Origin of the sequence: Pusillimonas sp. SM2304 (assembly GCF_031628915.1) — a bacterium.
In the GTDB taxonomy this organism is placed as follows: domain Bacteria; phylum Pseudomonadota; class Gammaproteobacteria; order Burkholderiales; family Burkholderiaceae_B; genus Pusillimonas_C.
In genome coordinates this window covers 338,232-395,902 of sequence record NZ_JAVLUJ010000003.1, presented here as the reverse complement: position 1 = coordinate 395,902, position 57,671 = coordinate 338,232, and the positions used below count along the sequence as shown (strand labels likewise).

Sequence of the window (57,671 nt, the reverse complement as noted above, 5' to 3'; positions counted from 1 at the left end):
TAGTCACCTACGACCAGGACGTTTTCGTCAACGCGGTGGGCGGGGTGAAAATCACCGAGCCCGCGGCCGACCTGGCGGTGCTGCTGGCCATCATGTCGTCCTTGGGCAACAAGCCCTTGCCCAAGGGGCTGGTCGTGTTTGGCGAGGTCGGCCTGGCCGGTGAAATCCGGCCTGCGCCGCGCGGCCAGGAAAGGTTGCGCGAAGCGGCCAAGCTGGGGTTCAGCGTAGCGCTCATTCCCAAGGCCAACGCGCCCAAGCAGGCCATTGAAGGCCTGGAAATCTGGGCGGTGGATCGCGTGGACGCCGCCATCGCACGCTTGCGGGAAGCCGCATAGGGGATGATGTTGGAGTGGTATGTTATTGCGGCGGTCTGCCTGCTTTCCGGCGCGCTGATCGGGTTTACGGGCGGTGTGCTGGGCATAGGGGGCGGCTTGCTGGCCATTCCGCTGCTTGGCCTGGTCGCCGGCATGGGCCAGCAGGAAGCGCAGGGCACGGCGCTGATCATGGTGCTGCCCGCCGTGTTGATGACGGTGCGGAAATACAACCAGAACGCCAAGATAGACTTTCGCGCGGCGGGAGCCGGTGCTGCGGGTTCCATCGTCTTTACCTGGATAGGCGCCCAGATCGCCCTGGGCATCGACCCAGTGCTGCTGCGGCACATCTATGCGGTGTTTGTGCTGGGTATTGCCGTGTTCTATGTGTACCAGGGCCTGCGCGGCACGCGGCCGGGCGCGCCCGCCGCCCCCGGGCGGCAGGCCGAAACATTTCATAAAGGCTGGTTTGCCCTGATCGGCATGGTCGCCGGCCTGGCCGGAGGGGTCTTCGGCGTTGGCGGCTCGGTGCTGGTCGTGCCCATATTGACCACCGTGTTCCGCCTGACGCAGACGGGCGCGCAGGCGCTGGCCCTGACGATGATCATCCCGGGCACGTTTGTGGCGCTGTTCACCTATGCGGCGCACGGGCAGGCCAACTGGCTGATGGGCTTGCCCATGGCGCTGGGCAGCATTGTTCTGGTGCCTTACGGCGTCAAGCTGGCCTACGCACTGCCCGAACCGCGCCTGAAGCTGATGTTCGCCTGCATGCTTCTTGTTATTATGGTTCTCTTGCTCATGAAGGCCTGATTCAAATGCGTCCTGGCATCTTTTCAAATACTCGGCTGGGGGTCAGGGCGTTGCAGCGCGACTGGAATTCCGGTGAGTTGCGTTTGTTGCTGCTGGCCTTGCTGATCGCCGTTGCCGCCGTCACCAGCGTGGGTTTCCTGGCCGATCGGGTTGGGCGCGCGCTCGAGCGCGACTCGGCTCAAATGCTGGGCGGCGACCTGGCCCTGCGTGCCGACGAGCCTATTCCCGCCCAATTCCTGGCCCAGGCCGAAGCCAGGAATCTGGCCACCGCCCAGACCTTGCAGTTCCCCTCCATGGTCAGCGGCGGCGATGATGCGCAGTTGGTCTCCCTGAAAGCCGTATCGCAGGCTTATCCCTTGCGCGGCGCGTTGCGCCTGGCCGATGTGCCGGGGGGCGCGGCGGTCGAGGTCGCGCAGGCGCCCGAACCCGGCTCGGTGTGGGTCGACCCCCAGGTGCTCGGGCTGCTGGGCCTGGGCGTGGGCGATACCTTGCTGGTCGGCGACAGCGTGTTGCGTATTGCGCGCATCATTGCCTATGAGCCTGATCGCGGCATGCAGTTCGTCAATGTGGCGCCGCGGGTCATGATGAATCTTGCCGACTTGCCCGCCACCGGGCTGGTGGCGCCGGGCAGCCGCATTACTTATCACTTGCTGCTGGCCGGGGCCGCCGAGTCGGTGGGCAGCTACCAGCGCTGGCTAGACGCGAATCTGCAGCGCGGGCAAAGGCTCAGTACGCTGGAAACCAATCGGCCGGAAGTCCAGCGGGCCCTGACGCGCGCGCACCAGTTCCTGGTGCTTGTCGCCCTCTTGACGGTCATGATCGCTGCGGTGGCGATTGCCCTGGCGGCGCGGCGCTTTGGCCTGCGGCATCAGGATGGTATCGCGGTGTTGCGCTGCCTGGGGGCCAGCAAGGCGCAATTGGGCTGGATGCTCTGGGTCGAGTTTTTGTTGCTGGCCTTGCTGGCCGCCGCGCTCGGCTCGCTGGCGGGCTACGCGGTGCATCAAGGGCTGGTGTCCATTGTGACCGGCTGGATGCAAACCAGTTTGCCGCGCGCCAGCCTGCTTCCGGCCTGGCAAGGCATGGCCACCGGGTTTTTGCTGTTGCTGGGCTTTGCGCTGCCGCCGCTGGCAGCCTTGCGCAATGTGCCGCCTGCGCGCGTGCTGCGGCGCGACACGGCTCAGGCGGCCAGGCGCTGGCCCGCGTATTTGCTTGGCCTGGCGGCGTTCTTTGGCCTGATCGTCTGGATATCCGGCGATGTGCGCCTGAGCGGTATCGTGGCCGCGGGCTTTCTGCTGGCGCTGATGGTGTTCGCCGGGCTCGCCTATGCCATGGTGTCGCTGCTGGGCCTGCTGCGTTACCGCAGCCGGGGATATCCGGTATTGCGCTTCGCCCTGGCGGGCATGGCGCGCCGCCGCAGCCTGACCGTGACTCAGCTGTGCGCCTTGTCCGTGGGCCTGATGATCCTGCTGTTGCTGGCCATCACGCGGACGGACTTGCTGCAGGGCTGGCAGGGCACCTTGCCGGCCGATGCGCCCAATACCTTCCTGATCAATATCCAGCCCGATCAGCGCGAGACTGTCACGCAGCGTCTCAAGGCGGCCGGTGCCGATACGGTGCTGATGTCGCCCATGATCCGCGGCCGCCTGCTGGCCATCAATCAGCAAGCCGTCAACGGCGACAGCTATCAGGACCCGCGCGCCAAGCGCATGGTCGACCGGGAGTTCAATCTGTCCTATGCCGATACCATGCCTTCCAGCAACCAGATCGCGGAAGGACGCTGGCTGCGGCTGGACCGCCCCGAGGTCTCGATCGAGACCGGCCTGGCGCAGACGCTGGGCATCAAGCTGCGGGACACGCTGACTTTCGATGTGGCCGGCCGGGAAGTGCAGGTCGAAGTCAGTGGGCTGCGCAAGGTGGATTGGGATTCTTTCCAGGCCAATTTTTTTGCAGTCATGAGTCCCGTCGCGCTGGCCGATGCGCCCGTCACCTTCATCACTTCCCTGCACGTGGCGCCGTCGGGGCAACCCTTTGTGCAGGCCTTGATCAAGGAATTTCCCAATCTGACGGTCTTCGACGTCGGCTCCATCCTCGGCCAGGTCCAGCACGTGCTGGATCAGGTGGTCCAGGCGGTGCAACTGCTGTTCCTGTTCACGGTTGCCGCCGGTGTGCTTGTTCTGGGCGCCGCCCTGTTTTCCACTCGCGATGAGCGCATGCACGACGTGGCCGTACTGCGGGCGCTGGGCGCCAGCGGCCGGCAATTGGCCGGGGCCATGCATATCGAACTGGTGCTGCTGGGGACCATGGCGGGATTGCTGGCCGCTTTCGCGGCTGTGGCGGTTGCCTGGCTGCTGGCCTACTATGTATTCGAATTTTCCCTGACGCTGTCGTGGTGGCCGTGGGCCGCGGGCGTCGCGGTAGGGGTGGCGGCTGCGCTGATCGGGGGCCGGTTCGCCCTGGCGGGCGTACTGAAAACACCCCCCCTGGTCTCTTTGCGGGAGATGGCATGAACGGGCCCATCCAGCCGGAAGACCTTGCCCTGCCGGACGGCGCCATGCGCGTCGATGCCAGCCGGATCAGCGCGCCCGGCGCCTTTCTGTTCGATCCCGCCTCGAGCGTATTGAACGCGGTCGCCGTGGCGCAGGGTGGGCGCCAGGCGGCCTGGTTCGTGCAGGGCGAGTTCGGCCAGGGCGTGCTGCGCCATTATCGGCGCGGCGGGCTGATGGCCCGGCTCAGCGCCGACCGCTATATCTGGACGGGCGCCGCCGCCACACGCTCGTTCGCGGAATTCGATCTTCTGCATTACATGCACGGCCGCGGCCTGCCGGTGCCGCGGCCGCTTGCCGCGGCCTACTGGCGCCATGGCTTGAGCTATCGCGCCGCGCTTCTGACGGCACGGATCGCAGGGGTCGGGCCTTTGGCCGCGCAGTTGGCTTGCGCCGATCATGCGGCCGTGGCCGGCGCCATCTTCGCGATGCATGATGCCGGGGTCTGGCATGCCGACCTGAATGCGTACAATATTTTGCTTGATGCGCAAGGCAAGGTCTGGCTGATCGATTTCGACAAGGGCCGCAGGCAGGCCATGCCGGCCGCGGCGCGGCGCGCCAATTTGCTGCGCCTGCGCCGTTCCCTGCTCAAGGTCGGGGGCGAATCGGCGCTGTCCTGGTGGCAGGCCCTGGACCAGGCTTATACACGGCTCGAGGCTGCAACGGGACACGTTTAGCCAGAAAAGCTTTATGATCACGCCTTTTGGCTTTTTGTATCGTCTGGAGAGGCTTGCAATGACATTCACCACAGCGAAAAAATGGTTTCTGGGCGCAACCCTGGCTGCAGCGATGTCGTCGGCATGGGCGCAGGAAAAAGTCGTCAACGTCTATAACTGGGCCGAATACACCGCGCCCGACACGATATCCGGTTTTGTGCAGGCCACGGGCATCAAAGTGCGCTACGACGTCTACGACAGCAACGACACCCTGCAGGCCAAACTGCTGACGGGCAAGTCGGGCTACGATGTCGTGGTGCCCTCTACGCACTATGCGGCTCGCCAGATCGAAGGCGGCCTGTTCCAGAAGCTCGATAAGTCAAAAATCCCCAATTGGCAGTACCTGGATCAGGACATCATGGATATCGTGGCGTCCGTCGACCCCGGCAACCAGTACCTGGTGCCCTGGGGCTACGGCACCAATGGGCTGGGCTATAACGTAACCAAGGTCCGCGACATCCTGGGCGACGACGCCCCGCTCAATAGCTGGGACATGCTGTTCAAGCCCGAACATGCCGAAAAGCTCAAGGCCTGCGGGATCTCTGTGCTGGACGAGGCCGCTCAGGTTTTCCCCGCCGTGCTGCACTACCTTGGCAAGGATCCCAACAGCAGCGATCCCGAAGACTACAAGCAGGCGCTGGCCTTGCTCAAGACCATCCGTCCCTACATCCGGCAGTTCAGTTCCTCGGGCTACATCGATGAGCTTGCCGCGGGCGACCTGTGCATGGTGTACGGCTATTCAGGCGACGTCATGATCGCCGCGCACCGCGCGCGCGAGGCCGGCAAGACCTACAAGGTCGACTATGTCATCCCCGACGGCGGGGCGCCGGTCTGGTTCGATACCATGGCCATTCCCAAAGGGGCTGCAAATGTGGACGAGGCCCTGGCCTTCATCAACTACATCGAGACGCCCGAGGTGCACGCCGCCATCACCAACGTCATGTTCTATCCCAATGCCAACAAGGAAGCGCGCAAGTACGTGGTCAAGGAAGTCGCCGACAACCCCATGATCTATCCGCCGGCCGAGGTGTCCAAGACTTTGTACGTCATCAAGCCCCAGCCGCTGCCCATCCTGCGCCTGCAAACCAGCATGTGGGCCGAACTCAAATCGGGACGCTGACATCATGCTTGACAGTCGACCTGCCGCTTCTTCATGGTCCGGCGATGCCGACGAGTTCGTTCGTGTCGAAGAAATCGTCAAGATTTACGACGATACGGTTGCCGTCCAGTCGGTGAATCTGTCCGTGCGCCGGCACGAGATTTTCGCGCTGCTGGGCAGCTCCGGCTCGGGCAAATCGACCTTGCTGCGCATGTTGGCAGGCTTCGAGGAAGCCACGTCGGGGCGTATCTATCTCGATAACGAAGACATCACCGATCTGCCGCCGTACCGGCGTCCGGTGAACATGATGTTTCAGTCTTACGCGCTTTTCCCCCACATGACCGTCGAGGCCAACGTGGCCTTCGGCCTGAAGCAGGAAGGGGTGGCCAAGAACGAAATCCACGAGCGCGTCTTCGAGGCGCTGGACCTGGTCCAGATGGCCGGCTTTGCGCGCCGCAAGCCGCATCAGCTATCCGGAGGGCAGCAGCAGCGCGTGGCGCTGGCGCGCAGCCTGGTCAAACGGCCCAAGCTGTTGCTGCTGGACGAGCCCATGTCGGCGCTCGACAAGCAAATACGCCAGAAAACGCAGATTGAACTGGTCAAGATTCTTGAGCAGGTCGGGGTCACGTGCATCATGGTGACGCACGATCAGGAAGAGGCCATGACCATGGCCGACAGGCTGGCGGTCATGAGCGAGGGCCAGATCGTTCAGTGCGGCACGCCGCACGACGTCTACGCCTTTCCCAATTCGCGCTTCGTGGCCGGCTTCATCGGTTCCACCAATCTGTTTACCGGCACCATCGTCGTCGATGAACCCGATCACGTGCTGATTGAAAGCGGCGAGCTGACCCGCCCGCTGTATGTCAATCACGGCGTCAGCGAACCGCTGGGCATGGAAGTGCACGTATCGATCCGGCCCGAGAATGTCCGGGTGCTGCGTGAGCAGCCCGATGCCGAATCCAACTGGGGGCACGGCATGGTCAGTCACGTGGCCTGGATGGGCAGCTATGCTCGCTATCAGGTCCGCCTGGACGGAGGGCATGTGGTTGAAGCCGCCGTGCCCAGCATGATTCTGGCACAGGCCGACGCGCCGGCGCTTGACGATGAAGTCTACGTCGCCTGGTCCAACGACAGCGCCACCGTACTGCCGTCATGAAGGGCATGTTCTGGCGCATCCCGCAGGCACGGCGCCTGTTGACGATAGGCCCCCCGTTCTTATGGCTGGGCCTGTTCCTGCTGCTGCCGTTCCTGCTGGTCCTGAAGATCAGTTTCTCGGACCTGCGGTTCGGCATTCCGCCTTATACGCCGCTGGCCGAGCTGAAAGAGCAGACCCTGACGCTGGCGCTGAGCCTGCGTGGCTACGCCTTGCTGTTCAGCGACAGCCTGTACATCGCCACCTACCTGAATTCGGTCAAGATGGCGGCGGTCACCACCGTGTGCTGCATGATCATCGGCTATCCCATGGCCTACTACATTGCGCGCTCGCATCCTGCCGTGCGCAACCTGTTGCTGCTGGGCGTGATCCTGCCGTTCTGGACCTCGCTGCTGCTGCGCGTATACGCCTGGGTGGGCATCTTGCGCAACGACGGCCTGCTGAACAATCTGCTGCAGTGGCTGGGCATCATCGACACGCCGCTCGAGATCTATCGCACCGATCTGGCCGTGTATATCGGGCTGATCTACGCCTATCTTCCCTTTTTCATCCTTCCTTTATATGCCACCCTGGTCAAGCTGGACCTGCGCCTGCTCGAGGCCGCCTACGACCTGGGGGCAAGACCCTGGCGCGCATTCTTGCGGGTGACGCTGCCCTTATCCATGCCGGGCGTGATTGCGGGGTCCATGCTGGTATTCATTCCCTCTGTCGGCGAATATGTGATTCCTGAAATGCTGGGGGGCGCCAATACGCTCATGATGGGCAGGGTCATGTGGAACGAATTCTTCAATAACGCCGACTGGCCCATGGCCGCCGCAGTGACCTGCGTGATGGTGCTGCTGCTCCTGGTCCCGTTGATCATCTTCCAGCACAACCAGGTCAAGCAGATGCAAGTACGCAAGCGGAGGCGCGCATGACCCGGCCTGATCCCGTTTTGCGGGCCATCGTGCTGACGGTGGGCTACGCCTTCCTGTACATACCCATTCTGTGCCTGATGGCCTTTTCGTTCAACGACTCGTCGATGATGACATCGTGGACGGGCTTTTCCCTGAAATGGTATGTTGAACTATTCAATGACAAGGCCTTGCTGGATGCGGCCCGCCTGTCCCTGTTCATTGCCGCGCTGACCGCGACGGCCGCGGTGGTGATCGGTACCTGGGCGGCCTATGTCCTGGCCCGGATGGGGCGCTTCCACGGCTTCTCCCTGTACATCGGCATGGTCAGCGCGCCTTTGGTGGTGCCCGAGGTGGTGCTGGGCATTTCCCTGTTGCTGATGTTCGTGGAAATCGGCGACCTGTTCGGCTGGCCCGACGGCAATGGGGTGTTCACCATCTGGGTCGGGCATGTGACGCTGTGCATGGCCTATGTCGCGGTCATTATCCAGGCGCGTATACGCGATCTGGATCGCTCGCTCGAGGAAGCCGCCCTGGACTTGGGCGCCACGCCGCTGAAGGTGTTTTTTGTGGTGACCCTGCCGCTGATCTTTCCCGCCTTGCTGGCCGCCTGGCTGCTGGCGTTCACGCTGTCGCTCGACGACGTGGTGATCGCCTCGTTCTTGTCGGGACCGGGCTATACCACTTTGCCGCTGGAAATCTTCTCCCGCGTCAGACTCGGACTCAAGCCCGAAATCAACGCTCTGGCAACGCTGTTCATCCTGGTGGTCGGTATTTTCGTCATTGTCGCCAACCGGGTGCAGTGGCGCAGGCAATCTTAATAAAGGATAGAAAATGGGTACTGTGCAGCTTTATGGACTCAAGAAATGCAGCACCTGCGTCAAAGCCGCAAGTTGGTTGACGCAGCGCGGCGTGGCCTTCGCATTGACCGACTACCGCGACCATCCCATCGGCCCCGAGCAGCTTGCCGCGTGGGCGAATGAGCTGGGCGGCTGGGAAAAGCTGGTCAACCGGGCCTCGATGACATGGCGGAATCTGCCCGATGCGCGCAAGACGCCCGAGACCGACAGCCAATGGCTGGCCCTGATCGCCGAGTATCCCACCCTGGTCAGGCGGCCCGTCACCGTGACCAAAGATGGCCAAGTGGCCGTTGGTTTTTCAGAAAAAAAATACGGCGAACTATTCGCCTGAACCACAAGGCCCGGACCAGACATGCTTACCCAGACAGAACTCAAACAGAATGTAGCCGAGGCGGCCGTGCAGTTCGTGCTGCCCTTGCTGGCGCCCGACGCGATACTGGGCGTCGGTACCGGCTCGACGGCCGACTTGTTCATCGATGCGCTGGCGCCTCACAAGAGCCGCTTTCGCGGGGCGGCGTCCAGTTCCGAGCGCAGCGCGGCGCGCATGCAGGCGCTGGGCATCCAGGTTTTCGACCTGAACGACGTCCAGGCCATGCCTGTGTATGTCGACGGGGCCGACGAAGTGGATCACGGCCTGAACATGATCAAGGGCGGGGGCGGCGCGCTCACGCGTGAAAAAATCGTGGCATCGGTCGCCCGGCAATTCGTGTGCATTGTCGACGAGTCCAAGCTGGTCCAGACCTTGGGGCATTTTCCCTTGCCGGTCGAGGTCATCCCCATGGCGCGCGAAGTCGTGGCCCGGCGCCTGGCTGCCTTGGGCGGAACGCCGGTCTTGCGCAGCGGCTTCGTCACCGACAACGGCTGCCAGATCCTTGATGTGTCGGGCCTGAGCATTACCGCGCCGGCCGATATGGAAGCCTTGATCAATAATATCCCGGGAGTGGTCAGTTGCGGCCTGTTTGCCCTGGCGGGCGCCGACATCTTGCTGATGTCCACCCAAGAGGGCGTGCGCCAGCTTGGCCGTGACACTGAAAACACACCGTCATAATCCCGTCACAATTGGCGCGTAGCCTTGCAGGGCTTAGAGGCTACACAATAGCCAATGATAATGCTACGCTATTCTTTAACTTATTCTTGCGCTGACCAAAGGTTGACATGATCGAGCATACCAACAAGCAGTTCCATACCGACCTTGAAACGACACGTTCCCTGTTCCTGCAAATGGGCGGGTTGGTCGAGGCCATGGTCAAGGATGGTATGAACGCCTTGGCCACAGGCGACATGAGCCTGGTCGACAAGGTGCGCGAGCGCGAAAAAGAAGTGAATGGGCTGGAAGTCGATATCGACGAGCGCATCAGCCTGCTGATCGCCCGCAATCAGCCCACGGCGGTCGACTTGCGCCTGTTGCTGTCGGTGTCCAAGATGCTGACCGACATGGAGCGCTGCGGCGACGAGGCCGAGAAAATCGCCAAGATGGCGCGCCGCCTGCACGAAAACAATAGCCACTACGAACCTGTGGTCGAGTTGCGGCACATGTCTTCCTTCGTGACGACCATGATCCGCGATGCGCTCGACGCCTTCGCCCGCATGGATCCGATCCACGCCGCCCAAGTCGTGCGCAACGACAAAGAAGTCGACAAGGAATGGAAGGGTTCGCTGCGCCACGTCATCACCTACATGATCGAAGACCCGCGCACCATTTCGCGCTCGATCGACCTGATCTTCATTGCCCGCGCGCTCGAACGCATTGGCGACCACGCCAAGAACATGGCCGAGCGCGTCATTTACATGGTGCACGGCGATGACGTGCGCCATACCGGCCTGAAGAATACCGAGCGCCTGGCGCGCGGCGAGCCCTTGCCAGAGGAAGCCGACGAGCAGCCGGCCAAGAAGGCTAGCGACAAGCAGGCGGACGCTGAAGGCAAGCAGGCCTGACCGGCCAACCCTGATGCATGAAAAAGGCAGCGTTTCAGCTGCCTTTTTTGCTTTGTTGCGCCCCGCATTCAGCGCAGGCGCGGTGGTTCAGGCCGAGGGCGGGACGTAACCCTGGGCTTCGACATCGGCGTCCTTGAACAAGAAGTTTTCCATTTGCTCGGCCAGGTATTTGCGGGCCCGGGCATCGGCCAGGTTAAGCCGGTTTTCATTAACGAGCCGGGTCTGGGTATCCATCCACTGGGCCCATGCTTCTTTGGATACGCTTTGCCAGATGCGGGTACCGAGCTCGCCCGGATAGGGCGGAAAATCCAGGCCTTCGGCTTCGCGTTTGAGTTTTACACATTGAACCATGCGTGCCATAAGAGTCTTACCTTTAGAACGAGTTGGCGAACGTTTCTATTGTACCGGGATGGGGGGTGTGCAGTGCTATGGGGGCCGCTTTGCTGACGGTTTTTGCTGTTAGGGTGAAGCCCTGCGGGCTGCCTTGGGCTGGTTCCGGCACGGCGTGCTTGTCTCCGCATCTTCCTCGTTAGGCCGGGCGTCGGGCGAACTCACTCGCTGCGCTCGCTCAGACAGCGCCCGACGACAGCCCCCGGCCTGCCTTCGGAAGCCTGCGGCGCACGCCTAAACGCCGGCCCCAGCCCAAGGCAGCCCGCAGGGCTCGTCATCGCCACGGATAAAACAGCAAAGTACACAGCTGATACAAGTGTGGAAATATCGAGCCATAGCAAGGTGATCAGACGAAAAGATACAGGCCCAGTCAGGCGATAAAAAGGACGTGTCAGTTATCTCTTGTCTAAAAGGCGGGCGTGGCGGGTGCTGTGCAGGCGCCTCGCGCAAGCCGGTTCAGCCGTATCAATCGTGGATGCAAGAGTGCGGCTGTTTGAGCCCAGTGCTTATGGACAGCCGGGGGCTGTCCATTCGGGCGAGTTCCGCACTCGCCACGATTGATACGGCTGAACCGGGCAGCCCTGGCAACGCCAGGGCCGTAGCGCGCGAAGCCGGAGCAGCGCCCGCCACGCCCGCCTTCTTAAGCACAATAATTGGATGCGGGCCATCAAACGCCCAACAGAACCAGAACACGGCCACCGATCCAACAACCCAGCCAGCCTGCCCATTTCAAATTCGTCAGGGTTGAACTAAGCCTACAGCTTCTTGATGAACACCAGACTATTCCGCGACCGGTTGTAATGCGCCTGGCGCTCTTTGGGCAGATCGGAAATCCCGCCCTGTACAAAACCGCGCTTCATGAACCAGTGCGACGTGCGGGTCGTCAGCACGAACAAGCGTTTTGCCCCCATCCCTCGCGCCCGTAGTTCCGCATGACGCAGCAGCATCTCGCCTTCGCCCGCGCCTTGCCACTCCTGGTGCACGATCAGGCAGGCCATTTCGGCCATGTTTTCCGACAGGTAAGGCATGACGGCCACACAGCCGTAAATCACGCCATCGTGCTCCAGCACCGTGAAATTTTCCACATCGCGCTCGATAACGGAACGGCCGCGGGGCACCAGCGTGCCGTCGGCTTCCAGAGGCTCGATAAGCTGCACAATGGCGCCCACATCGTCGACCGATGCCGGACGCAGGTCATCCAGCGTGTCCTCCACCACCATGGTTCCCACGCCATCGTGGGTAAAGATCTCAAGCAGCACGCTGCCATCGAGCGTGTATGGCACCAGATGGGCGCGCGCCACGCCGCGCTTGACTGCCCGCGACGCATGGGCCAGGAAGAAAGCCGTGTCTTCGTCCAGCTTGCCCTCGGCCAGCAGCTTGTCGGCATCTTCACGCGCCAGCTCGGTGTCGACCGACCCGTCTTCGTCCTGCACCGTGCGGTTTTGCGTCAGGAAGATCAGTTTTTCGGCGCGCAAGGTGATGGCGGCGCTGGTGGCCAGATCTTCCATGGCCAGATTGAAGGCTTCCCCCGTAGGCGAAAAGCCCAGGGGCGACAGCAGCACGATGGCGCCCTGGTTGATGACGCTTTTCATGGCGTCCGTATCCATCTTCCGGACCGAGCCCGCGTGCTTGTAATCGACGCCGTCGATCACGCCAACCGGACGGGCCGTGACGAAATTCCCCGAAATAACGCGGACCTGGGCGTGCGACATGGGGGTATTGGGCAAACCCTGGCTGAACGCCGCTTCGATATCCAGGCGAATTTCACCGGCGGCTTCCTTGGCGCATTCCAGCGCTTCCGCGCTGGTGGGTTCGGTGCCGCGTCCGAACTGGGTCTGGTAACCTTTCAGTTTGAGCTGCTCGTTGACCTGCGGGCGCGACCCGTGCACCAGAACCAGCTTGACGCCCAGAGCCGACAGCAGCGATAAGTCTTGTATCAGCGTGTTCAGGGCGCCATCGCTGACCAGTTCGCCTCCAAAAGCCACGACAAAGGTCTTGCCCCGAAAGTCATGGACATACGGGGCAACCTCGCGAAACCATCGCACAAACTGGGCCGGAGCGAATTCAGGGGCGTCCTGCGCGGATAGTGTCGTGTCGGTTTCAATCGTGGTCATGTCGTCGTTCAAGGTCTCGGCTGGGGTTGGATCCATCCAAAATTATAATGATGGACAGCCCATACTAAAGAAGTTTCATGCAAGTGCCAGTTAAATTGTCGGAAAACACACACACCGCGAACCAGGCGGACAGCGGCCAAGGCGCGCGCAAGGCCCGCTCCGCCAGGCAGGAGCCCAGGGCCGAGCGTCCCTTGCCGCCCTTGCATTACCCCGAGGATCTGCCCGTCAGCGCCCGGCGCGATGACATTGCCCGGGCGATACGGGACCACCAAGTGGTGATCGTGTGCGGTGAAACGGGGTCTGGCAAGACAACGCAGTTGCCCAAGATATGCCTGGAACTGGGACGTGGCCAGCGCAAAATGATCGGGCATACGCAGCCGCGCCGGCTGGCCGCTACCTCGGTCGCCAAGCGCATTGCCCAGGAAATGGACACCGAACTGGGCGATTGGGTGGGGTACCAGATCCGTTTCAACGATCGCACCGGGCCCAATGCGGCGGTCAAACTGATGACGGACGGCATCTTGCTGGCCGAATCGCAGCGCGACCCCTTGCTGCGCCGGTACGACACCATCATTATCGACGAGGCGCACGAACGCAGTCTGAATATCGATTTTCTGCTGGGATTTTTATTGCAACTGCTGCCCAGGCGGCGCGATCTGAAGCTCATCATTACGTCGGCCACCATCGACGCCGACCGGTTTGCCCAGCATTTTGCGCAGCATGGCAAGCCGGCGCCCGTGATCGAGGTGTCGGGCCGCCTGTATCCGGTAGACATCCTGTATCGCCCGGTGCTGCAGGCCGAGGCGGGCGCCGACGGCGACAACAGCGCGCGGCGTTCCTCTGCGGACGAAGAGCGCGACCTGATCGACGCCGTCGTCGACGGCGTGGCCGAGTGCGCGCGGCATGGCCCGGGCGATGTGCTGGTCTTCCTGCCCGGAGAGCGTGAAATACGTGAAACGGTCGAGGCCCTGCGCAAGCATCATCCGCCGGGCACCGAGGTATTGCCTTTGTACGCCCGTTTGTCGCAGGCCGAGCAGGAACGCATTTTCCGGCCGCAGGGCAGCGGGCGGCGGGTCGTGCTGGCCACCAATGTGGCCGAGACCTCGCTGACCGTCCCCGGCATCCGCTACGTAGTGGACAGCGGCCTGGCGCGCGTCAAGCGCTATTCCTGGCGCAACAAGGTCGAGCAGCTGCGCATCGAGCCCATCAGCCAGGCCTCGGCCAATCAGCGGGCGGGCCGCTGCGGCCGGATCGGGCCGGGCGTATGCGTGCGCCTGTACGACGAAGCCGATTTCAAGCAGCGTGCGCCTTTTACCGACCCCGAAGTGCTGCGCTCTTCGCTGGCGTCGGTGATTCTGCGCATGAAGGCCCTGAAGCTGGACGACATTGAAACCTTTCCTTTTGTCGACCGCCCGCCTGGACGCGCGATTGCCGATGGCTATCATTTGCTGCAAGAGCTGGGCGCGATCGACGACGCGAATCAGTTGACCGAAGTAGGGGGCACGCTGGCGCGCCTGCCGGTGGACCCGCGCCTGGCCCGGATGATCCTGGCCGCCAAGGACCAGCATTGCCTGGACGAAATACTGATCATCGCATCGGCGCTGTCGGTACAGGACCCGCGCGACCGCCCCATGCAGGAGCGCGAGGCGTCCGAGGCCGCGCATGCGAAGTTCGGCGACGACAAGTCCGAGTTCATCTCGTACTTGAAACTATGGCGCTGGTATGGCGAGCAAGTCGAGCACAAGGCGTCCCAGCGCAAGCTGGTGGCTTTGCTGCGCCAGAACTTCCTGTCGCCGCTCAGGCTGCGCGAATGGCGCGATGTGCACAGTCAACTGGCCGCGCTGGTCGGAGAACAGGGGTGGCGCTTGAACACGCTCGAGGCCACTTATGAACAGACGCACATGGCCTTGCTGGCTGGCCTGCTGGGCAATATCGGCCTGAAAAGCGAAGAGTCGCCGGGCTATCAGGGCGCGCGCGATATCCGCTTCCAGATACATCCGGGGTCGCGGCTGGTCAAGAAGGCGGGGCGATGGATTATTGCGGCCGAACTGGTCGAGACCACCCGGCTGTATGCGCGCTGTGTTGCACGCATCGACCCGGCCTGGCTTGAAAGGGCGGGCGCCCACCTGATACGGCGCAGCTGGTCGGACCCCCGCTGGGAAAAAAAAGCCGGGCAGGTGGTGGCCAACGAGCGGGCCACCCTGTACGGTTTGCCGGTCTACACGGGCCGGCGCGTCCATTTCGGCAAGATTGATCCGGTGCAGGCCCGCGAGCTGTTCATCCGCCAGGCGCTGGTGACGGGCGACATAGAATCCGCTCTGCCTTTTCTCAAGCACAACAGGCAGCTCATTGCGTCGATCGAAAAGCTTGAGCACCAGACCCGGCGGCCGGACATCCTGGTGGACGACGCCCTGATCTATGCGTTTTACGATAAGCACATTCCGGCCGACGTCTATCAGACGGCGACCCTGGAAAAATGGCACAAGGGCCTGGGCAAGGAGCAGGCCAAGGCCTTGATGCTGACGCGCGACGCCCTGATGCGTCACGATGCCGCGGGCATTACCACCGATGTCTTTCCCAAGAAGGTAGAGTGGCAGGGCGTGGAGATGGCGCTCGACTATCACTTTGAGCCCGGCTCCGTGCGCGATGGCGTGACATTGACGGTGCCGCTGTTTGCGCTGAACCAAATCGATCCGCTGCGCTGCGAGTGGCTGGTGCCCGGCATGCTCAAGGAAAAAACCCATCTGCTGCTCAAGTCCCTGCCGCAAAAAATACGGCGTCATTGCGTGCCCTTGCCGGACTACGCAGCCGGCTTCGTCGAGCGCTGGTTTGAACGGGCGGCCCACCCCGACCGGGGACTGCTGGAAGCCATCGGCGCCGATATGTGGGAACAACTCAAGGTCAGGCCCCTGCGCAGCGACTTCAAGCCCGAGAACCTGCCGGCGCACCTGTTCATGAATTTCAAGGTGGTGGATGAGCATGGGCGCATGCTGTCGGGCGGGCGCAACCTGGACCAGCTCAAGGCCGAGCACGGCCGCCAGGCGCAGGCTTCCTTCCAGAAGGTGGCGGCGCGCGACGACCAGATCGCCCAGGCCCTGGCGCATGAAAAACTGACAGGCTGGACCTTCGGCCATTTGCCGGAAATCCTGGAAATCCAGCGCAAGGGGCAGTCCTTCATTGGCTATCCGGCGCTGATCGACCGCCAGACGCATTGCGACCTGGATGTGTTCGACGACCCGGCCGAAGCCCGCCAGCGGCATCATGCCGGCTTGCTGCGCCTGTTTCGCATTGCGCTACGCGAGCAAGTCAAGTTCCAGGAAAAGAACATTGCCGATCTGACCCGCATGAGCATGCTCTACATGAGCCTGGGGACACAAGAGGAACTGCGCCAGCAGATCATCGATTGCGCGCTGGACCAGGCCTGCCTGGCCGAGCCATGGCCCGTCGACCAACAAGCTTTCGAGCAGCGGCGCAACGAGGGCAAGGCGCGCCTGGGCCTGCTGGTTCAGGAAATGGCCCGGCTGGCCGGTCAGATACTGGCGGAGTGGTCGGCCCTGCAGAAGAAGCTGCCGCAAGCCAAGCCGCATGCGGCCGCGTACGCCGACTTGCAGAAACAGCAGTCCGAGCTGATGGGAAAATGGTTTTTGCGCCAGACGCCGTATCGCCACCTGACCCACTATCCGCGTTATCTGAAGGGGGCGCAGGGGCGTATCGAAAAGCTGCGCGCCGATCCCGCCCGGGATGGCCGCCTGATGGCCGAGATGGCGCCGTTGCTGGTGCAATACCAGCGGACCGTATCCGGCCTGAAAGGCGCACGCGACGCACAGCTGGACGAGTTCCGCTGGCTGCTGGAGGAGCTGCGGGTGGCGCTGTTCGCCCAAGAGCTGCGCACGCCTATGCCGGTTTCCGTCAAGCGCTTGCAGAAAGCGTGGTCGGCGATGCAACGCTAGATGGTCTGGGTACAATCTGAATATGACTGAAGCCATTTCATCCCCACCGTTTGTCCACCTTCGCGTCCACTCCGAATTTTCGGTGGTGGACGGCATTGCCCGCATCCCCGAACTCGTCAAGAAGGCCGCTGAATACGGTCAGCCGGCCATGGCCCTGACGGACTTGTCCAACCTGTTCGGATTCATCAAGTTCTACAAGGCCGCCCGCTCCGCGGGTATCAAACCCATTGCCGGCTGCGATATCTGGCTCCAGAACGAGCAGGATCGCGACAAACCCTATCGGCTCTTGCTGCTGGCCAGCGATCAGCAGGGCTATCTGGCCTTGTGCGAACTGCTTAGCCGCGCCTGGCTCGATAATCAGTATCGGGGCCGCGCCGAGGTTCGGCGCGAATGGCTGTTGGGCAGGACCGGGTTGATCATTCTTTCCGGCGGCAGGGCGGGCGACGTCGGCCAGATGCTTGAAGCGGGTAAAACCGAAGAGGCCGCCGTGGTGGCCGCCTCGTGGGCGCAGGCGTTTCCCGGCAGTTATTACATCGAGCTGCAGCGCAGTGGGCAGGATGGCGACGAAATCTACGTTCAGGCGGCCATGCGGCTGGCTGGACGGCTGGGGGTGCCGGTCGTGGCCACGCACCCGGTGCAGTTCCTGCAGGCCAGCGATTTTCGCGCCCACGAAGCGCGTGTGTGCATTGCCGAGGGCGAGCAACTGGGTAACGCCAAGCGCACCCGCCGTTTCACCACGGACCAGTACTTGCTTGATTCCCACGAGATGGCGCGCCGGTTTGCGGACGTGCCTTCGGCCCTGGCCAATACTCTGGAGATCGCCAAGCGCTGCAGCCTGACGCTGGTGCTGGGCAAGCCCCGCCTGCCGGATTTCCCCACGCCCGACGGGGTGACGCTGGACGATTATCTGGTGCAACTGGCCGAGGAAGGCCTGGCCGTTCGCATGGCGCAGCTGTTTCCCGACGAGGCCGAGCGCCAGCAGCGTTACCCGCAATATCTCGAACGCTTGCAGTGGGAATGCAAAACTATCGTCGGCATGGGCTTTCCCGGCTATTTTCTGATCGTGGCCGACTTTATCAACTGGGGCAAGAACAACGGCGTGCCGGTGGGGCCGGGGCGGGGGTCGGGCGCGGGTTCTTTGGTGGCCTATTCCCTGGGCATTACCGATCTGGACCCCATCCGCTATGACTTGCTGTTCGAGCGCTTCCTAAATCCGGAGCGGGTGTCCATGCCCGACTTCGATATCGACTTCTGCCAGGACAACCGCGAACGGGTGATCGACTACGTCAAGCAGAAGTACGGCAAGGAGGCGGTCAGCCAGATCGCCACCTTCGGTACGCTGGGCGCGAAGGCGGTGGTGCGCGATGTGGGCCGGGTGCTCGAAATGCCTTACATGCTGTGCGACGGCTTGTCCAAGATGATTCCCTTCAGCCCGGCCGACCCGTGGACGCTGGCGCGCGCGCTTGAAGAAGAGCCCTCGTTCAAAGAGCGCTATGAGCAGGATGAAGAGGTGCGCGCGCTGATCGACCTGGCGCGCCCGCTGGAAGGCTTGACGCGCAATATCGGCATGCACGCCGGGGGCGTGCTGATTGCGCCCGGCAAGCTGACCGACTTTTGCCCCTTGTATTGCCAGCCCGGCGTCGACACCAGCGCGGTGTCGCAGTTCGACAAGGACGACGTCGAGGCCGCGGGACTGGTCAAGTTCGACTTCCTGGGCTTGCGCAACCTGACGATTCTGGACTGGGCGGTGCGCTACGTGCGCCAGTTCAACGAAGACAAGCGCGATTTTGATGTCATGGCCCTGTCGCTGGACGACGCGCAGGCCTACAAGGTGCTCAGCGAAGGGAATACCACGGCGGTGTTCCAGCTGGAATCGCGCGGCATGAAAGAGCTGCTGAAGAATCTGCGCCCCAATACCTTTGAAGACATCATCGCCATGCTGGCGCTTTATCGCCCTGGTCCGCTCGAATCGGGCATGGTGGTCGATTTCGTCAACCGCAAGCACGGGCGGGCAGAGGTGGATTACTTCCACCCCGACCTGGAGTCCGTGCTCAAGAGCACCTACGGCGTGATCGTGTACCAAGAGCAGGTGATGCTCATTTCGCAGATCATCGGCGGCTACACCCTGGGGGGCGCCGACCTGTTGCGCCGCGCCATGGGCAAGAAGAAAGCCGAGGAAATGGCCAAGCATCGCGCCATTTTCGAGAAAGGCGCCGTCGAAAAGGGGTACGACGCGGACCTGGCCGTCAAGCTTTTCGACCTGATGGAAAAGTTTGCGGGCTACGGTTTCAACAAAAGTCACTCGGCCGCGTATGCGCTGATCGCCTATCACACCGCCTGGCTCAAGGCCTACCATCCCGCCGAATTCCTGGCGGCGACCCTGTCGTCCGATATGGACGATACGGACAAGGTCCAGATTTTCTGGAAGGACTGCCTGGCCAATGGCGTGGAAGTGCTTCCGCCTGATGTGAATGCGTCGGCCTATCGTTTCGAGCCTGTGGCCGACGAGCATATGGCCAAGGGGCGGCCGCCGCGCACCATCCGCTACGGCCTGGGCGCCGTCAAAGGCACGGGGCAGGCCGCCGTCGAGGAGATCATCCGGGCCAGGGCCGAAGGCGGGCCGTTCGCCAGCCTGTTCGATTTCTGCCGCCGCATTGACCGGCACACGGTCAATCGCCGCAGTATCGAGGCCTTGATACGCGCCGGCGCGTTTGACGCCATCGCGGAAAACCGGGCTGCCCTGCTGGCCACCGTCGGCAATGCGATCGAGGCGGCGGAACAGGCCGAGCGCAGCGCCAACCAGGTGTCGTTGTTCGCCGACAACGCGAACGACATCGTCGAGGGCGAGCTGGCCAAGGTTCCCGCCTGGGACTTGCAAACGCGCTTGACGCAGGAAAAAGCGGCCCTGGGCTTTTACTTCAGCGGCCACCTGTTCGACGCCTGGCGCGACGAGGTCAGGCGTTTTGCGCCCAAACCGCTGGCACGGCTGGAGCCTTCGCGCAGCCTGCAATGGTTTGCCGGCGTGCTGTCGTCGTTGCGTCCCAAAATGACGCGGCGCGGGAAAATGCTGTATGCCTTGCTGGACGATGGTTCCGCCCAGGTCGAAGTGGCTATTTTCAACGAGCTGTACGAACAGCATCGCAATCGCCTGAAAGAGGACCGGCTGATCATCGTGCAGGGCAAGGTCAGCAATGATGATTACTCCGGCGGGCTGCGCGTGTCGGCCGATTCCGTCTTTGACCTTCAGCTTGCCCGCGAAGCCAAGGCGCGTCATTTGCGCATCACCCTGAACGGCAATGCCGATGCGGCGCGGCTGCGGCAGTTGCTGAATCCTTTCCGGGCCGAACCTGAAAACGGCGTGCCGGGTGTGCCGGTCGAACTGCGCCTGCTGCGCGATGATTTCCTGTGCACCGTGCGATTGGGCGAAGATTGGCGTGTGCGCATGGCCGACGCACTGCTTGAGCAACTGAGCGCCTGGGCCGAGCCGGAAGGCGTGGAGATCAATTACTCATGACGCTTTCCGTCATCATCATCACCAAGAACGAGGCGGCGAACATCGCCGACTGCCTGGACTCTGTGCGCTTTGCCGATGAAATCATCGTGGTCGATTCGGGCAGCACCGACCAAACCCGTGAAATCGCCGAAAGCCGCGGCGCCAAGGTGACGCTTGCCGATTGGCCCGGTTTCGGCCCGCAGAAGAACCGGGCGCTCGATCTGGCAAGTTGCGACTGGGTGCTGTCCATCGACGCCGACGAACGCGTCACCCCGGAACTCGCGCATGAAATCCAGCGGGAGCTTGCCCACCCGCGCGCCGATGCCTACAAGATCGCCCGCCTGTCGAATTTCGGTGGACGCTGGATACGCCATTGCGGCTGGTGGCCTGACCATGTCCTGCGCTTGTTCAAGCGGGGCACGGCGCGCTTCAAGGACGTTGCCGTGCATGAAAGCGTGCAGACCGCGTCGCCGGTGGCCGTGTTGAACGGGCATTTTCAGCATTACCCTTATGCGGATCTGGAAACCTATATTGCCAAGATCAATCATTACTCGTCCGAGGCCGCCGCCATGATGCACGCGCGGGGCAAGCAGACCAGCATCCTGGGGGCGACCGGCCACGCCGTCTGGACCTTCATCCGCATCTACATCATGCGCCGGGGGTTTCTTGATGGCAAGGAAGGCTTCATATTGGCCAGCATGGGGGCGGCGGGAAGCTTCTTCCGCTATAACAAGCTCTTGTTCCTGAACAGAAAGAGCAAGCCGCAGACGGGGCGCTGAGCCCCTGCCTGAGTCCCTGAGCCCCGCCCGGCGTCCTGCCATGCCGCCGCGGCGGGCGTCAGATCCAGCCGCGCACCCAGTACACCAGCAACCCGACATATTCCTTCACGATCGACCGGCTGGCCGCCAGCGCGCGCATATTGGGTTGCCAGAAGGAAAACGACGGATCGCTGGGGACCACGATCTGGGGCGCCGAAGGCGCGGCAACCGCCGACATGCCCTGCTTCTTGAATACGGCCATGGCGCGCGGCATGTGCAGGGCCGAGGTCACCAGCAAGATCTGCTTGATGTCGCGCTGCTTGAGTTTTTCGGCGGTATAGATCGCGTTCTCGTGCGTGGTGAAGCTGCGGCTTTCCATGAGCACGGCGCTTTCCGGAATATCTTGCTGTTTCAGGGCATTGGCCATGACCTGCGCTTCGCTGACGCTGCCTTCCAGGGCCGCGCCCGAGACGACGATCAGCGGAGCCCGGTTTTCTTTGTACAGGATAGCGGCCGTATCGATGCGCGGGGAAGCCGTTGCGCTGTCATAGGGCTGGAACCAGTTCTGCCGGGCGTTGGCCGTACTGCCGCCCAGTACGACAATGGCCTGGGCGGTGGGCAGGCTGGAGGGCATCTGGTACGGGTACAACTGTTCCAGCCGCCCGCCCGCCCACAGCGATGAGGCGGGCAGCGACCAGAACAGGGCCCAGCTCAGGCCGGCTGCGGCGACGATGAAGGCCGTCTTGCGCCATCTCACTATGAACAGTATCGCGCCGGCCAGTAAAAGGGCGATGCACAAATTCAGCGGAATAACCAGATTGGTCAGGAAACTCGAAAGAGTCATGCGCTACCGTGTAGAGTTGCTTTCAGGTTAAAAGGGCATTAACGCGTTGCACCGTCTGATCCAGCGTCGGCCAGGCCTGTGCCGATCCCAGGCAAATGGCCTTGTCCGACCAGGGGCCGGTCCGTTCGGGCTGGGTCACACCGAACAGCGTCAACTGCCTTGCGCCCGCCGCGGCCGCCAGATGCGACACACCCGAATCGTTGCAGATCACCAGCGAAGCGAGTTGGGTGAGTGTAGCAAACGCGCCCAGCTTCAAGGGCGGCAGGCAGATTGCAGTGGGGGCATTTTTCCGGGCGGCGTCGGCCTCCGAAGGCGGCGGGCACATGGCCACGCGGTGTCCCTGCGCTTGCAGGCGCCGGGTCAGGGCGTCATAGTGCGGCCAGACCTTGACCTTGCCTCGATGCAGGCCGGTGGCGGTGGGGGCAATGAGCACGAACTGGCCGGGCAAGAGCCCGGCATCGGCCAGTGCCTGCCGTCCCTCGGCGTGGTGCCGGTCGGCCAGTTGCAGGTCCAGGATGCGCTCATCGCCCAGTTCTGCCGTTGGGTAGTTCCAGCGCTTCAGCGCCTGCGTGGTGATGTAGTGCCACGATTCGACAGCGTGCAGGCTGGCGGACGGCTTGTTGACCGGCCAGCGCAGGATCAGGCTGCGGCCGTCGTCGCGGTAGCCCGCGCTGGGTATGCCGCCAAACTTGAACACCATGGCGCTGGACAGGGAGTCGGGCAGCAAGATGCCGCGCGGGTGCGAATGCTGCGCTTTCTTCCGGAATGCGTGCACGGTGGCGCGGTCTTCACGCCATCGCCCCTTCATGTCGAGGAAGCCGCCCAGCTTGTACGCCGCAAGCAGATCCCTGGCCCAGGGGCGGGCGCACACCACGATGGGCACGCGGGTATCGAGCAGGGTATGCAGGCTGGGAAGACTCATGCAGACGTCGCCAATCCAGTTGGGAAGACGCACATAGATGGCAGAAATAGTCGACATGAATAAAGGCGATGGCAGGAGGGGGCGGTATGATGGGCCTGGTTTGCGATCCAAGGTTATTTGGATGAACGGTAAAATAATCCATCCAATAGTATATAAGCGAGTTTATTGTTGAAGTCAGCCACTGAAGCCACATCGTCACGCACAGACCCGGTAAAGCGGGATTTGTGGCGCCGGATCTACAGTCGCGTGGGCACCTACTGGAAGGCGGTGGTGCTTGCCGTGCTGCTGGTCAGCGTGGCGGCGGCAACGCAGCCTACGCTTGCGCTCATCATGAAGCCGCTGCTGGACGACGGATTCTCGGGCGCCAAGCCTTCGTATATATGGTCCATCCCCCTGGCGGTGATCGGGCTGATGCTATTGCGCGGCATCTGCAGCTATGCCAGCAGCTACCTGCTGGCCTGGGTGGCCAACAACATGCTGCTGGGCTTGCGCCGGGAAATGTTCGAGCGGCTGCTGGGCCTGCCCGACGAAGACTTCAAGCGCGGCGACACGGGGCGCTTGATGAATCGCTTCACGATCGATGCCGGCACCGTGACCGGCTTGGCCACCGAGGTCGTCACGGTGGTGGTGCGCGAAACCCTGGCCGTGGTGGCCCTGTTGTGCGTGCTGCTGTACATGTCGTGGCAACTGACGCTGATCGTCCTGGTCATGCTGCCCGTCTCGACCATCATCACCCGTATCTTCATCCAGCGGCTGCGGCGCATCAATCGTGAAACCATAGGCATGAATGCCGAACTGACCCGTGTTGTGCGTGAAGGCATCGACGGCCAGCGGGTCATCAAGCTGTTTGACGGGTACAAGCGCGAGTCGGGCCGCTTCGAGTATGTGAATGCGCGTTTGCGGCGTTTCGCCATGCGGGCTGCCAGCGCGGACGCCGCCTTGTCGCCGCTGTCCCAGTTTTCGATTGCCATATCCATTGCTGCCGTGATCGCGGTGGCCTTGTACCAGGCCAATACACAGGGCTTGACCGTCGGCAGCTTCGCCGCGTTCATGGCGGCGCTGGGTCAGATCTTCGATCCCATGAAGCGCCTGACCAAGATCGTCAGCGGCATGCAGCGCATGCTGATATCAGCCGAAAGCGTATTTACGCTGATCGACCAGAAACCCGAGAACGATACGGGCACTAAGCTGCTGGACATGCCGGTGCAGGGCCGCGTCGAGTTCCGGAATATCCACCATCGCTTCCCGGACGCCCATCGCGACACGCTGACCGATGTGTCTTTCGTTGCCGAACCCGGCTCGACGATCGCCTTGGTGGGGCGCTCGGGCAGCGGTAAAACCACGCTGGTCAACATGCTGCCGCGCTTCGTCAACCCGGGCAGCGGCGACATTCTGATCGATGGGCAGAACATCAAGGACCTGAGCCTGCGCGGCCTGCGCTCCCAGCTTTCGCTGGTCAGCCAGGACGTCGTGCTGTTCGAGGGCTCGATTGCCGACAACGTGGGCTATGGCTCGCTGCACGACGCCAGCCGGGAAGAGATCCGGCACGCGCTCGAGGCGGCCAACCTGGCGGATTTCGTCGATGGCCTGCCGCAAGGCATGGATACCCTGGTGGGCGAAAACGCAAGCCAGCTGTCCGGAGGCCAGCGCCAGAGGCTGGCCATCGCACGGGCGCTGATCAAGAATGCGCCTATTCTTATCCTCGACGAAGCCACCTCCGCCCTCGATAATGAATCCGAGCGGCAGGTCCAGGCTTCGCTGGAGCGCTTGATGGCGGGCAGGACTACGCTGATCATTGCACACAGGCTGTCCACGGTCCAGAAAGCCGATCGCATTGTCGTGCTGGAGGCGGGCAGGATTGTTGAACAGGGGCGCCACAACGAGCTGCTGCAGCAGGGCGGGCGCTATGCCTCGCTGTATCGCATGCAGTTTCAGGACCAAAGTTGATAAAGGAAACAGGATGATGAAGAAGTGGATGGCGCTGTTGGCGCTGGCCGTGCTGGCGGGATGCGCAAAAAATGCCGACGGACTGGGGGCGGCGGACTTGCGCAGCGAGGCCTATTTTCGCGGCGAGCGCGTCATTCCCTTGACCTTTGCCCAGATCCAGATGGCGCTGTTCAAGCACGAGGCCGCTTGCGGCTCGGCGCCCCGGTTTGCCATGAATCCCGGCCAGACGGCCTATGCCACCTTGACCGACGCGCCGGCGGGCAGCGACGACTATCGCCAGACCATTGTGGCCGACCTGATGTATTACCGGGCCAGCGATCTGGGCAGCTGGCTGACCAAAGATGAAGAAAGGGATTGGCGCACCCGGGCCACGGTGTATAGCTATTACGCAGGCGCCCAGGTCGACGCCCGTATCGAACAGATCTTCAGCGCCATTGCCCATCCGGGTGAGTGTTCCGGCGCATCGCCGCGGCCAGACGAGCCATCCGCCGACGGCCAGGCTCCAGCGGATAAATAGGCGCCGGGTTCCGGCAGGCCAGGGGCGGCCCGCCGGCGCCGCTAAATCAGGACGATGTCGTATTGTTCCTGGGAATACTGGCTTTCCACTTCCAGCGATATCGACTTGCCGATGAAATCGCCCAGCATGGCCAAGTGGGCGCTTTCCTCTTCCAGGAACAGGTCCACAATGGCCTGCGAGGCCAGGATGCGGAATTCCTTGGGATTGAACTGGCGCGACTCACGCAGGATTTCACGCAGGATTTCATAGCACAGGGTGCGCGGCGTACGGACATTGCCGCGCGACTGGCAAGTAGGGCAGGGCTCGCACAACTGGTGGGCCAATGAATCGCGCGTACGCTTGCGGGTCATCTCGACCAGGCCGAGCTGGCTGAAACCGCTCACGGTCATGCGGGTGCGGTCTTTGCTCAGGGCTTTGTTCAGCTCCGCCAGCACCGAGCTTCTGTGCTCGGCATCATCCATGTCGATAAAATCCAGGATGATGATGCCACCCAGATTGCGCAGCCGCAGCTGGCGCGCCAGCGCCACCGCTGCTTCCAGGTTGGTCTTGAAAATCGTGTCGTCGAAATTGCGTCCGCCGACGAAGCCCCCCGTATTCACATCGACCGTCGTCAGGGCTTCAGTCTGATCGATGATCAGGTAGCCGCCTGATTTCAGGTCCACGCGCCGCGACAGGGCCCGCGCGATTTCCTCGTCGACATTGGCGGTGTCGAACAAAGGGCGTTCGCCGCTGTAATGCTTGATGCGATCCAGCACCGATGGCGTATAGGTTTTTGCCCAGTCCAGCAATTCCTGGGTCGTGCTGCGCGAGTCCACCAGTATCGTGCCGGTGGCGGGCCCCACCATGTCGCGCAGCACGCGCTGCGCCAAAGTCAGATCGGTGTACAGCAGCGACGGCGTGGGCTGGCTTTTGGCCTTGTTCTGTATGCTGTTCCACAAGGTGCGCAGATAGGACTGGTCCGCCTGCAGCTCGTCGTCTGTGGCGCCTTCGGCCTGGGTCCTGACGATGAATCCGCCATTTTCCTCGGGCGCCTTGAAACGCAGCACCCGTTCGCGTAATGACACCCGGTCTTCTTCGGACTCTATCTTTTGGGAAATCCCCACGTGCGGGTCGTAAGGCAGATAGACCAGCATGCGCCCCGCGATGCTGATCTGGGTGGACAGCCGGGCGCCTTTGGTGCCCAAAGGGTCCTTGATTACCTGCACCATCAATGACTGGCCCTCGAAGAGCAGCTTCTCGATGGGCGTGGCCGCGGTGCCGTTGCTGCGCTCGTTGCGGTTCTGCCGAAGATCGCCCACATGAATGAAGGCGGCGCGTTCCAGCCCTATGTCGACGAAGGCGCTTTGCATGCCCGGCAGGACGCGCACCACTTTGCCTTGATACAGGTTGCCGACATGGCCGCGTTGAATGCGGCGCTCCATATGGAGCTCTTGAACCGAGCCTTGCTCGACGAGCGCTACGCGTGTCTCAAAGGGGGTGACGTTAATCAGTATGTCTTCAGTCATGGATGCAGGGTAAGGGATTCATGTAGGGATATTAAGATAAGTGTAGGGTGAATCGCCGGCTTGCTGCACAAGATGACAAAGATTTCGCGGTTTTCCCCTGCTGACCGATATACAGCTTTTGCGCTACCTTGCAGCGTATTAAAGAAACCACCGAGCTGCTGGTATAGGGAAGCTGGGCGTTGCCCTCGTCGATGTGATCCGTCATGGGGCGGTTTCACCCCTTTGTTTCACCCGTCTCTGGGCGCTTTTCTCGAGCTGGTCCACGCGCACCCTGACGGCAACGCGCCCCGGCTCGGCGGCATCGTGCGACCAAGCCTTGCCCGACACCAGGAACTCGGCGCAGGGTTTGGGCACGCCCAGGTCCAGCACCGGCTGAGGGGTTTTCCCCCGTTTTGGCCCGTTCTGGCGTACCCGATCCCGTTCATGTCACTTTTATTTAAAATATATTTCGATGCCATTTCAACGGCTTAGGCGCATGGGGGTCGGCGGCGGTGGTGTTGAGCTGGATTTCGGTTTGCACGGGCGTAAAAAGCTATGCTATAGTTCTGTTCTTTCGCAGCACGCACATCAGGGTTTACCCGGATGCGCAGGCCCTGCAAGCCTTTGATAACACATGGGTTTTGCGGTGGCAGCGGCGATCGGTTGTGCGGCTTTCGGGCCCACAGCGCAGAACGCAAATGTGGTATAGTTTCAGGCTTGCCAGATTTGATCGGATTGCGTAGCAGGTTTGTTTGGCAGTGGAGCAAAGCGGTTTGAGGCGATAGGCCCGACACACTTTCCCGCGAGTTGACAAACGAAAAAAACTGCTTCATAATCTCGTTTCTGTGCTGCTGACACAGCGGCCCGGTTCACCGGGTGGTTGGGGCGGCAAGCGAGAAGCAATACAGCAGTAGGCAGTACACGCTCTTTAACAATTTAACAGCCGATAAGTGTGGGCGCTTGGAATGAGTGCGCAAACCTTCTCACGAGGGTTCGCCAAATTTATATCAAGTGCTCGCACATTTGAAGAAGTAAGGTTTGAAGTAATTTGAACCGATCTTTTTCTTTGAGCGAAACGCGACGTATGACCTGCTGGTTCCTTTGGGGACCGGTTTGGAAATTACGATTTTTATACAGAGATTAAACTGAAGAGTTTGATCCTGGCTCAGATTGAACGCTAGCGGGATGCTTTACACATGCAAGTCGAACGGCAGCGCGAGGAAAGCTTGCTTTTCTTGGCGGCGAGTGGCGAACGGGTGAGTAATATATCGGAACGTGCCCAGTAGCGGGGGATAACTACGCGAAAGCGTGGCTAATACCGCATACGCCCTACGGGGGAAAGGGGGGGATCTTCGGACCTCTCACTATTGGAGCGGCCGATATCAGATTAGCTAGTTGGTGGGGTAAAGGCCTACCAAGGCAACGATCTGTAGCTGGTTTGAGAGGACGACCAGCCACACTGGGACTGAGACACGGCCCAGACTCCTACGGGAGGCAGCAGTGGGGAATTTTGGACAATGGGGGCAACCCTGATCCAGCCATCCCGCGTGTGCGATGAAGGCCTTCGGGTTGTAAAGCACTTTTGGCAGGGAAGAAACGGCGCTGGTTAACACCTGGCGCAACTGACGGTACCTGCAGAATAAGCACCGGCTAACTACGTGCCAGCAGCCGCGGTAATACGTAGGGTGCAAGCGTTAATCGGAATTACTGGGCGTAAAGCGTGCGCAGGCGGTTCGGAAAGAAAGATGTGAAATCCCAGGGCTTAACCTTGGAACTGCATTTTTAACTGCCGGGCTAGAGTATGTCAGAGGGGGGTAGAATTCCACGTGTAGCAGTGAAATGCGTAGAGATGTGGAGGAATACCGATGGCGAAGGCAGCCCCCTGGGATAATACTGACGCTCATGCACGAAAGCGTGGGGAGCAAACAGGATTAGATACCCTGGTAGTCCACGCCCTAAACGATGTCAACTAGCTGTTGGGGCCTTCGGGCCTTAGTAGCGCAGCTAACGCGTGAAGTTGACCGCCTGGGGAGTACGGTCGCAAGATTAAAACTCAAAGGAATTGACGGGGACCCGCACAAGCGGTGGATGATGTGGATTAATTCGATGCAACGCGAAAAACCTTACCTACCCTTGACATGTCTGGAAGCTTCGAGAGATTGAAGTGTGCTCGCAAGAGAACCGGAACACAGGTGCTGCATGGCTGTCGTCAGCTCGTGTCGTGAGATGTTGGGTTAAGTCCCGCAACGAGCGCAACCCTTGTCATTAGTTGCTACGAAAGGGCACTCTAATGAGACTGCCGGTGACAAACCGGAGGAAGGTGGGGATGACGTCAAGTCCTCATGGCCCTTATGGGTAGGGCTTCACACGTCATACAATGGTCGGGACAGAGGGTCGCCAACCCGCAAGGGGGAGCCAATCCCAGAAACCCGATCGTAGTCCGGATTGGAGTCTGCAACTCGACTCCATGAAGTCGGAATCGCTAGTAATCGCGGATCAGCATGTCGCGGTGAATACGTTCCCGGGTCTTGTACACACCGCCCGTCACACCATGGGAGTGGGTTTTACCAGAAGTAGTTAGCCTAACCGCAAGGAGGGCGATTACCACGGTAGGATTCATGACTGGGGTGAAGTCGTAACAAGGTAGCCGTATCGGAAGGTGCGGCTGGATCACCTCCTTTCAGAGCGACGCGCACGAAGCGAAAGCGTCCACACTTATTGGCTGTTGAATGTAGAAAGAGTAAGCCACGACAAGGTTACGCCGGTTGGCCCGTTACAGGGGCGGCCAGCGCATACTGGGTCAGTAGCTCAGTCGGTTAGAGCACCGTCTTGATAAGGCGGGGGTCGTTGGTTCGATTCCAACTTGACCCACCAGTACGATTTATCGGTGCGGGGGATTAGCTCAGCTGGGAGAGCACCTGCTTTGCAAGCAGGGGGTCGTCGGTTCGATCCCGTCATCCTCCACCACACACAAATAAAGCGTGTGGACGATCGTTGATATCGCGTGAGGGTGGTGGCGCAGGCTGGCAAGGCGAAGGGGTTAACGAAGAGGGTTTGGTTCTGTGGTATCGGGTCCAAGCACTGCTCGTTAAGTCTTTACAGGCTTGATGGTTTTACTCGTTCTTTAACAATCTGGAAGAAGCACAACGAAGTAATTATGGTGTGGATCATTGTCTGTATGGAAATGATCCCACGTAAGTACGGGTTGTGATTGCATTAAAACAATTTTGTTCAAATAGTTCTCAAAAATACTTGTTCGAAAGGGCAAGGCCTTTGAAAATGATGAACGGCACAAACACGCATACTCAAGTGTTTCTATAACCTGTAAAGTTATAGGATCAAGCGACTAAGTGCACATGGTGGATGCCTTGGCGATCACAGGCGATGAAGGACGTGGTAGCCTGCGAAAAGCTGCGGGGAGTCGGCAAACAGACTTTGATCCGCAGATGTCCGAATGGGGAAACCCACTGCAGCAATGCAGTATTCCTGGCTGAATACATAGGCCAGTGAAAGCGAACCGGGTGAACTGAAACATCTCAGTAACTCGAGGAAAAGAAATCAACCGAGATTCCGAAAGTAGCGGCGAGCGAAATCGGAGCAGCCTTGACGTTTTAGCATATTGAATAGTCGAACGGAATGGAAAGTCCGGCCGTAGCAGGTGATAGCCCTGTAGACGAAATTCAGTGTGTGGAACTAGGCGTCAGACAAGTAGGGCGGGACACGTGAAATCCTGTCTGAAGATGGGGGGACCATCCTCCAAGGCTAAATACTCGTGATCGACCGATAGTGAACCAGTACCGTGAGGGAAAGGCGAAAAGAACCCCGGAAGGGGAGTGAAATAGATCCTGAAACCGTGTGCATACAAACAGTAGGAGCCTCCTTGTGGGGTGACTGCGTACCTTTTGTATAATGGGTCAGCGACTTACATTCAGTGGCAAGCTTAACCGAATAGGGAAGGCGTAGCGAAAGCGAGTCCGAATAGGGCGATTTTAGTCGCTGGGTGTAGACCCGAAACCAGGCGATCTATCCATGGCCAGGTTGAAGGCACGGTAACACGTGCTGGAGGACCGAACCCACTAATGTTGAAAAATTAGGGGATGAGCTGTGGATAGGGGTGAAAGGCTAAACAAGCCTGGAAATAGCTGGTTCTCTCCGAAAACTATTTAGGTAGTGCCTCACGTATTACTGCCGGGGGTAGAGCACTGTTATAGCTAGGGGGTCATGGCGACTTACCAACCTATGGCAAACTCCGAATACCGGCAAGTAGCAGCGTGGGAGACAGAGCACCGGGTGCTAACGTCCGGACTCAAGAGGGAAACAACCCAGACCGCCAGCTAAGGTCCCTAACTATGGCTAAGTGGGAAACGAAGTGGGAAGGCATAGACAGTCAGGAGGTTGGCTTAGAAGCAGCCATCCTTTAAAGAAAGCGTAATAGCTCACTGATCGAGTCGTCCTGCGCGGAAGATGTAACGGGGCTAAGCCATAGACCGAAGCTGCGGGTGTATATCTTAGATATACGCGGTAGGAGAGCGTTCTGTAAGCCTGTGAAGGTGTCTGGTGACGGATGCTGGAGGTATCAGAAGTGCGAATGCTGACATGAGTAGCGATAAAGGGGGTGAAAAGCCCCCTCGCCGTAAGTCCAAGGTTTCCTGCGCAACGTTCATCGGCGCAGGGTGAGTCGGCCCCTAAGGCGAGGCAGAGATGCGTAGCTGATGGGAAGCTGGTTAATATTCCAGCACCGTCGTGAAATGCGATGGGGGGACGGATTGCTGTAAAGTCATCGGGGTGTTGGATGTCCCCGTTGCTGCACTATAGAAGGCGCTTCAGGCAAATCCGGGCGCGTAATTCAAGGGTGTGGCTGAATAGGACCTCGGTCCTAAACTGATTGGAAGCAGTTCCAAGAAAAGCCTCTAAGCTTCAGTTTCACGAGACCGTACCGCAAACCGACACAGGTGGACGGGATGAATATTCCAAGGCGCTTGAGAGAACTCAGGAGAAGGAACTCGGCAAATTGATACCGTAACTTCGGGAGAAGGTATACCCTGGTAGTGTGATGGGCCTGCGCCCAGAGCATGAAGGGGTCACAGAGAATCGGTGGCTGCGACTGTTTATTAAAAACACAGCACTCTGCTAAGACGAAAGTCGACGTATAGGGTGTGACGCCTGCCCGGTGCCGGAAGGTTAAGTGATGGGGTGCAAGCTCTTGATCGAAGCCCCGGTAAACGGCGGCCGTAACTATAACGGTCCTAAGGTAGCGAAATTCCTTGTCGGGTAAGTTCCGACCTGCACGAATGGCGTAACGATGGCCACACTGTCTCCTCCTGAGACTCAGCGAAGTTGAAGTGTTTGTGATGATGCAATCTACCCGCGGCTAGACGGAAAGACCCCATGAACCTTTACTGTAGCTTTGCATTGGACTGTGAACCGGCCTGTGTAGGATAGGTGGGAGGCGTTGAACTCGAGTCGCCAGATTCGAGGGAGCCATCCTTGAAATACCACCCTGGTTTGTTTGCGGTTCTAACCTTGGCCCGTTATCCGGGTTGGGGACAGTGCATGGTGGGCAGTTTGACTGGGGCGGTCTCCTCCTAAAGTGTAACGGAGGAGTTCGAAGGTACGCTAGGTACGGTCGGAAATCGTGCTGATAGTGCAATGGCATAAGCGTGCTTGACTGTGAGACTGACAAGTCGAACAGGTGCGAAAGCAGGACATAGTGATCCGGTGGTTCTGAATGGAAGGGCCATCGCTCAACGGATAAAAGGTACTCTGGGGATAACAGGCTGATACCACCCAAGAGTTCATATCGACGGTGGTGTTTGGCACCTCGATGTCGGCTCATCTCATCCTGGGGCTGTAGCCGGTCCCAAGGGTATGGCTGTTCGCCATTTAAAGAGGTACGTGAGCTGGGTTTAAAACGTCGTGAGACAGTTTGGTCCCTATCTGCCGTGGGCGTTGGATACTTGACGGAGCCTGCTCCTAGTACGAGAGGACCGGAGTGGACGTACCGCTGGTGTATCGGTTGTCATGCCAATGGCATTGCCGAGTAGCTATGTACGGAAGAGATAACCGCTGAAGGCATCTAAGCGGGAAACTCGTCTGAAGATTAGGTATCCCGGGGGCTAGACCCCCCTAAAGGGTCGTTCGAGACCAGGACGTTGATAGGCTGGGTGTGGAAGCGCAGTAATGCGTGCAGCTAACCAGTACTAATTGCCCGTGCGGCTTGATCCTATAACCTTGCAGGTTGTACGTGTTCAAGTGCCGTTCAAACAAAACGAAAAGCCGCACTGTGAGTTGGCCAGTGCGCACAACAAGGCCAGGCGCTGCTTATTCTGAATAGATAAGCGCGCCCGGTACCCATCGCGGCCCGTACGCCACGAGACCAACACCATGATTACACCCCTGCGCCGGTGACAAGGCCAGGCGCGGTGCTTCTTCCCAGATTGGCTGTGTGCAGTCCCGTTTATCTCGGGCCTGGGCGCGGCAACCGGTTACGCTTGACGACCATAGCAAGGTGGTCCCACTCCTTCCCATCCCGAACAGGACCGTGAAACGCCTTTGCGCCGATGATAGTGGACGTACGTCTGTGAAAGTAGGTCATCGTCAGGCTCTTATTCAGTAAGAAAACCCCCCATCCCCAAACAGGATGGGGGGTTTTTGTTTGCGCGCCGCATAAGGTGCAGCGCATCAACGCCTGCGCCGCCTGCCGTCTTGACCCGCAAGCCGCCTGCTTGCCTTGACGGCACCGCCGGAGGTGCCGCGCAAGTTAAACAGTACGTACCGCGCCGCCTAGCCACCAAACAAGGCGGATCATAAGTCGAGTAAAAATCAGGCCAGCGCGCGCTGCAGTACACGCGCCACGTGTTGGGCGCTGCGACCGGCCAGCCCGTCGGCGATCTGATGGCGGCAGCTCGTGCCGTCAGCAACCAGCAGAGTGTCGTCGTCCGCCGCCCGTAGCGCCGGCAACAAAGACAGCTCGGCCATTTTCATCGACGTTTCGTAGTGGCTCGCCTCATAGCCAAAGCTGCCCGCCATCCCGCAACAACTGGACTCGACCAGCTCCACCTTCAGTTCGGGGATCAGTGCCAGTATCTGCTGCACGGGCTTGACGGCATCAAAGGCTTTCTGGTGGCAGTGGCCATGCAGGAGCGCCCGTTTTTCGGGTAAAGGCTTCAGCGGAAGCTGCAGCCGGCCTGCCTTGAGCTCGTGCGCCAGAAACTCTTCAAACAAATAGGCTTGCGCTGCCAGAGCTTCGGCTTCCCGGCCCAATCCCATGACCAGAAACTCGTCGCGCAAGGTCAGCAGACAGGAAGGCTCGAGCCCGATGACGGGGACGCCGCGTTCGACAAAGGGAAGCAGCGCCGCAATAACGCGGCGCGCTTCGGCCTTGGCTTGGTCGACCAGCCCGGCGGACAGATAGGTTCGGCCGCAGCACAAAGGACGCTTGGCCTGCGCATCGGTTTCAGCGGGCCGGGCAATATGGATCTTGTAGCCGGCGGCCTGCAGCACTTGTCTTGCAGCATGAAGATTTTCAGGCTCGAAATAGTTGTTGAACGTGTCCGCAAACAGCACCACTTCTGCCGTGTCCGGAGAGGGTGAGCCGCCGCTGATGGCGGCAGGCCGGCTGTCGCCTTCCCGCCTCCGCGTAGTGGGGTCGCCTAGAAAGGTGTCGCGCCGCCAGGCGGGCAATGATCGTTGGGCGGAAAATCCCAGCCATTTTTCCGTCAAGCGGGCGGCGCCGGGAATATGGTTACGCAGATTGAACAGCAGGGGCATGCGCGCCGCCCAAGGGGCCCAGCGCGGCAGGGTGGCGATCAGCCTGTCCTTCAAGGCCAGTCCCCGTTTCTGTTGCCATTGATTCAGGAACTCTATTTTCATCTTGGCCATATCGACGCCGGTGGGGCAATCGCGTTTACAGCCTTTGCAGCTGACGCACAACTCCATGGTGGCGCGCATTTCGTCTGACGTGAAGGCGTCTGGCCCCAGTTGGCCCGATAGTGCCAGGCGCAAGGTGTTGGCCCGGCCGCGTGTCAGGTGCTGCTCATCGCGCGTGACACGATAGCTGGGGCACATGGTGCCCGCATCGAACTTGCGGCAATGGCCGTTGTTGTTGCACATCTCCACCGCTTTGGCCAGCCCTTGGGCCGGGTCGCCGCCCGTGCCCGGCGCGCTGACGGTTTCTGTGGCGGGATCGCTATTCACATTCCAGGCCGACCAGTCCAGCGCGGGCTTGATCTCGATGCTGCGATAACCCGGCTTGAATCTGAACAACGAGGCATCATCCATTTTGCTGCTGCGCACGATCTTGCCCGGGTTCATGAGCCGGTCGGGATCGAAGGCGTCTTTGATTTCTTCGAAAGCGCGTGTCAACCGGGGGCCGAACTGCCAGGCCACCCATTCGCTGCGCACCAATCCATCGCCGTGCTCCCCCGAGAAAGCGCCTTTGTAGCGCCGCACCAGCGCGCCGGCTTCTTCGGCGATGGCTCGCATTTTTCGGGCGCCGTCGTTGCGCATGTCCAGTATGGGGCGCACATGCAGGGTGCCCACCGATGCGTGGGCGTACCAAGTGCCTTTGGTGCCGTGCTTGGCAAAGACGTCGGTCAATTGGCTGGTGTATTCGGCCAGGTGTTCAAGCGGTACGGCACAGTCTTCGATGAATGAAACCGGCTTGCCGTCGCCGCGCATGCTCATCATGATGTTGAGTCCGGCCTTGCGGACTTCCCAAAGTGCCTTCTGGGCTGACGCATCCGGCATTTCCACGACAGACCCCGGCAAGCCCAGGTCGCCCATCAGCGCAACCAGCTTCGCCAGGCTGGCCACTTGTTCAGCCGATGACTCGCCTGCAAACTCGACCAGCAGAATGGCTTCGGGCTCGCCGATAAGCGCCTTGTCGATCACGGGGCGAAAGGCCGGATTGCCGCGCGCCAGGTCTATCATCGTCCTGTCCACCAGCTCGACCGCACAGGGACTGAGCTCCACGATGTGGCGGGTCATGTCCATGGCCTGGTAGAAGGTGGGGAAGTTGACGACGCCCAGCGCCTTGGCTGCCGGCAGCGGCGACAGCTTGAGTGTCATTTGCCGCGTGTAGGCCAGTGTGCCTTCGCTGCCGACCAGCATATGGGCCAGGTTGATCCGGCCGTCGGCTGTGTACGGGCGCGGGCTCTGCGGGTGGAATATATCCAGGTTGTAGCCGCCCACCCGGCGCATGACGGCCGGTACCGCGCGTTCGATTTCGTTCCGCTCGCGTTCGGCGATCTCGCGCAGGCGCGCCATGATGGCCTGCACGCGCGGCGGCGCATCGCGCATTTGGCTTTCTTCACAGAAGCTGGCGGTGGTGCCGTCCAGCAGCATCGCGTCGATGCTGACCACGTTATGGACCATGTTGCCGTAGGCGATGGAGCGTGAGCCGCAGGAATTGTTGCCCGCCATGCCTCCCAAAGTGCACTGCGCGGCGGTGCTGACATCGACCGGAAACCAGACGCCATGCGGCTTGAGCCAGGCATTCAGGTGATCCAGCACGATGCCCGGCTCGACCGTGACGGTCATGTTGCCGAGGTCGAGGTCGATGACGCGGTTCAGATACTTGCTGTTGTCGATGACCAGCGCGGCGCCGACGGTCTGGCCGCATTGCGAGGTGCCGCCGCCTCGCGCCAGTACCGGCACGGACAGTTCGCGGCATATGCCCAGCGCAGCCGCCACGTCATTGCCTGTTCTGGGCAGCAGTACGCCCACCGGCTCGATCTGGTAGATGGAAGCGTCGGTGGAATAGCGCCCGCGCGCGCCCCGGTCAAACAGAACCTCGCCCTGAGTGTGCTCGTTCAGGCGAGTGGCCAGCTCAAGGTGCAAGGGACTCAGCTCGGCGAGTGCTTGCTTGGGTAAGGGCGCGTTCATCGGGGCTCCTGGGTCGGGTCTGGCGTCAAATCATCACGGATTGCCAGCGGGTGGGTTGGCAGCATGCTTCAGGTTTTCTAGGACAGCTTCGCATTTGCGCAGTAAATGCGTCCGCATGATGCCGGCAAGCCGCTGGCCGTCGCGCGAAGCCAGCGCATCGGCCATGTCCAGGTGCTCGCGCATGGCCTTGTCCCATTTGTCGTGATTCAAGTTCGAGCGGAACCTGAGGTTCTGCAGGCGCAGGTTGATGTTCTTGTAGACCTGCGACAGCAACTCGTTGTGGCCCGCGGCGTTGATGCGGTCATGGATGGCGCGATTGACGTGGTAGTAAGAGGAAAGATCCTGCCTGGCATGGCAGGCCTGCATTTCAAAGGTCAGGGCCTTGATCTCGGCAATCTCCTGGTCGCTGATGCGTTGACAGGCAAGTTCGCCCGACAAGGCCTCCAGCGCGCCCATGACTTCGAAGCTTTCACGGATATCTTTTTCAGACAGGGCGGCCACTTGCGCGCCCCGGTTGGGCTGGATGCGCACCAGGCCATCGGCGGAAAGCAGCCGGAACGCTTCGCGCAAGGGGGTGCGCGATACTTGCAGGCGATCGCACAGCGTGCGTTCATTCAGGCGCGTACCCGCGGCAAGCTCGCCTTCAATGATCATTTCGCGCAGGCGCTCCGCAACGGTCGTCGGCAGGGTGCGCCGATCGACCGCCTCGGTCTGGTAGGCGGGAAGGCTTGCCGGCGCAGCGATTTGGTTTGTTTGGCTGACTGGGTCGATTTTCATTTGGTATACCAAGAATGACGTAATACCGTGAGGTCCGCAATTTACACCCCTGGTCACGCCCATCACAATTGAAGAAGCCTGCCTATTCTAACCTTTACTTTCTTTTTCCCCATGCCGGAAATGCTGTGGTGCCGCATAAATTCCGCTTGCGGAAACCTGGTTTTACTGCGTATTATTCATCAATGTTTGTATTTTGTATACCAAATAATCAGGAGCGCACCCATGATTCCCCTGCATTCGCATCCGTCCGGCCGTCATTTTCTACAGATTCCCGGCCCGACCAACGTGCCCGACCGGGTCTTGCGCGCCATCGATAATGTCACGATTGACCACCGCGGGCCGGAGTTCGGGGAATTGGGGAAAGCAGTACTGGCGGGGATGAAGAAGGTATTCAAGACCGATGCCAATGTGGTGATTTATCCTGCCTCCGGTACCGGCGCCTGGGAAGCGGCGTTGGTCAATACCTTGTCGCCGGGCGATAAAGTATTGATGGCGGAAACAGGCCATTTCGCGACGCTGTGGAAGAAAATGGCTGAAAGGCTGGGGCTGCAGGTCGAGTTTCAAGAAGGCGATTGGCGCCATGGCGCCGATCCCGAACAAATCGGCGCGCGCCTGGCCGCTGATACGCAACACCAGATCAAGGCGGTGTGCGTCGTCCATAACGAGACGGCGACCGGGGTCACCAGCAACGTGGCCGCCGTGCGCCAGGCCATCGATGCCGCAGGCCACCCGGCCTTGCTGATGGTGGATACGATTTCCTCGCTGGGTTCGGTCGACTACCGGCACGACGAATGGGGTGTGGATGTCACGGTCGCGGGCTCGCAAAAGGGCTTGATGCTGCCGCCGGGCTTGGCATTCAACGCTTTCAGCGCCAAGGCCCTGGCGGCTTCCGAGACTGCCGCCTTGCCACGCTCATACTGGGACTGGAAAGAGATGCTGGCGATCAATCCGCGCGGCTATTTTCCCTATACGCCGGCTACCAATCTGCTTTATGGTCTGCACGAGGCGCTGGACATGCTGTTTGCCGAAGGGCTGGAGAATGTCTTTGCCCGGCACCAGCGGCATGGCGAGGCCACCCGGCGGGCGGTGCGTACCTGGGGGCTCGAGGTGCTTTGCCTTAAGCCCGATGAGTACAGCCCCGCGCTCACCGCGGTGCTCATGCCCGAAGGCCACAGCGCAGACGCCTTGCGCAAGACCATACTGACGAACTTCGATATGTCGCTTGGACAAGGCCTTAGCAAGTTATCGGACAAGGTATTCCGCATCGGCCATCTGGGCGACTTCAATGACCTGACCTTATGCGGCACCCTGTCCGGCGTGGAAATGGGTTTGCAGAAGGCGGGCGTGCCGCACAACAAAGGCGGCGTGCAGGCGGCGCTGGATTACCTGGCGCAAACCAGCCAGGCGCATCCCGGCTGAGTAAAAAACGTTCATTCAAGCAGTACGGCGGTACATGAAGTCCACGCTAGAAGGGACTCGCAGGACAGACAGGAAGGCTCGAAAACAGGCGTTCGGCTATCGGACGTTTCAGCAGCACTACCCGGAGGAGATACACATGAAACATCTGACTCACAGGCTGTCAAGAAAATCCTATTTATTGTCATCGCTGGCTGTCTTGGCGGGTTTGACCGCCTTGCCCGCCCAGGCATGGGAGCCCACTCGCTCGGTCGAGATCATCGTCCCTGCCGGTGCGGGCGGGGCATCAGACCAGATGGCGCGCACGATTCAAAGCATTATCCTCAAGCACAAGCTCATGAAGCAGTCCACGCTGGTGCTGAACAAGGGCGGCGCCAGCGGGGCCGAGGGCATCATGGACACCAAGAGCTCGCCCAAGAACCCGCATAAGTTGATGGTGGCCTTTTCAGCCATCTATACCTTGCCCATCGCTGTCAATCTGCCCTTCAACTGGAAAGACTTGAATCCGGTTGCCATGATCGCGCAAGACGAATTTTTGCTATGGACGAATGCCGAAGCCCCCTACAAGACGGCAGCCGACTATCTGAATGCGGTCAAGGCCGAGCCGCCCGGGAAGTTCAAGATGGGGGGGACCGGCGCCAAGCGCGAGGACCAGATCATTACCGTCGCACTGGAAAAGGCGGCCGGCGTGAAGTTCACCTACGTACCCTACAAAAGCGGGGGTGAGGCCGCCACGCAGCTGGTGGGCAAGCATACGGATTCCAACGTGAACAATCCCAGCGAGAACATCGCCCAATGGCGCGCGGGCCAGGTCACCGCCTTGTGCGTGTTCTCGGATGAGCGCATGGTTTATACGGACAAGGTCACCAAGGACCAGGCCTGGTCCGACATCCCCACCTGCAAGGAAGCGGGCTACGACGTTCAATACCAGATGCTGCGCGCCTTTTTCCTGCCGCCCGACACCACGGCCGAGCAGGCTGCCTACTACGCCGACCTGATCAAGAAGGTCAGCGAAACACCGGAATGGAAAGACTACCTGGCCAAGCAGGCTTTGAAAGGCGACTACCGGACCGGCGACGACTTTGTGAAGTTCCTGGAGCAGGATGAGGCCAATCACAAGTCGCTGATGGAAGAGGCCGGCCTGGCCGCAAAGAAATAATCCCAAGGAGCCAGGATGGATCATCAGCAAACACAGGACAGCCCGCCGGGAGGCGGGCTGTCGCATAGCGCCGTCGATGCCATTACCGCCGTGGTGTTTTTCATTGCCGGCGTGGTCATGATGGTGGACAACTATCGCATCGGTGTTTCATGGGCGGTCGACGGGCCAGAGTCGGGCTATTTTCCGTTTCATATCGGCCTCATCATCTGCATCGCCAGCGTGGCGGTCTTTCTGAAGGCGGTGTTCGGCAAACATCGCAATCGGGAGATCTTCGTGAGCTGGGATCGATTCCGGCTGGTGCTGTTGGTGCTGTTGCCCACCGCTTTCTACGTGTTGGTGATCCAGTTCCTGGGGATTTACGTGGCCTCGGCGCTGTTCATCGCCGCCTTCATGCGGCTGCTGGGAAAAATTGCCTGGCTCAAGACGGTGCTGATCAGCATTGGCGTCAACGTGCTGCTGTTCTGGATGTTCGAGGTTCAGTTCATGGTACCCCTGCCGAAAGGGCCGCTCGAAGCCCTGTTTGGCTACTGAAACCCACAGCAGGAGAATTCAAGTGGATGAACTGAACTCGCTATTTCATGGCTTTGCCACAGTCATGAGCTGGTATAACCTGCTCATGATGTTTATCGGCCTGGTGCTGGGCGTCATCATCGGGGTGCTGCCCGGGCTGGGCGGGCCCAACGGGGTGGCGATACTGCTGCCGCTGACCTTCACCATGCCGCCCACCTCGGCCATCATCATGCTGTCCTGCATTTATTGGGGCTCGCTGTTCGCCGGGGCGATTACGTCCATTCTTTTCAATATTCCAGGGGAAACGTCATCGGTGGCCACGACCTTCGATGGCTATCCGCTGGCCCAGCAGGGCCGGGCGGGCAATGCGCTGACCGCTTCGTTTACCGGCTCTTTCTTCGGCGCCCTGTCGGGGGTGCTGCTGATCACCTTTCTGGCGCCCTTGGTGTCGCGGTTCGCCCTGCGCTTTGGTCCGCCCGAGTTCTTTGCGGTGTTCCTGCTGACCTTCTGCAGCTTTGTGGGCACCGACAAGAAAACGCCATTCAAGACCATTATCTCCATGATGATAGGCTTTGGGCTGGCGGCGATCGGCATGGATACGGTCAGCGGCGGGCTGCGCATGACCTTTGGCTGGTCGGAGCTGCTGCGCGGCATCGATTTCCTGGTGGTGGTGATCGGCCTGTTCGGCATCGGCGAAATCCTGGTCAGCATGGAAGAGGGGCTCAAGTTCGAAGGCAAGAGCGGCAAGATCAACCTCAAGGTCGTATTCCAGACCTGGAAGGAAATGCCGAAATACTGGATGACATTGATCCGCAGCACCGTGGTGGGCTGCTGGATGGGTGTGACGCCGGGCGGCGCCACGGCTGCTTCATTCATGGGCTATGGCTTGGCGCAGCGTTTTTCGCGCAATGGTCCAAAGTTCGGCACGGGCGAGATCGAAGGCGTGATCGCGCCTGAAACAGCGGCGCATGCGTCGGGCACCTCGGCCTTGCTGCCCATGCTTGCACTGGGCATACCCGGTTCGGCCACCGCGGCGGTCCTGCTGGGCGGCCTGATGATATGGGGCTTGCAGCCCGGTCCGTTGCTGTTTGTGGAGCAGAAGGAGTTCGTCTGGGGCCTGATCGCCAGCATGTATCTGGGCAATTTCGTCGGCCTGATTATTGTGCTGAGCACAGTGCCTTTGTTTGCAGCCATTCTGCGCATACCGTTTGCCATCGTGGCGCCCATCATCATCGTTGTGTGCGCCATCGGCGCCTACTCGGTCAATAATGCGATGCTGGACGTCTGGTTCATGCTGTTGTTCGGCATGATAGGCTATGTGCTGAAGAAGCTGTCGTATCCGCTTGCCCCCATGATCCTGGCGCTGGTGCTGGGCGATCGCATGGAAGATGCGTTCCGGCAGTCCATGCTCGGCCCGGGAACAGGCCTGCATGTGTTCTGGTCCAACGGCTTGGTCGGCACCATTACCACCCTGGCGCTGATCATGTTGTTCTGGCCCCTGGTGCCCTTTATCTGGAAACGCGTGCGCAAGTCCTTCGGCGGCGGTCCGGACGACGGCAGCCCGGTCGGCAGGGCGGATCCCCAGGCGCAGAAATAAGCGAATGCGGTTTCAAGCGGCGGGCGCTGCGGTTCGCAGCAGCCGCCCCGTCTCGAAAACAGGCAGCCCCATCACCCCGGTATAGCTGCCTGAAATATGCGCCACGAAAAGGCCCGCCATGCCTTGTATGCCGTAGGCGCCCGCCTTGCCCATGGGCTCGCCGCTGGCGCAATACGCGTCGATCTCGGCACCCGTCAGCACATTGAACTGTACTTCGGTGATCGAAACGTCTTCGAGCAGGGCGTTTCCGTGGGCCAGCACGATGGCGGTATGCACCGCATGCGTGCGGCCGGACAGCCTGTGCAGCATGCCGCGCGCCTCGTCGGCGTCGGCCGGTTTGCCCAGGATGTCGCCATCCAGGATAACGGTGGTATCGGCGGCCAGAATCGGCACATCCGGTTGTATGGCAGCGTCCGCTGCGGCGGCCTGCTGCGCCAGCCACTGTCGTGCGCGCAAGGCCTTTTCGCGAGCGGTGCGGCGCACATAAATTTCCGGCGCCTCGCCGGGCAGGCGCGGCTCGTCTTCGCCGGGCGCTGCGGGAACGTTCAGCACTTCGTGCCGGACGCCCATTTGCAGCAGGATGTCATGGCGCCGCGGGCTGGCCGAAGCCAGGTAGATAAAAGGCAGCTTCATCTTGCCGGCTTCACTTGACCTTCAGTATCTTCATGCCGTTGGTGCCGCCGCTGTTGCTGTAGAAATCACCCTTGGTAAGAATGATCCAATCGCCTTTCTTGAGCAAGGATTGCTCTTTCAGTTTTTCGATAGCCTTGTCGCTGACCAGCGCGGGGTCGATCTTGGCGGCATCGAAGGGCACCGTATAAACCCCACGGAACATGGCGGCGCGCCGTTGCGTGCCGGGGTGGCGCGTATAGCAGTAAATGGGCACGCCCGAGCGTATACGCGACATGATCAAAGGGGTATGCCCGCTTTCCGTCAGGCTGATGATGGCCTTGATGCCAGGAAAGTGATTGGCGGCGTACATGGTGGCCAGCGCAATGGTTTCATCGCAGCGGGTGAATGTCTCGCCCAGGCGATGCTGCGAGCGGGTGGTGGTGGGCTCCTTCTCGGCGCCCACGCACACCCGGGCCATGGCCGCGACGGCTTCCACCGGATACTGCCCCGACGCGCTTTCCGCCGACAGCATGACCGCGTCGGTATAGTCCAGCACGGCATTGGCCACGTCGGAAACCTCGGCCCGCGTGGGCATGGGGTTGCTGATCATGGACTCCATCATTTGCGTGGCGGTGATGACGACCTTGTTGTGCGTCCGCGCATGCTGGATGATGCGTTTCTGGATGCCGACCAGGCGGGCGTCGCCGACCTCGACGCCCAGATCGCCGCGCGCCACCATGACGCCGTCGCTGACCTTGATGATGGCGTCCAGCGCGCGGTCATCGGCCACCGCTTCGGCGCGCTCTATCTTGGCGATGATCCAGGCCTTGCTGCCGGCCTCCTGGACCAGCTTGCGGGCCTCCTGGATGTCGCTGCCATAGCGGGGAAACGACACCGCCACGTAATCCATATCGAGTTCCGCCGCCAGTTTGATGTCTTCGCGGTCTTTATCGGTCAGGCTGGGGGCCGAAATACCGCCGCCGCGCCGATTGATGCCTTTGTTGTTCGACAGGGGGCCGCCTACGGTCACCACGGTATGCACCGCGTGCTCTTCCACGTGCTCGACCTGCAGCACGACGCGGCCGTCGTCCAGCAGCAGCTCGTCGCCGGGGTGGCAGTCTTGCACAAGGCTGGGGTAGTCGATGCCGACGATGGTTTCATCGCCCGCATCGGCGGGGTGCGCTTTCGACAAGGTAAAGGCCTGGCCAATATTCAGGACCACCTTGTCGTTCTTGAAGCGCGCGATCCGGATCTTGGGGCCTTGCAGGTCGCCCATGATGGCGACGTACCGGCCAAGCTTTTCAGAGATGACGCGAATCAGCTTGGCGCGTTGGCGATGGTCGTCCGGATTGCCGTGTGAAAAATTCAGGCGCGCGACATCCATGCCTGCCAGAATCAGCTGTTCGATTTTTTCGGGGCTGGAGCTGGCGGGCCCCAGGGTCGCTACGATTTTGGTGCGGCGTTTGGTCATGTCGGATACGCTATAGGGGATTAGGCACGGTGGTAGGGATGGCCTGTCATGATAGCCCAGGCCCTGTACAGTTGTTCAGCCAGCACGACGCGGACCATGGGGTGGGGCAAGGTCAGCGACGAGAGCCGCAGCTTGCCTTGGCAGCCTTGCTTCAGCGCCGCGTCCAGCCCGTCGGGCCCGCCGACCAGAAAGGCCACATCATGCCCGCCGCCGCGCCATTTTTCCAGTTCGCCGGCCAGCCCCATGGTATTGATGTCCTTGCCGTGTTCGTCCAGCGCGATGCGCAGGGCCTGGGCCGGAATGGCGGCCTCGATGCGCTTGGCTTCGGCCTGCATCATTTGCGCGGCGGTCTTGCCCGACGTACGGGGTTCGGGCTTGATCTCTTTCAATTCAAGCTGGCAGTCGGCCGGCAGCCGCTTTGCGTAATCCTGCCAGGCGGTTTCGACCCAATTCGGCATGCGCATTCCTACGGCTATGACGATCAGTTTCATGGGCCGCGCCTGGAATCAGTCGTTGTCGAAGTCGTAGGACTCGGGGACACTGGGCAGGGTCGATTGCGGCAGCAGCTTGGCGCGCACGGGTTTTCCGCCCCAGATTTCTTCCAGGTTGTAATACTGCCGGACCATGGGCTGCATGCAGTGGACCACGATGTCGCCCAGGTCGATGAGTACCCACTCGCCGGTGTCGTCGCCTTCGTAGGCGATGATGGGAATCTTGTGTTCGCGCGCCGCATCCGCCACGCTTGAGGCAATGGCGCGGGTCTGCCTGTTCGACGAGCCGCTGGCGATGACCACGCGGTCGAAAAGCCCGGTAATGTGCGTGGTATTGAAGATCTTGATGTCTTGCGCCTTGACGTCTTCAAGCGCGTCGATGACCAAGCGTTGTAGTTTTTGAATATCCATGGTGTGACTATACCGTGAGACGTTAGGCGGCAGGGGCGCGATACAGCCCATTTTGTTGAATATATTGCTCGACAGCAACATCCAGCATGCCCTGGGTGGACGCGCCCGCGGCCAGGCGCTGCCGGATCTGGGTCGCCGATACGGGCGAGGGCGGGAAAGGCAGGCTGATCAGCGTGCGGCCGATGCCGGCCAATTGTTCGTTCAATTGGGCAGGAGCCTGCAGGACGGCGCCGGGCCGTTGCGCGACCGCCAAATGGGCCAGGCAGGTAATTTCCTGCCAGGATTCCCAGGAGCAGAAATTTTCCAGCTGATCGGCCCCCAGTATCCAGTAATATTCCGGGCCGGCAGGCAACTGGCGCAGTGTATCGATGGTGTAGGTTGCCCCGCCGCGTTCTATTTCGATAGGGTTGACGCGTAGATAGGGGTGCTCGCGTATGGCGATATCGAGCATGGCCAGCCGGTCGGCGCTGCTGGCGGACAGGGGCTCGCGCTGCCATGGATTGGCTGCGGGAATCAGCTCTACGCCGGCCAGCCCCAAGGACTGCCATGCCGTCCGCGCCAGGCCGATGTGGGCCAAGTGGATGGGGTCGAAGCTCCCGCCGAGCAGGCCTGTCTTTACAGCCATTCCCGCGGTTTCAGAAATGCGGACAGCGCCGCTTCGGGGCTGTCTTCCCTGGGGCTCCAGCAATAGCGCCAGGCCGCCATCGGCGGCATCGACAGCAGGATGGATTCGGTACGGCCTCCCGATTGCAGGCCAAAGAGCGTGCCCCGGTCGAAGACCAGGTTGAACTCCACATAACGCCCGCGCCGGTAGGCCTGGAAGTCGCGCTGCCTGTCGGTGTATTCCATGCCGCGGCGTTTGTCGACGATAGGCAGGTAGGCATCCAGGAAGCAGTCGCCCACGGAACGGGTCAGGGCAAAACTGTGGTCGAATCCTTGCTCGTTCAGATCGTCGAAGAAAAGTCCGCCCACGCCGCGGGTTTCATTGCGGTGCTTCAGATAGAAATATTCATCGCACCATTTCTTGTACGCGGGGTATTTGTCGGCGCCGAAAGGCGCCAGGGCATCGTGGCAGACCTGGTGAAAGTGGCGGGCGTCGTCTTCGAACGCGTAGCAGGGGGTAAGGTCCAGGCCGCCGCCGAACCAGAATACATCGTCGTCGGCGCCTTCTTGCGCCGCGTGGGCGACGAACAGGCGCACATTCATGTGGACGGTGGGAATATAAGGATTGCGCGGATGCAGCACCATGGATACGCCCATGGCTTCCCAGGGCCTGCCGGCCAGCTCCTTGCGATGCGCGCTGGCCGATGGGGGCAGGGTTTTGCCCTGCACATGGCTGAACAGCACGCCGGCCCGCTCGAACAGGGGGCCGCCCTCGAGGTAGCGCGAAATGCCGCCGCCGCCCTCGTCGCGCGTCCACTGGTCAGTCTGGAAGCCCGTGCCATCGGCTTCTTCCAGGGCGGACACGATGCGCGCCTGCAAATCCAGAAAATAGTCGTAGGCGGCAGCGATGGGTACCGTCATGCAGAACCTCCGGGCAGGGCGCGCCAGCCGATGTCCCTGCGGTATTGTTGACCATCGAAATGCGTCTGCGCAATGGCGGCGTAGGCCGTTGCCTGGGCGCGCTTGACCGAGTCGGCCAGCACGGTGACGCACAGTACGCGTCCGCCGGATGTCTTCAGGACGCCGTCATCCAGGGTGGTGCCTGCATGGAATACCACGCATTCCTGGGTGTCTTCCGGCAGGCTGCTGATGACATCGCCGGTTCGGGGCGTGCCGGGGTAGTCCTTGGCCGCCAGGACCACGCCCAGCGCGGTGCGGCGATCCCAGTCGATACTGGCCTGATCCAGGCGGCCGTTCACGGCCAGCTCGAACACGCCGGTCAGGTCGTTCTTGATGCGCATCATGATGGGCTGCGTTTCGGGGTCTCCCATCCGGCAGTTGAATTCAAGCACCTTGAGCGAACGGGTGGCATCCGGGCCGCTGCCTATCATCAGGCCGGCATACAGGAAGCCGGTGTAGGGGATGCCGTCTTTGGCCATGCCCGACAGGGTGGGGTTGATCACTTCGCGCATAATGCGGTTATGCAGGGCGGGCGTGATCACCGGCGCGGGCGAATACGCCCCCATGCCGCCGGTATTGGGGCCCTGGTCCTGGTCTTTCAGGCGCTTGTGATCCTGGCTGGTGGCCAGCGCCAGCACGTGCTGGCCATCGCACATGACGATAAAGCTGGCTTCTTCCCCCGACAGGTATTCTTCCACGACGACGCGCGCGCCCGCCGCGCCGAACGAGCCATCGCCCAGCATCATGTCGATCGCGCCGTGCGCCTCGGCCTGGTCCATGGCCACCACCACGCCTTTGCCGGCCGCCAGGCCGTCGGCTTTCACGACGATCGGCGCGCCTTGCTGCGTAATGTAGTCCTTGGCCTGGGCCGGGTCGGTAAAGGTCTGGTAGGCGGCCGTGGGAATATGGTGGCGCACCATGAATGCCTTGGCATAGTCCTTGGAGCTTTCCAATTGGGCCGCCTGTTGCGTCGGACCGAAGATTTTCAGGCCGGCGGCCCGGAAGGCATCGACCACGCCCGCCGCCAGGGGGGCTTCGGGCCCGACCACGGTGTAGGCGATTTTTTCCTGTTTTGCGAAGGCGATCAGGTCGTCGATAGCGCTGATCGGCACGTTTTTCATGTTGCTGGCCAGGGCGGTTCCCCCGTTGCCGGGTGCCACGTACACCGTCTGGATGCGCGGGGATTGCGCCAGGCGCCAGGCCAGTGCGTGTTCTCGGCCACCGCCGCCGATTACGAGTAGTTTCATGATATGGGCTATTGAGCGCTGTTAGGCGAGTTTATATAAAAAAAGAGGCTACTCTTGGGCGTCGTCGGATTCGTCGAAGGTCGCGGTGGTGTAGACCTCCTGGACGTCGTCCAGGCCTTCGAGCATATCCAGCATTTTCTGCATTTTCACGGCATCGTCGCCGGCCAGTTCGGTTTCGCTCAGGGCTTTCATGACAATACCCTGTACCTCGGGCTCCAGGGACGCCTGCTCGAAGGCGGTTTTGACCGCCGCGTAGTCGCTGGGGGCGGAAATGACCTCGATCATGCCTTCTTCGTCCGTCTGGATGTCTTCCGCGCCGGCTTCCAGGGCGGCTTCCATCACCGCTTCTTCCGACGTGCCGGGCGCAAACAGGAACTGGCCGCAGTGCTTGAACATGAAGGCCACGGAGCCTTCCTGCCCCAGGTTGCCGCCGTGCTTGCTGAGCGCGTGCCGCACTTCGGCGACGGTGCGCATGCGATTATCGGTCATGCAATCGACAATGACGGCCGCGCCGCCCACACCATAGCCTTCGTAGCGGATTTCTTCATAGTTGGAGTCATCGACACCCCCGGCGCCGCGCTGAATGGCACGCTGGATGTTGTCTTTGGGCATATTGGCGGCTGTGCCCTTGTCCCACGCAAGGCGCAGGCGCGGGTTGGTATCGGGGTCGGGGCCGCCGGCGCGCGCGGCAACGGTGATTTCACGAATGATTTTTGTCCAGAGCTTGCCTCGCTTGGCATCTTGGCGACCTTTTCGGTGCTGGATATTCGCCCATTTACTGTGTCCGGCCATATAGGTATCAATAATTCCGAATAATGAAGCTGAAGCTAAAGAGGGTCATTTTAACGCGTGCAGCCGGGGAAGCATCGAATTACACTTGGGCTTCCCTTTGAGCCTCTACGCGGGATGGAAGAAAAATGGCCGAACCCATTGTCATTGCAAAAAATGCCCAGTCGGAATCGACGCTGCTGCCCCAGCTTGCCAACCGGCACGGTTGCATCACCGGGGCGACCGGCACCGGCAAGACCGTCACGCTGCAAGTGCTTGCGGAGGCCTTTTCGCGCATAGGCACGCCGGTCTTCATGGCCGATGCCAAAGGCGACCTGAGCGGCATCTCGCAGGCGGCCGCGCCCAACCCCAAGCTACAGGAGCGCCTGAGCAAGCTGGGGCTGCCCGAACCGACCTGGGGCGGCAGCCCGGTGGTGTTCTGGGATATTTTCGGCGAGCAGGGCCATCCGGTCCGCGCGACGGTGTCCGATATGGGGCCCTTGTTGCTGGCCCGCATGCTCGAGCTGAACGACACGCAGGAAGGCGTGCTGAATGTGGTGTTCAAGGTGGCCGACGACGAAGGCCACCTGCTGCTCGACCTGAAAGACCTGCGTGCCATGCTGCAAGACGTCGCCAGCCGCTCGGCGGAGCTGCGCACGCGCTATGGCAACGTCTCGTCGGCCTCCATCGGTGCCATACAGCGCAGTTTGCTGCGCCTGGAGTCGCAGGGGGCCGAGCAGTTTTTCGGCGAACCCATGCTGGATATCTTCGACTGGATACGGGTCGACGATAAAGGGCGGGGCATGGTCAATATTTTGGCCGCCGACAAGCTCATGCAATCCCCCCGCCTGTACGCCGTGTTCTTGCTGTGGATGCTGGCCGACCTGTATGAAGGCCTGCCGGAAGTCGGCGACCCTGAAAAGCCCAAGCTCGTGTTCTTTTTTGACGAGGCCCACCTGCTCTTTCACGATGCGCCCAAGGCCTTGCTCGAGAAAATAGAGCAGGTCGTCAGGCTGGTGCGGTCCAAGGGCGTGGGTGTGTATTTCGTGACGCAGAACCCGCTGGACATTCCCGATACGGTATTGGGTCAGTTGGGCAACCGCGTTCAGCACGCCCTGCGTGCCTTCACGCCCCGGGACCAGAAGGCGGTCAAGACCGCGGCGCAAACCATGCGTCCCAACCCGGGCCTGGATATCGAAGCAGCCATTACCGAGCTGGGCGTCGGGGAAGCGCTGGTGTCCACGCTCGATGCCAAGGGCAGGCCGACGCCGACCGAACGCGTATGGATGCTTGCCCCCGGCAGCCGTATCGGTCCGGCCAGCGAGGCCGAACGCCAGGCCATACGCTCGGCCTCTTTGCTGGGCGGCAAGTATGATCAAACCATTGATCGCGAGTCCGCGTACGAGGTCCTGCAAAAGCGGGCCAGCGCCGCCGCGGCGGAGGCCGCCAACGCCAAGGGCAAGGGCGGCCAGGCCGGCGAAGATGCGGGCCTGATGGGCACCGTGAACGATTTTCTGTTTGGCTCGACCGGGCCGCGCGGCGGCCGGCGCGACGGCGTGGTGCAGTCCGCCGTCAAAAGCGCCGTGCGCAGCACAGCTACGCGTTTGCTGCGAGGCGTGCTGGGTTCGCTGATAGGCAGCCAGCGCAAGTAGCCTGCGTCCCGCTGCGGCCGCCTGCATGAATTTGATTTATTGATACTGAGACGAAACAGGAGTGTACATGTCTGACCCCCACAAGATTGCCGTGATCGCGGGCGATGGAATTGGTAAGGAAGTCATGCCCGAGGGCGTGCGAGTTCTCGAGGCCGCCGCGGCGCGCCACCGCATCGGCCTGGAATGGGACGTGCTGGACTGGAGTTCCGACTATTACGCGCAGCACGGGCGCATGATGCCCGAGGACTGGAAAGAGCGCATAGGCGGGCACGAAGCGATTTATTTCGGCGCGATCGGGTGGCCCGACATCGCGCCGGATCATGTCGTGTTGTGGGAGTCGCTGTTCAAGTTCCGGCGCGAATTCGATCAGTACATCAACCTGCGCCCTGTACGCCTGATGCCCGGGGTGAAATCGCCGCTGGCCGATCGCAAGCCGGGCGATATCGATTTTTTCATCGTCCGCGAGAACACCGAAGGCGAGTATTCCAACAGCGGCGGCATTCTTTTCGAGGGCACCGAGCGCGAAGTGGTCATCCAGGAAAGCGTCTTTACCCGTATTGGCGCCGATCGCGTGCTGAAGTTCGCCTACGAACTGGCCCGGAAGCGCGGCAAGCACCTGACGGCCGCGACCAAATCCAATGGCATTTCCATCTCGATGCCGTGGTGGGACAAAAGGGTGGCCGAAGTCGGCAAGCAGTATCCGGATGTGCGCTGGGACAAATTCCACATCGACATCCTGTGCGCGCATTTCGTGCAGCGGCCCGATACCTTCGATGTTGTGGTGGCGTCCAACCTGTTTGGCGATATCCTGTCCGACCTGGGGCCTGCCTGCACCGGGACGATAGGCATCGCGCCCTCGGCCAACCTGAATCCCGAGCGCAAGTTTCCGTCGCTGTTCGAACCCGTGCATGGTTCGGCGCCCGATATCTACGGCAAAGGCATCGCCAACCCTATCGGCCAAATCTGGAGCGGGGCGATGATGCTGGATTTCCTGGGTTATCCGCAGGCCGCCGGCGACGTCGTCAAGGCCATCGAAACGGTGCTGGAAAACGGCCCGCGCACGCCCGACATGGGCGGCACGGCGAGCACGAAAGAGGTGGGCCAGGCCGTGGCCGACCAGGTCGCGCGCGGCGGGTAGCGGTCCGAACCGGCGGGCGTGCTCAGGCTGGCTTTCTGTCAGCCTTGCGCAGGCCCGACCAGACGATGGCGCCTATCATCAGGATGCCGCCCAGCACCGCCCGCATCGACGGGTACTGGGCAAACAGCACCGCCGCAAAGAAAATGGCATAGATGGGCTCCAGCGCAATGACAATGCCGGCGCTGCGCGCCTTCAGGACCATCAGGCTGGATACCAGCAGATAGTGCGACAGCGCTGTGCAGAGCACACCCAGCAAGGCCAGCCATAGCCAGTCTATGGCGCCCAACTGGGTGACGGCGGGAATGGAAAACGGCAGGGTCAACAGGGCGACAAACAGATTTTCCCAGCAGGCCACCTGCTGCGCGGGGATGTGCGCCGCGGCGCGCCGGTTGATCAGCGTAAATAGGGCAAAGGCAAAACCCGACAGCACCGCCCATGCCAGCCCGATGGTGGCATCATCCTGGAAGTTGAACGAAGGGGTGACCAGCACCAGGCCCAGAGTCACCAGCAGCAAAATCAGCCATTCGCTGCGGCTGATCCTTTCCTTCAGGAAAAAATACTCGCCCAGTGTGATGAAAGCCGGGAAACTGGCGAAACCCAGCGTGGCGATGGCAACGCCGCCGATTTTCACGGCAATGAAAAAAGTGACCCAGTGCACGGCCAGCATGGCGCCCGCAATCGCCAGAATGGCCATGTTGCGCCGGTTCATGCCCTGCATGACGGACGCGCCTCGGTAGCGGATGACCGCAAACAGCGCAATCACCGCAAAGCAGGCCCGTCCGGCGGTGATGACCATGGCGTCGGCGGCGATCAGTTCGCCGAAGATGCCGGTAAGCCCGAACAATACTGCAGCGATATGAATCGCAAAAAGAGCACGCTGACGATTCATATATTCAGATACAGAAACGCAATTAGGATTTAAACTAGGCGCAGTCGAACACGCATCACACAACTACGCAAGGAGTCCGTCTTGGAAAACCAGGTTAAAGCAATACGTATCGAGAAAAATGGTGGCCCTGAAGTGCTGAAGCTCGTTTCAGTATCCGTGCCGGCCCCTCAGGAAAACGAAGTAACTATACGCCAAAAAGCGGTGGGGCTTAATTTCATCGACATCTATTTTCGTACCGGCCTGTATTCCCACCCCTTGCCGCATGGCCTGGGCTTCGAGGCCTCGGGCGTGGTCGAAGCCGTTGGCGCTGGCGTCAAGCATCTGAAAGCCGGCGACCGGGTCGCCTACGGCCAAAGCCCCATCGGCGCCTATGCCGAAGCGCGCAACGTGCCTGCGGACCGGGTCGTCAAGATTCCCAAGGGCGTGGATTTCGACCAGGCGGCGGCGCTGATGCTCAAGGGGCTCACCGTGCAATACCTGTTCAGGCAGACCTATCGCCTGCAAGGCGGCGAAACCATTCTGTTTCATGCGGCAGCCGGCGGCGTCGGCCTGATCGCCTGCCAGTGGGCCAAAGCATTGGGCGTCAAGCTGATCGGCACCGCATCCACGCCTGAAAAGGCCGCGCTGGCCAAAGCGCACGGGGCCTGGGAAGTCATCGACTACTCGCGCGAGAACGTGGTAGAGCGGGTCAAGGAACTCACCCAGGGCAAGAAAGTGCCGGTGGTCTACGATGGCGTGGGCAAAGACACATGGCTGACCTCGCTCGACTGCCTTGAACCGCGGGGCCTGATGGTCAGCTTCGGCAATGCGTCCGGTTCGGTCGAGGGCGTCAACCTGGGCGTGCTGGCCAGCAAGGGCTCCTTGTTCGTCACCCGTCCCACCTTGGGCACGCACGTTTCCACGCTCGAGAAAATGCAAGCCGCCGCCGACGAACTGTTCGGCCTGGTCGCCAAAAAGAAAATCAAAATCGCTATCGGCCAGCGCTTCCCGCTGGCACAAGCCGGCGATGCACAGGAAGCGCTGGCCGGCCGTAAAACCACCGGCGCAACCATCCTGACGCTCGACTAAACCCCCGCCCGTCCGCCCCCGCGCTTGTATAGGCGGGGGCGAAGCCGTACAGGCAGTGAACCCGGCCCTGCCCCGGGGCCAGGCTTAGCCTTCCTCGTGGTAGCGCCGCACCCGCTCGACTTCCTGCTTCGACCCCAGAATCACCCCTATCCGCTGATGCAGCGCCGTGGGCTGCACGTCAAGGATGCGCTGCGTGCCGTCGATCGCGGCGCCGCCGGCCTGCTCCACAATGAAACCCATGGGGTTGGCTTCGTACATCAGGCGCAGCTTGCCTGCCTTGCCCGATGGCCGCTCGTCGCGGGGGTACATGAAGATGCCGCCCCGCGTCAGGATGCGGTGCACGTCGGCCACCATGGAGGCGATCCAGCGCATGTTGTAGTTCTTGCCCAGCGGACCGGTCTCGCCGGCCAGGCAATCGCCGATATAGCGTTTGACCGGGGCCTCCCAGTGGCGCATGTTCGACATATTGATGGCAAATTCGGTGGTTTGCTCGGGAATCCTTATGTTTTCGCCTGTCAGCACCCACGAACCCATTTCACGGTCCAGCGTAAAGCTGACCACCCCCGTTCCCACCGTCAGGACCAGCATGGCTTGCGGACCGTAAACCGCGTAGCCCGCCGCAACCTGCTTAGCCCCGGCCTGCAGGAAATCCTGTTCGTCCACATCGCGGCCCGACGCATGGTGCGGCGCATGCAAGACCGAGAAGATCGTGCCGATGGATACATTCACATCGATGTTGGACGAGCCGTCCAGGGGATCGAACAGCAACAGGTATTCGCCCTTGGGATAGCGGTTGGGAATCAGGTGTATGGTTTCCATTTCCTCGGAGGCCATGGCGGCCAGGTGGCCGCCCCATTCGTTGGCTTCGAGCAATATTTCGTTGGACAGGACATCCAGCTTTTTCTGTACTTCGCCTTGTACGTTTTCGGTTTCCAGGCTGCCCAGCACACCGCCCAGCGCGCCCTTGCTGACCGCATGGCTGATGGCTTTGCAGGCGCGCGCCACGGTTTCGATCAGCAGGCGCACTTCCGCCGACACGGCCTGCTCCTGTCTTTGTTGTTCGACCAGATATTGGGTCAGTGTTTTACGTTTCATGCATGCTCCGGAGCTAAATGTTCAAGGCTTTTGAAATGATTTCAGATACATTGCGCGACAGACCGGCTTGCTGCCGGATGCGTTCCAGCGCCTGGCGCAGGGCATCGCGCTGCGGGGCGCCAAAGCGGGCCCAGTTATCGAATGCGCGGGCCAGGCGGGCGGCGATCTCGGGGTTGATCTGGTCCAGCGCCAGCACCTGCTCGGCCCAGAAGGCGTAGCCTTCCGGGTGGTGGATCCCTTCAAGGTTATTCAGGCAGAACTGGAAGATCAGGGCGCGGGCGCGGTTGGGGTTGCGCAGCGAAAAGGCCGGATGCACCATCAGCGCGCGGACTTTGTCGACCGAGGTAGAGGGCGCCACGGCTTGCAGCGTGAACCATTTGTCCATGACCAGCGCATCGTGCTGCCATTGTTCGTAGAAGTGATCCAGCGCCTCTGCGCATTCGGCAGAGCTGGAGTAGTGGACCAGGGCCGACAGGCCGCCCATGCGGTCAGTCATATTCCTTGCGCTGTAGTATTGGTCCAGCGCCAAGGCTTCGGCCTGGGGGTGGCCGGCCGCCATCAGGTAGGCAAGCGCCAGGTTTTTCAGGGCGCGCCGGCCCGACGACAGCGGGTCGGGCTGATAAGGCGCGCCGGTATCGCTTGCGGCGCGATAAGTGTCCAGCCACTGGCCGGCCAACGCCTTGCCCAGCTCGGCACGCAGGAATCGGCTGGCCTGCACGACGCCCAGCGGGTTCATGGGCGCTGTTTTTTCAAGGAGCTCTTTTTGGCTGGGCAGGCTCAGGACCCGGGCCTTGTAGGCGGCGGTCAGCGTGGTGTCGTCGAGCAGGCTGCGCCAGGTATCGACAAAATGCGGATCTATGCCGGCTTGGGCGCCATCGGAAAAAGATTTCACCAGCGCCAGCAACTGGCGTGTGGCGAGCTCTTGCCCGGCCTCCCAGCGGGCGAAGGGGTCGGTGTCGTGCTGCGCCAGCAAGGTCAGGTCGGCGTCGCTTCGATCCACGTCGACAATCACCGGCGCTGAAAAATGCCGCAATAGCGATGGGACGGGCCGCTCGGGAATGTGGGTGAAGGTCCAGGTCTGTTCCTCTTGGCAGAGCTCAAGCAGAATGGTGTCGTGCACCGCGCCTTCGTGCGTGATGGCGAGCGGCTGCCCGGCCTGCCCCAGCAGGCCCATGGCGAACGGGATATGCAGGGGGGGCTTGGGCAAGGGCGGGTTGCTGAGCTTTTCAATGCCCACCGCGGCGTTGTGCTGGCGTAGGGTGATGGCGCATGTTTGACTGTCCGCGTCATAGGAAAGCCTGGCCTGCACGCGCGGCGTGCCGGCCTGCGAATACCAGCGGCGGAAGATGTCGAAGTTTTTTCCGGGATTTTGCCGCGAATAGACGGTTTCCATGGCGCTGACGAAATCGTCGCAGGTGACCGCCGCGCCGTCGTGGCGCCGGAAATACTCGGCCAGCCCGGCCTGGAACCCTTCTTCGCCTAGCAGGGTGTGTTGCATGCGTATGACCTCGGCCCCTTTTTCGTAGACCGTGGCGGTGTAGAAGTTGCCGATTTCCTGATAGCTTTCAGGCCGGATGGGGTGGGCCATGGGGCCTGCGTCTTCCGGGAACTGCGCTACCCGCAGTGTGCTGACATCGTCGATGCGCTTGACCGCGCGCGCGCTGGCCGCTTCCGGGCCGCTCAAGCCCTGGGCCAGCATGTCGGCCGAAAATTCCTGGTCGCGGAAGACGGTCAGCCCTTCCTTGAGCGATAGTTGGAACCAGTCACGGCAGGTAACGCGGTTGCCGGTCCAGTTATGAAAATATTCATGGCCGATGACGGCCTCGATGGCGCGATAGGCGGAATCCGTCGCCGTGTCGGCATCGGCCAGGACATAGGCGGCGTTGAATACGTTCAGCCCCTTGTTTTCCATCGCGCCCATATTGAAGTCGCGTGCCGCCACGATCATGAAGCGGTCCAGGTCCAGCTCCAGGCCGAAGCGGTCCTCGTCCCACTTGACCGACCGGTCCAGGCAGTCGAGCGCCCATTCCGTCTTGTTTTTTGTGCCGATGTCGCTATATACCTGCAACAAGGCCGGGCGCCCGCTTCGTGTCTGTATCGTCTGTTCGCGGCAGTCGAAATCGCCGGCGACCAGGGCAAACAGATAACTGGGCTTGGGGTGGGGATCTTCCCACACCGCCTCGTGCATGCCATCGGGCAAATCGCGCTGTTCGAGCAGGTTGCCATTGGAGAGCAGCAGGGGATAGCGTTGCTTGTCGGCGCGCATGCGGACGCGATAACGGGCCATGACGTCGGGCCTGTCTGGAAACCAGCTTATGCGCCTGAAGCCTTCCGCTTCGCATTGGGTAAACAGCTGGTCGCCCGATACGTAGAGCCCCATCAGGCTTGAATTTTGCTGGGGCTGGCATACGCTGACAATCTCGAGCGTGACAGGGCCGGCGCCGGGGAACACCGTCAAGGTTTCGTCCTGCAGGCGATATTGATCCGGGCCGAGCGCGATGCCATTCAGGACGATGGATTCAAGTTGCAGGTCTTGTCCGTTCAGGACCAGGGGTTGCGGTTCCGGCGTTGCCGGCTCGAAGTGCAATTGCGCACGCACGCGGGTCTGGGCCGGATTCAGCTCGAAATCCAGCAGCACCTGTGGCAGGCGGTAGGGATAAGGTTGATAATCGTGGCGTGAAATAGTGGGGGCGGTATCGGTGCGCATAGCAATCAGTAGATAATGTCCAGACTCACGTATTGTAGTGTTAGCTTCATGTTGCGGTTTTTACATAGCCGATGCAACCTTTGGCCGAACGCCATGGTCTTATACAGATCGGGTAGCATGCGAATACCGGTGTAGGGTGTTGCAGTGCAGTAAGCCGATCAGCGTCATTATCAAGCAGGGGGAAGTATGCGGCACACATTTCATCAATACCAACGCTCGATGGGGCGGCTGATGGCCGTCGCGGCCGGCGCCTTCCTGGTGGCCGGTTGCGCTTCTACGCTATCGGCAAGGGTCACCAGCTATCAGCAGTGGCCGGCCAATGCGCAAGGCGAGTCCTATCGTATCGTGCAGGCCGCCGGACAAGAGAATAATCTGGAATTTCAGAATGTGGCCGACATGATACGGGCGTCGATAGGCCAAACAGGCCTGGTCGAGGCTCAGCCGGGCAGCACGGCCCGTTTCAACCTGCATATCAG

At 61.1% G+C, this 57,671-nt stretch carries 42 protein-coding genes, 2 tRNA genes, 3 rRNA genes and 1 pseudogene (2 of these 48 cut by a window edge); 29 read left to right on the top strand and 19 right to left on the bottom strand.

Features of this window, described 5'->3' with window-relative positions:
* The 11 genes from radA to phoU form a co-directional block, all read left to right on the top strand.
* A protein-coding gene (gene radA / locus RE432_RS16735; protein ID WP_310934656.1) for a DNA repair protein RadA crosses the window boundary here: on the top strand, positions 1-335 show its 3' end. Its footprint begins 1,027 nt before the window's first position; the window shows 335 of its 1,362 coding nt (coding positions 1,028-1,362); its start codon lies beyond the left edge, outside the window; its stop codon occupies positions 333-335.
* A gap of 3 nt (positions 336-338) precedes the next feature.
* Entirely contained in the window at positions 339-1,121 is a 783-nt protein-coding gene (locus tag RE432_RS16730; RefSeq protein ID WP_409079884.1) for a sulfite exporter TauE/SafE family protein, read from the top strand.
* 5 nt (positions 1,122-1,126) lie between these two features.
* Entirely contained in the window at positions 1,127-3,628 is a 2,502-nt protein-coding gene (locus tag RE432_RS16725) for an FtsX-like permease family protein (RefSeq protein WP_310934655.1), read from the top strand.
* Positions 3,625-4,341 carry a 3-deoxy-D-manno-octulosonic acid kinase gene (locus RE432_RS16720; protein ID WP_310934654.1) on the top strand — a complete coding sequence of 239 codons (717 nt, stop codon included), beginning with the start codon at positions 3,625-3,627 and terminating at the stop codon, positions 4,339-4,341. The genes RE432_RS16725 and RE432_RS16720 overlap by 4 nt, the downstream gene beginning before the upstream one ends.
* A gap of 58 nt (positions 4,342-4,399) precedes the next feature.
* Positions 4,400-5,500: a polyamine ABC transporter substrate-binding protein gene (locus RE432_RS16715; protein WP_310934653.1), complete on the top strand. Its 1,101-nt coding sequence runs from the start codon at positions 4,400-4,402 to the stop codon at positions 5,498-5,500.
* Positions 5,501-5,504: 4 nt separating this feature from the next.
* Positions 5,505-6,635 carry a polyamine ABC transporter ATP-binding protein gene (locus tag RE432_RS16710; RefSeq protein ID WP_310934652.1) on the top strand — a complete coding sequence of 377 codons (1,131 nt, stop codon included), beginning with the start codon at positions 5,505-5,507 and terminating at the stop codon, positions 6,633-6,635.
* On the top strand, positions 6,632-7,549 hold the full coding sequence (locus RE432_RS16705; RefSeq protein WP_310934651.1) for an ABC transporter permease subunit: 918 nt from the start codon (positions 6,632-6,634) through the stop codon (positions 7,547-7,549). Before RE432_RS16710 ends, RE432_RS16705 begins: the two co-directional genes overlap by 4 nt.
* The gene (locus RE432_RS16700) at positions 7,546-8,346 is read left to right on the top strand and encodes an ABC transporter permease subunit (protein WP_310934650.1); all 801 of its coding nucleotides are present in this window, start codon (positions 7,546-7,548) and stop codon (positions 8,344-8,346) included. The genes RE432_RS16705 and RE432_RS16700 overlap by 4 nt, the downstream gene beginning before the upstream one ends.
* Before the next feature lie 13 nt (positions 8,347-8,359).
* The gene (locus RE432_RS16695; RefSeq protein WP_310934649.1) at positions 8,360-8,716 is read left to right on the top strand and encodes a Spx/MgsR family RNA polymerase-binding regulatory protein; all 357 of its coding nucleotides are present in this window, start codon (positions 8,360-8,362) and stop codon (positions 8,714-8,716) included.
* A gap of 21 nt (positions 8,717-8,737) precedes the next feature.
* Positions 8,738-9,433 carry a ribose-5-phosphate isomerase RpiA gene (gene rpiA / locus RE432_RS16690; protein ID WP_310934648.1) on the top strand — a complete coding sequence of 232 codons (696 nt, stop codon included), beginning with the start codon at positions 8,738-8,740 and terminating at the stop codon, positions 9,431-9,433.
* Between the two features lie 107 nt (positions 9,434-9,540).
* A complete protein-coding gene (gene phoU / locus RE432_RS16685) occupies positions 9,541-10,320 on the top strand; it encodes a phosphate signaling complex protein PhoU (protein WP_310934647.1) in 780 nt (259 codons plus the stop codon).
* A gap of 87 nt (positions 10,321-10,407) precedes the next feature.
* On the opposite strand, the gene RE432_RS16680 is transcribed toward phoU, so the two are convergent.
* Positions 10,408-10,680, bottom strand: a complete 273-nt coding sequence (locus tag RE432_RS16680; RefSeq protein WP_310934646.1) for an oxidative damage protection protein — start codon at positions 10,678-10,680, stop codon at positions 10,408-10,410.
* Positions 10,681-11,465: 785 nt separating this feature from the next.
* Positions 11,466-12,824, bottom strand: a complete 1,359-nt coding sequence (argA, locus tag RE432_RS16675; RefSeq protein ID WP_310935208.1) for an amino-acid N-acetyltransferase — start codon at positions 12,822-12,824, stop codon at positions 11,466-11,468.
* Between the two features lie 77 nt (positions 12,825-12,901).
* Here argA and hrpA point away from each other — a divergent pair, with 77 nt between their 5' ends.
* Genes hrpA through RE432_RS16660 form a run of 3 tightly spaced genes read left to right on the top strand, consistent with a single transcriptional unit; the run spans position 12,902 to position 21,046 of the window.
* Positions 12,902-16,774, top strand: coding sequence for an ATP-dependent RNA helicase HrpA (gene hrpA, locus RE432_RS16670; protein ID WP_310934645.1), 3,873 nt, complete (start codon positions 12,902-12,904; stop codon positions 16,772-16,774).
* A gap of 22 nt (positions 16,775-16,796) precedes the next feature.
* A complete protein-coding gene (gene dnaE, locus RE432_RS16665) occupies positions 16,797-20,288 on the top strand; it encodes a DNA polymerase III subunit alpha (protein WP_310934643.1) in 3,492 nt (1,163 codons plus the stop codon).
* Positions 20,285-21,046, top strand: coding sequence for a glycosyltransferase family 2 protein (locus RE432_RS16660; RefSeq protein ID WP_310934642.1), 762 nt, complete (start codon positions 20,285-20,287; stop codon positions 21,044-21,046). Before dnaE ends, RE432_RS16660 begins: the two co-directional genes overlap by 4 nt.
* A gap of 58 nt (positions 21,047-21,104) precedes the next feature.
* Here the strand turns inward: RE432_RS16660 and RE432_RS16655 are convergent, their stop codons facing one another.
* Together RE432_RS16655 and RE432_RS16650 are read right to left on the bottom strand one after the other, a co-directional pair.
* A complete protein-coding gene (locus RE432_RS16655; protein WP_310934641.1) occupies positions 21,105-21,869 on the bottom strand; it encodes a YdcF family protein in 765 nt (254 codons plus the stop codon).
* Positions 21,870-21,891: 22 nt separating this feature from the next.
* Positions 21,892-22,848, bottom strand: a complete 957-nt coding sequence (locus RE432_RS16650) for a glycosyltransferase family 9 protein (RefSeq protein WP_310934640.1) — start codon at positions 22,846-22,848, stop codon at positions 21,892-21,894.
* A gap of 108 nt (positions 22,849-22,956) precedes the next feature.
* Here RE432_RS16650 and msbA point away from each other — a divergent pair, with 108 nt between their 5' ends.
* A complete protein-coding gene (gene msbA, locus RE432_RS16645; RefSeq protein WP_310934639.1) occupies positions 22,957-24,738 on the top strand; it encodes a lipid A export permease/ATP-binding protein MsbA in 1,782 nt (593 codons plus the stop codon).
* Positions 24,739-24,751: 13 nt separating this feature from the next.
* Positions 24,752-25,255 (top strand): hypothetical protein, encoded by a 504-nt coding sequence (locus tag RE432_RS16640; RefSeq protein WP_310934638.1) that lies wholly within the window; start codon positions 24,752-24,754, stop codon positions 25,253-25,255.
* A 41-nt stretch (positions 25,256-25,296) separates the two neighbouring features.
* Here the strand turns inward: RE432_RS16640 and rng are convergent, their stop codons facing one another.
* A complete protein-coding gene (gene rng, locus RE432_RS16635) occupies positions 25,297-26,760 on the bottom strand; it encodes a ribonuclease G (RefSeq protein WP_310934637.1) in 1,464 nt (487 codons plus the stop codon).
* Between the two features lie 201 nt (positions 26,761-26,961).
* Positions 26,962-27,132 (bottom strand): annotated as a pseudogene (locus RE432_RS16630) (DUF2169 domain-containing protein); the annotation flags it as partial.
* Positions 27,133-27,881: 749 nt separating this feature from the next.
* Between RE432_RS16630 and RE432_RS16625 the strand changes: the two are divergent.
* The 5 genes from RE432_RS16625 (at position 27,882) to rrf (ending at position 33,342) form a co-directional block, all read left to right on the top strand.
* Positions 27,882-29,420: ribosomal RNA gene (locus tag RE432_RS16625) — 16S ribosomal RNA — on the top strand.
* A gap of 116 nt (positions 29,421-29,536) precedes the next feature.
* Positions 29,537-29,613: transfer RNA gene (locus tag RE432_RS16620), tRNA-Ile, on the top strand.
* 17 nt (positions 29,614-29,630) lie between these two features.
* A tRNA-Ala gene (locus RE432_RS16615) sits at positions 29,631-29,706 on the top strand.
* A gap of 369 nt (positions 29,707-30,075) precedes the next feature.
* A 23S ribosomal RNA gene (locus RE432_RS16610) occupies positions 30,076-32,964 on the top strand.
* A gap of 265 nt (positions 32,965-33,229) precedes the next feature.
* Positions 33,230-33,342: ribosomal RNA gene (gene rrf / locus RE432_RS16605) — 5S ribosomal RNA — on the top strand.
* Together the 16S, 23S and 5S rRNA genes with 2 tRNA genes alongside form the textbook arrangement of a ribosomal RNA operon.
* Before the next feature lie 219 nt (positions 33,343-33,561).
* Here rrf and RE432_RS16600 read toward each other — a convergent pair.
* Both RE432_RS16600 and RE432_RS16595 read right to left on the bottom strand, forming a co-directional pair.
* A complete protein-coding gene (locus RE432_RS16600) occupies positions 33,562-36,624 on the bottom strand; it encodes an FAD-linked oxidase C-terminal domain-containing protein (protein WP_310934636.1) in 3,063 nt (1,020 codons plus the stop codon).
* 33 nt (positions 36,625-36,657) lie between these two features.
* Complete coding sequence (locus RE432_RS16595; protein WP_310934635.1) at positions 36,658-37,401, bottom strand: GntR family transcriptional regulator; 744 nt, start codon at positions 37,399-37,401, stop codon at positions 36,658-36,660.
* Positions 37,402-37,623: 222 nt separating this feature from the next.
* On the opposite strand from RE432_RS16595, the gene RE432_RS16590 reads away from it, so the two are divergent.
* The 4 genes from RE432_RS16590 (at position 37,624) to RE432_RS16575 (ending at position 42,083) form a co-directional block, all read left to right on the top strand.
* Complete coding sequence (locus RE432_RS16590) at positions 37,624-38,820, top strand: aminotransferase class V-fold PLP-dependent enzyme (protein ID WP_310934634.1); 1,197 nt, start codon at positions 37,624-37,626, stop codon at positions 38,818-38,820.
* A 136-nt stretch (positions 38,821-38,956) separates the two neighbouring features.
* The gene (locus RE432_RS16585) at positions 38,957-39,976 is read left to right on the top strand and encodes a tripartite tricarboxylate transporter substrate binding protein (protein WP_310934633.1); all 1,020 of its coding nucleotides are present in this window, start codon (positions 38,957-38,959) and stop codon (positions 39,974-39,976) included.
* Positions 39,977-39,991: 15 nt separating this feature from the next.
* A complete protein-coding gene (locus tag RE432_RS16580; protein WP_310934632.1) occupies positions 39,992-40,507 on the top strand; it encodes a tripartite tricarboxylate transporter TctB family protein in 516 nt (171 codons plus the stop codon).
* Positions 40,508-40,529: 22 nt separating this feature from the next.
* Complete coding sequence (locus RE432_RS16575) at positions 40,530-42,083, top strand: tripartite tricarboxylate transporter permease (protein WP_310934631.1); 1,554 nt, start codon at positions 40,530-40,532, stop codon at positions 42,081-42,083.
* Positions 42,084-42,095: 12 nt separating this feature from the next.
* Here the strand turns inward: RE432_RS16575 and RE432_RS16570 are convergent, their stop codons facing one another.
* The 8 genes from RE432_RS16570 to RE432_RS16535 are packed head-to-tail and all read right to left on the bottom strand — an operon-like array spanning position 42,096 to position 48,670.
* The gene (locus RE432_RS16570) at positions 42,096-42,716 is read right to left on the bottom strand and encodes a Maf family protein (RefSeq protein WP_310934630.1); all 621 of its coding nucleotides are present in this window, start codon (positions 42,714-42,716) and stop codon (positions 42,096-42,098) included.
* Between the two features lie 10 nt (positions 42,717-42,726).
* Entirely contained in the window at positions 42,727-44,166 is a 1,440-nt protein-coding gene (gene pyk / locus RE432_RS16565; protein WP_310934629.1) for a pyruvate kinase, read from the bottom strand.
* A gap of 20 nt (positions 44,167-44,186) precedes the next feature.
* Positions 44,187-44,657, bottom strand: a complete 471-nt coding sequence (rlmH, locus tag RE432_RS16560; RefSeq protein ID WP_310934627.1) for a 23S rRNA (pseudouridine(1915)-N(3))-methyltransferase RlmH — start codon at positions 44,655-44,657, stop codon at positions 44,187-44,189.
* Positions 44,658-44,672: 15 nt separating this feature from the next.
* Positions 44,673-45,068: a ribosome silencing factor gene (gene rsfS, locus RE432_RS16555; protein ID WP_310934626.1), complete on the bottom strand. Its 396-nt coding sequence runs from the start codon at positions 45,066-45,068 to the stop codon at positions 44,673-44,675.
* Positions 45,069-45,090: 22 nt separating this feature from the next.
* Entirely contained in the window at positions 45,091-45,693 is a 603-nt protein-coding gene (gene nadD, locus RE432_RS16550) for a nicotinate (nicotinamide) nucleotide adenylyltransferase (RefSeq protein ID WP_310934625.1), read from the bottom strand.
* Positions 45,684-46,592 (bottom strand): oxygen-dependent coproporphyrinogen oxidase, encoded by a 909-nt coding sequence (hemF, locus tag RE432_RS16545; RefSeq protein WP_310934624.1) that lies wholly within the window; start codon positions 46,590-46,592, stop codon positions 45,684-45,686. Before hemF ends, nadD begins: the two co-directional genes overlap by 10 nt.
* Positions 46,589-47,878, bottom strand: coding sequence for a phosphoribosylamine--glycine ligase (gene purD / locus RE432_RS16540; RefSeq protein WP_310934623.1), 1,290 nt, complete (start codon positions 47,876-47,878; stop codon positions 46,589-46,591). The genes hemF and purD overlap by 4 nt, the downstream gene beginning before the upstream one ends.
* A gap of 48 nt (positions 47,879-47,926) precedes the next feature.
* The gene (locus RE432_RS16535) at positions 47,927-48,670 is read right to left on the bottom strand and encodes a YebC/PmpR family DNA-binding transcriptional regulator (RefSeq protein ID WP_310934622.1); all 744 of its coding nucleotides are present in this window, start codon (positions 48,668-48,670) and stop codon (positions 47,927-47,929) included.
* A 125-nt stretch (positions 48,671-48,795) separates the two neighbouring features.
* Here RE432_RS16535 and RE432_RS16530 point away from each other — a divergent pair, with 125 nt between their 5' ends.
* Positions 48,796-50,298 (top strand): DUF853 domain-containing protein, encoded by a 1,503-nt coding sequence (locus RE432_RS16530; protein WP_310934621.1) that lies wholly within the window; start codon positions 48,796-48,798, stop codon positions 50,296-50,298.
* A 67-nt stretch (positions 50,299-50,365) separates the two neighbouring features.
* The gene (locus RE432_RS16525; protein WP_310934620.1) at positions 50,366-51,436 is read left to right on the top strand and encodes a tartrate dehydrogenase; all 1,071 of its coding nucleotides are present in this window, start codon (positions 50,366-50,368) and stop codon (positions 51,434-51,436) included.
* 22 nt (positions 51,437-51,458) lie between these two features.
* Here RE432_RS16525 and RE432_RS16520 read toward each other — a convergent pair whose 3' ends face one another.
* Entirely contained in the window at positions 51,459-52,325 is an 867-nt protein-coding gene (locus RE432_RS16520) for a DMT family transporter (protein ID WP_310934618.1), read from the bottom strand.
* A gap of 81 nt (positions 52,326-52,406) precedes the next feature.
* Between RE432_RS16520 and RE432_RS16515 the strand changes: the two genes are divergently transcribed.
* Positions 52,407-53,393 carry a quinone oxidoreductase gene (locus RE432_RS16515; RefSeq protein WP_310934617.1) on the top strand — a complete coding sequence of 329 codons (987 nt, stop codon included), beginning with the start codon at positions 52,407-52,409 and terminating at the stop codon, positions 53,391-53,393.
* A gap of 84 nt (positions 53,394-53,477) precedes the next feature.
* Here RE432_RS16515 and RE432_RS16510 read toward each other — a convergent pair whose 3' ends face one another.
* Both RE432_RS16510 and pepN read right to left on the bottom strand, forming a co-directional pair.
* Complete coding sequence (locus RE432_RS16510) at positions 53,478-54,488, bottom strand: class 1 fructose-bisphosphatase (protein WP_310934616.1); 1,011 nt, start codon at positions 54,486-54,488, stop codon at positions 53,478-53,480.
* A gap of 13 nt (positions 54,489-54,501) precedes the next feature.
* Positions 54,502-57,195 (bottom strand): aminopeptidase N, encoded by a 2,694-nt coding sequence (pepN, locus tag RE432_RS16505; RefSeq protein ID WP_310934615.1) that lies wholly within the window; start codon positions 57,193-57,195, stop codon positions 54,502-54,504.
* A 186-nt stretch (positions 57,196-57,381) separates the two neighbouring features.
* Between pepN and RE432_RS16500 the strand changes: the two genes are divergently transcribed.
* Positions 57,382-57,671: the 5' end (the start) of a DUF4136 domain-containing protein gene (locus tag RE432_RS16500; RefSeq protein ID WP_310934613.1), read on the top strand. It continues 358 nt past the right edge of the window; 290 of the gene's 648 nt are visible here — the first part of the coding sequence; its start codon is at positions 57,382-57,384; its stop codon lies beyond the right edge, outside the window.

Excerpts from the sequence above, each read along its gene's own strand:
- RE432_RS16580 (WP_310934632.1), top strand. The coding sequence starts at position 39,992 with ATGGATCATCAGCAAACACAGGACAGCCCGCCGGGAGGCGGGCTGTCG.
- nadD (WP_310934625.1), bottom strand. The coding sequence starts at position 45,693 with ATGGCTGTAAAGACAGGCCTGCTCGGCGGGAGCTTCGACCCCATCCAC.
- RE432_RS16655 (WP_310934641.1), bottom strand. The coding sequence starts at position 21,869 with ATGACTCTTTCGAGTTTCCTGACCAATCTGGTTATTCCGCTGAATTTG.
- phoU (WP_310934647.1), top strand. The coding sequence starts at position 9,541 with ATGATCGAGCATACCAACAAGCAGTTCCATACCGACCTTGAAACGACA.
- RE432_RS16650 (WP_310934640.1), bottom strand. The coding sequence starts at position 22,848 with ATGTCGACTATTTCTGCCATCTATGTGCGTCTTCCCAACTGGATTGGC.
- RE432_RS16720 (WP_310934654.1), top strand. The coding sequence starts at position 3,625 with ATGAACGGGCCCATCCAGCCGGAAGACCTTGCCCTGCCGGACGGCGCC.
- RE432_RS16715 (WP_310934653.1), top strand. The coding sequence starts at position 4,400 with ATGACATTCACCACAGCGAAAAAATGGTTTCTGGGCGCAACCCTGGCT.
- rlmH (WP_310934627.1), bottom strand. The coding sequence starts at position 44,657 with ATGAAACTGATCGTCATAGCCGTAGGAATGCGCATGCCGAATTGGGTC.
- RE432_RS16680 (WP_310934646.1), bottom strand. The coding sequence starts at position 10,680 with ATGGCACGCATGGTTCAATGTGTAAAACTCAAACGCGAAGCCGAAGGC.
- RE432_RS16510 (WP_310934616.1), bottom strand. The coding sequence starts at position 54,488 with ATGAAACGTAAAACACTGACCCAATATCTGGTCGAACAACAAAGACAG.
- argA (WP_310935208.1), bottom strand. The coding sequence starts at position 12,824 with ATGACCACGATTGAAACCGACACGACACTATCCGCGCAGGACGCCCCT.
- RE432_RS16730 (WP_409079884.1), top strand. The coding sequence starts at position 339 with ATGATGTTGGAGTGGTATGTTATTGCGGCGGTCTGCCTGCTTTCCGGC.
- RE432_RS16640 (WP_310934638.1), top strand. The coding sequence starts at position 24,752 with ATGATGAAGAAGTGGATGGCGCTGTTGGCGCTGGCCGTGCTGGCGGGA.
- rng (WP_310934637.1), bottom strand. The coding sequence starts at position 26,760 with ATGACTGAAGACATACTGATTAACGTCACCCCCTTTGAGACACGCGTA.
- RE432_RS16585 (WP_310934633.1), top strand. The coding sequence starts at position 38,957 with ATGAAACATCTGACTCACAGGCTGTCAAGAAAATCCTATTTATTGTCA.
- RE432_RS16525 (WP_310934620.1), top strand. The coding sequence starts at position 50,366 with ATGTCTGACCCCCACAAGATTGCCGTGATCGCGGGCGATGGAATTGGT.
- RE432_RS16705 (WP_310934651.1), top strand. The coding sequence starts at position 6,632 with ATGAAGGGCATGTTCTGGCGCATCCCGCAGGCACGGCGCCTGTTGACG.
- RE432_RS16710 (WP_310934652.1), top strand. The coding sequence starts at position 5,505 with ATGCTTGACAGTCGACCTGCCGCTTCTTCATGGTCCGGCGATGCCGAC.
- rsfS (WP_310934626.1), bottom strand. The coding sequence starts at position 45,068 with ATGGATATTCAAAAACTACAACGCTTGGTCATCGACGCGCTTGAAGAC.
- RE432_RS16530 (WP_310934621.1), top strand. The coding sequence starts at position 48,796 with ATGGCCGAACCCATTGTCATTGCAAAAAATGCCCAGTCGGAATCGACG.
- RE432_RS16600 (WP_310934636.1), bottom strand. The coding sequence starts at position 36,624 with ATGAACGCGCCCTTACCCAAGCAAGCACTCGCCGAGCTGAGTCCCTTG.
- rpiA (WP_310934648.1), top strand. The coding sequence starts at position 8,738 with ATGCTTACCCAGACAGAACTCAAACAGAATGTAGCCGAGGCGGCCGTG.
- pepN (WP_310934615.1), bottom strand. The coding sequence starts at position 57,195 with ATGCGCACCGATACCGCCCCCACTATTTCACGCCACGATTATCAACCT.
- RE432_RS16520 (WP_310934618.1), bottom strand. The coding sequence starts at position 52,325 with ATGAATCGTCAGCGTGCTCTTTTTGCGATTCATATCGCTGCAGTATTG.
- RE432_RS16590 (WP_310934634.1), top strand. The coding sequence starts at position 37,624 with ATGATTCCCCTGCATTCGCATCCGTCCGGCCGTCATTTTCTACAGATT.
- hrpA (WP_310934645.1), top strand. The coding sequence starts at position 12,902 with ATGCAAGTGCCAGTTAAATTGTCGGAAAACACACACACCGCGAACCAG.
- dnaE (WP_310934643.1), top strand. The coding sequence starts at position 16,797 with ATGACTGAAGCCATTTCATCCCCACCGTTTGTCCACCTTCGCGTCCAC.
- purD (WP_310934623.1), bottom strand. The coding sequence starts at position 47,878 with ATGAAACTACTCGTAATCGGCGGCGGTGGCCGAGAACACGCACTGGCC.
- RE432_RS16570 (WP_310934630.1), bottom strand. The coding sequence starts at position 42,716 with ATGAAGCTGCCTTTTATCTACCTGGCTTCGGCCAGCCCGCGGCGCCAT.
- pyk (WP_310934629.1), bottom strand. The coding sequence starts at position 44,166 with ATGACCAAACGCCGCACCAAAATCGTAGCGACCCTGGGGCCCGCCAGC.
- RE432_RS16595 (WP_310934635.1), bottom strand. The coding sequence starts at position 37,401 with ATGAAAATCGACCCAGTCAGCCAAACAAACCAAATCGCTGCGCCGGCA.
- RE432_RS16660 (WP_310934642.1), top strand. The coding sequence starts at position 20,285 with ATGACGCTTTCCGTCATCATCATCACCAAGAACGAGGCGGCGAACATC.
- hemF (WP_310934624.1), bottom strand. The coding sequence starts at position 46,592 with ATGACGGTACCCATCGCTGCCGCCTACGACTATTTTCTGGATTTGCAG.
- RE432_RS16700 (WP_310934650.1), top strand. The coding sequence starts at position 7,546 with ATGACCCGGCCTGATCCCGTTTTGCGGGCCATCGTGCTGACGGTGGGC.
- RE432_RS16695 (WP_310934649.1), top strand. The coding sequence starts at position 8,360 with ATGGGTACTGTGCAGCTTTATGGACTCAAGAAATGCAGCACCTGCGTC.
- RE432_RS16535 (WP_310934622.1), bottom strand. The coding sequence starts at position 48,670 with ATGGCCGGACACAGTAAATGGGCGAATATCCAGCACCGAAAAGGTCGC.
- RE432_RS16725 (WP_310934655.1), top strand. The coding sequence starts at position 1,127 with ATGCGTCCTGGCATCTTTTCAAATACTCGGCTGGGGGTCAGGGCGTTG.